56 protein-coding genes and 3 tRNA genes (1 of these 59 running past the window's edge) are annotated in these 57,428 nt (G+C 48.5%); 34 read left to right on the forward strand and 25 right to left on the reverse strand.

Annotation, left to right across the window (positions count from 1 at the left end; genetic code table 11):
• The first annotated feature begins 2 nt into the window (after window positions 1–2).
• From EXT46_RS12205 to EXT46_RS12215, 3 genes are all read left to right on the forward strand, one after another.
• Window positions 3–78: transfer RNA gene (locus EXT46_RS12205), tRNA-Lys, on the forward strand.
• Between the two features lie 143 nt (window positions 79–221).
• Entirely contained in the window at window positions 222–1,265 is a 1,044-nt protein-coding gene (gene nadA / locus EXT46_RS12210; RefSeq protein WP_053910912.1) for a quinolinate synthase NadA, read from the forward strand.
• 104 nt (window positions 1,266–1,369) lie between these two features.
• Window positions 1,370–1,460, forward strand: a tRNA-Ser gene (locus EXT46_RS12215).
• A 966-nt stretch (window positions 1,461–2,426) separates the two neighbouring features.
• On the opposite strand, the gene EXT46_RS12220 is transcribed toward EXT46_RS12215, so the two are convergent.
• The 6 genes from EXT46_RS12220 to EXT46_RS12245 form a co-directional block, all read right to left on the reverse strand.
• Window positions 2,427–2,711, reverse strand: a complete 285-nt coding sequence (locus EXT46_RS12220) for a hypothetical protein (RefSeq protein ID WP_130147569.1) — start codon at window positions 2,709–2,711, stop codon at window positions 2,427–2,429.
• Window positions 2,712–2,725: 14 nt separating this feature from the next.
• Window positions 2,726–3,664, reverse strand: coding sequence for a LysR family transcriptional regulator (locus EXT46_RS12225; protein WP_022945972.1), 939 nt, complete (start codon window positions 3,662–3,664; stop codon window positions 2,726–2,728).
• A gap of 61 nt (window positions 3,665–3,725) precedes the next feature.
• A complete protein-coding gene (gene aceK / locus EXT46_RS12230; protein ID WP_130147571.1) occupies window positions 3,726–5,432 on the reverse strand; it encodes a bifunctional isocitrate dehydrogenase kinase/phosphatase in 1,707 nt (568 codons plus the stop codon).
• A 65-nt stretch (window positions 5,433–5,497) separates the two neighbouring features.
• Window positions 5,498–5,980 (reverse strand): DUF4124 domain-containing protein, encoded by a 483-nt coding sequence (locus tag EXT46_RS12235; protein ID WP_130147574.1) that lies wholly within the window; start codon window positions 5,978–5,980, stop codon window positions 5,498–5,500.
• Between the two features lie 115 nt (window positions 5,981–6,095).
• A complete protein-coding gene (locus tag EXT46_RS12240; RefSeq protein WP_130147576.1) occupies window positions 6,096–7,586 on the reverse strand; it encodes a DUF3413 domain-containing protein in 1,491 nt (496 codons plus the stop codon).
• A 4-nt stretch (window positions 7,587–7,590) separates the two neighbouring features.
• Window positions 7,591–7,803: a DUF1414 domain-containing protein gene (locus tag EXT46_RS12245; RefSeq protein ID WP_022945968.1), complete on the reverse strand. Its 213-nt coding sequence runs from the start codon at window positions 7,801–7,803 to the stop codon at window positions 7,591–7,593.
• Between the two features lie 62 nt (window positions 7,804–7,865).
• Between EXT46_RS12245 and yejK the strand changes: the two genes are divergently transcribed.
• Window positions 7,866–8,876, forward strand: a complete 1,011-nt coding sequence (gene yejK, locus EXT46_RS12250; protein WP_130147578.1) for a nucleoid-associated protein YejK — start codon at window positions 7,866–7,868, stop codon at window positions 8,874–8,876.
• Between the two features lie 101 nt (window positions 8,877–8,977).
• On the opposite strand, the gene rne is transcribed toward yejK, so the two are convergent.
• Complete coding sequence (gene rne, locus EXT46_RS12255; RefSeq protein ID WP_130147580.1) at window positions 8,978–12,202, reverse strand: ribonuclease E; 3,225 nt, start codon at window positions 12,200–12,202, stop codon at window positions 8,978–8,980.
• 637 nt (window positions 12,203–12,839) lie between these two features.
• Here rne and rluC point away from each other — a divergent pair.
• Together rluC and EXT46_RS12265 are read left to right on the forward strand one after the other, a co-directional pair.
• Entirely contained in the window at window positions 12,840–13,796 is a 957-nt protein-coding gene (gene rluC / locus EXT46_RS12260) for a 23S rRNA pseudouridine(955/2504/2580) synthase RluC (RefSeq protein ID WP_130147582.1), read from the forward strand.
• A complete protein-coding gene (locus EXT46_RS12265; RefSeq protein ID WP_276319720.1) occupies window positions 13,789–14,439 on the forward strand; it encodes an HAD-IA family hydrolase in 651 nt (216 codons plus the stop codon). Before rluC ends, EXT46_RS12265 begins: the two co-directional genes overlap by 8 nt.
• On the opposite strand, the gene EXT46_RS12270 is transcribed toward EXT46_RS12265, so the two are convergent.
• Window positions 14,428–15,015 carry a Maf family protein gene (locus tag EXT46_RS12270; RefSeq protein ID WP_053910907.1) on the reverse strand — a complete coding sequence of 196 codons (588 nt, stop codon included), beginning with the start codon at window positions 15,013–15,015 and terminating at the stop codon, window positions 14,428–14,430. The genes EXT46_RS12265 and EXT46_RS12270 overlap by 12 nt on opposite strands.
• Window positions 15,016–15,135: 120 nt before the next feature.
• Between EXT46_RS12270 and yceD the strand changes: the two genes are divergently transcribed.
• From yceD to EXT46_RS12340, 14 genes are all read left to right on the forward strand, one after another.
• Window positions 15,136–15,660, forward strand: coding sequence for a 23S rRNA accumulation protein YceD (gene yceD, locus EXT46_RS12275; protein ID WP_022945961.1), 525 nt, complete (start codon window positions 15,136–15,138; stop codon window positions 15,658–15,660).
• A 10-nt stretch (window positions 15,661–15,670) separates the two neighbouring features.
• On the forward strand, window positions 15,671–15,841 hold the full coding sequence (rpmF, locus tag EXT46_RS12280) for a 50S ribosomal protein L32 (protein ID WP_045978428.1): 171 nt from the start codon (window positions 15,671–15,673) through the stop codon (window positions 15,839–15,841).
• Between the two features lie 11 nt (window positions 15,842–15,852).
• Entirely contained in the window at window positions 15,853–16,887 is a 1,035-nt protein-coding gene (gene plsX / locus EXT46_RS12285) for a phosphate acyltransferase PlsX (protein WP_022945959.1), read from the forward strand.
• 79 nt (window positions 16,888–16,966) lie between these two features.
• On the forward strand, window positions 16,967–17,896 hold the full coding sequence (fabD, locus tag EXT46_RS12290; protein WP_130147584.1) for an ACP S-malonyltransferase: 930 nt from the start codon (window positions 16,967–16,969) through the stop codon (window positions 17,894–17,896).
• 12 nt (window positions 17,897–17,908) lie between these two features.
• Window positions 17,909–18,655, forward strand: a complete 747-nt coding sequence (fabG, locus tag EXT46_RS12295) for a 3-oxoacyl-ACP reductase FabG (protein ID WP_022945957.1) — start codon at window positions 17,909–17,911, stop codon at window positions 18,653–18,655.
• Between the two features lie 242 nt (window positions 18,656–18,897).
• Window positions 18,898–19,134 (forward strand): acyl carrier protein, encoded by a 237-nt coding sequence (gene acpP, locus EXT46_RS12300; RefSeq protein WP_022945956.1) that lies wholly within the window; start codon window positions 18,898–18,900, stop codon window positions 19,132–19,134.
• 85 nt (window positions 19,135–19,219) lie between these two features.
• Window positions 19,220–20,458, forward strand: a complete 1,239-nt coding sequence (gene fabF, locus EXT46_RS12305) for a beta-ketoacyl-ACP synthase II (protein WP_045978427.1) — start codon at window positions 19,220–19,222, stop codon at window positions 20,456–20,458.
• Between the two features lie 79 nt (window positions 20,459–20,537).
• Window positions 20,538–21,350 (forward strand): aminodeoxychorismate lyase, encoded by an 813-nt coding sequence (gene pabC, locus EXT46_RS12310; protein WP_130147586.1) that lies wholly within the window; start codon window positions 20,538–20,540, stop codon window positions 21,348–21,350.
• Entirely contained in the window at window positions 21,350–22,339 is a 990-nt protein-coding gene (gene mltG / locus EXT46_RS12315) for an endolytic transglycosylase MltG (RefSeq protein ID WP_130147588.1), read from the forward strand. Before pabC ends, mltG begins: the two co-directional genes overlap by 1 nt.
• Entirely contained in the window at window positions 22,329–22,952 is a 624-nt protein-coding gene (gene tmk, locus EXT46_RS12320) for a dTMP kinase (RefSeq protein WP_130147591.1), read from the forward strand. The genes mltG and tmk overlap by 11 nt, the downstream gene beginning before the upstream one ends.
• Complete coding sequence (holB, locus tag EXT46_RS12325) at window positions 22,952–23,851, forward strand: DNA polymerase III subunit delta' (RefSeq protein WP_022945951.1); 900 nt, start codon at window positions 22,952–22,954, stop codon at window positions 23,849–23,851. Before tmk ends, holB begins: the two co-directional genes overlap by 1 nt.
• Before the next feature lie 13 nt (window positions 23,852–23,864).
• On the forward strand, window positions 23,865–24,191 hold the full coding sequence (locus EXT46_RS12330; protein ID WP_022945950.1) for a PilZ domain-containing protein: 327 nt from the start codon (window positions 23,865–23,867) through the stop codon (window positions 24,189–24,191).
• Between the two features lie 34 nt (window positions 24,192–24,225).
• Window positions 24,226–25,005 (forward strand): YchF/TatD family DNA exonuclease, encoded by a 780-nt coding sequence (locus EXT46_RS12335; RefSeq protein WP_022945949.1) that lies wholly within the window; start codon window positions 24,226–24,228, stop codon window positions 25,003–25,005.
• Between the two features lie 19 nt (window positions 25,006–25,024).
• Complete coding sequence (locus EXT46_RS12340) at window positions 25,025–26,860, forward strand: metallophosphatase (protein ID WP_130147593.1); 1,836 nt, start codon at window positions 25,025–25,027, stop codon at window positions 26,858–26,860.
• A 3-nt stretch (window positions 26,861–26,863) separates the two neighbouring features.
• On the opposite strand, the gene EXT46_RS12345 is transcribed toward EXT46_RS12340, so the two are convergent.
• Complete coding sequence (locus EXT46_RS12345) at window positions 26,864–27,181, reverse strand: hypothetical protein (RefSeq protein ID WP_045978420.1); 318 nt, start codon at window positions 27,179–27,181, stop codon at window positions 26,864–26,866.
• Window positions 27,182–27,486: 305 nt separating this feature from the next.
• Between EXT46_RS12345 and EXT46_RS18895 the strand changes: the two genes are divergently transcribed.
• The gene (locus tag EXT46_RS18895) at window positions 27,487–27,636 is read left to right on the forward strand and encodes a hypothetical protein (protein WP_165381118.1); all 150 of its coding nucleotides are present in this window, start codon (window positions 27,487–27,489) and stop codon (window positions 27,634–27,636) included.
• Window positions 27,637–28,033: 397 nt separating this feature from the next.
• Here EXT46_RS18895 and EXT46_RS18900 read toward each other — a convergent pair whose 3' ends face one another.
• Together EXT46_RS18900 and rsmF are read right to left on the reverse strand one after the other, a co-directional pair.
• A complete protein-coding gene (locus tag EXT46_RS18900) occupies window positions 28,034–28,198 on the reverse strand; it encodes a hypothetical protein (protein WP_157576419.1) in 165 nt (54 codons plus the stop codon).
• Between the two features lie 527 nt (window positions 28,199–28,725).
• Window positions 28,726–30,168, reverse strand: coding sequence for a 16S rRNA (cytosine(1407)-C(5))-methyltransferase RsmF (gene rsmF, locus EXT46_RS12355; RefSeq protein ID WP_130147595.1), 1,443 nt, complete (start codon window positions 30,166–30,168; stop codon window positions 28,726–28,728).
• 229 nt (window positions 30,169–30,397) lie between these two features.
• On the opposite strand from rsmF, the gene EXT46_RS12360 reads away from it, so the two are divergent.
• From EXT46_RS12360 to azu, 6 genes are all read left to right on the forward strand, one after another.
• The gene (locus EXT46_RS12360) at window positions 30,398–31,084 is read left to right on the forward strand and encodes a GntR family transcriptional regulator (protein ID WP_022945943.1); all 687 of its coding nucleotides are present in this window, start codon (window positions 30,398–30,400) and stop codon (window positions 31,082–31,084) included.
• Window positions 31,085–31,108: 24 nt separating this feature from the next.
• On the forward strand, window positions 31,109–31,987 hold the full coding sequence (prpB, locus tag EXT46_RS12365; RefSeq protein ID WP_053910898.1) for a methylisocitrate lyase: 879 nt from the start codon (window positions 31,109–31,111) through the stop codon (window positions 31,985–31,987).
• Window positions 31,988–32,029: 42 nt separating this feature from the next.
• Window positions 32,030–33,154 carry a 2-methylcitrate synthase gene (gene prpC, locus EXT46_RS12370; protein WP_130147597.1) on the forward strand — a complete coding sequence of 375 codons (1,125 nt, stop codon included), beginning with the start codon at window positions 32,030–32,032 and terminating at the stop codon, window positions 33,152–33,154.
• A gap of 57 nt (window positions 33,155–33,211) precedes the next feature.
• Window positions 33,212–35,800, forward strand: coding sequence for a Fe/S-dependent 2-methylisocitrate dehydratase AcnD (acnD, locus tag EXT46_RS12375; protein WP_045978415.1), 2,589 nt, complete (start codon window positions 33,212–33,214; stop codon window positions 35,798–35,800).
• Between the two features lie 43 nt (window positions 35,801–35,843).
• Complete coding sequence (gene prpF, locus EXT46_RS12380; protein ID WP_130147599.1) at window positions 35,844–37,013, forward strand: 2-methylaconitate cis-trans isomerase PrpF; 1,170 nt, start codon at window positions 35,844–35,846, stop codon at window positions 37,011–37,013.
• 192 nt (window positions 37,014–37,205) lie between these two features.
• A complete protein-coding gene (azu, locus tag EXT46_RS12385) occupies window positions 37,206–37,646 on the forward strand; it encodes an azurin (protein ID WP_022943820.1) in 441 nt (146 codons plus the stop codon).
• Window positions 37,647–37,695: 49 nt separating this feature from the next.
• Here the strand turns inward: azu and EXT46_RS12390 are convergent, their stop codons facing one another.
• A complete protein-coding gene (locus EXT46_RS12390) occupies window positions 37,696–38,598 on the reverse strand; it encodes an AraC family transcriptional regulator (protein WP_130147601.1) in 903 nt (300 codons plus the stop codon).
• 138 nt (window positions 38,599–38,736) lie between these two features.
• Between EXT46_RS12390 and EXT46_RS12395 the strand changes: the two genes are divergently transcribed.
• Complete coding sequence (locus EXT46_RS12395) at window positions 38,737–40,257, forward strand: aldehyde dehydrogenase family protein (protein WP_045978412.1); 1,521 nt, start codon at window positions 38,737–38,739, stop codon at window positions 40,255–40,257.
• 104 nt (window positions 40,258–40,361) lie between these two features.
• On the opposite strand, the gene EXT46_RS12400 is transcribed toward EXT46_RS12395, so the two are convergent.
• The 4 genes from EXT46_RS12400 to EXT46_RS12415 all read right to left on the reverse strand — a co-directional run bounded on the left by EXT46_RS12400 (window position 40,362) and on the right by EXT46_RS12415 (window position 44,114).
• Entirely contained in the window at window positions 40,362–41,873 is a 1,512-nt protein-coding gene (locus tag EXT46_RS12400; protein ID WP_045978411.1) for a leucyl aminopeptidase, read from the reverse strand.
• A 93-nt stretch (window positions 41,874–41,966) separates the two neighbouring features.
• Window positions 41,967–43,001, reverse strand: coding sequence for a CNNM domain-containing protein (locus EXT46_RS12405; protein ID WP_022943816.1), 1,035 nt, complete (start codon window positions 42,999–43,001; stop codon window positions 41,967–41,969).
• Window positions 43,002–43,154: 153 nt separating this feature from the next.
• Window positions 43,155–43,571 (reverse strand): hypothetical protein, encoded by a 417-nt coding sequence (locus EXT46_RS12410; RefSeq protein WP_130147603.1) that lies wholly within the window; start codon window positions 43,569–43,571, stop codon window positions 43,155–43,157.
• A gap of 54 nt (window positions 43,572–43,625) precedes the next feature.
• Entirely contained in the window at window positions 43,626–44,114 is a 489-nt protein-coding gene (locus EXT46_RS12415) for a helix-turn-helix domain-containing protein (protein WP_130147605.1), read from the reverse strand.
• A gap of 249 nt (window positions 44,115–44,363) precedes the next feature.
• Here EXT46_RS12415 and EXT46_RS12420 point away from each other — a divergent pair, with 249 nt between their 5' ends.
• Window positions 44,364–45,680 (forward strand): AarF/ABC1/UbiB kinase family protein, encoded by a 1,317-nt coding sequence (locus EXT46_RS12420; protein ID WP_130147607.1) that lies wholly within the window; start codon window positions 44,364–44,366, stop codon window positions 45,678–45,680.
• A gap of 63 nt (window positions 45,681–45,743) precedes the next feature.
• Window positions 45,744–45,992: a hypothetical protein gene (locus EXT46_RS12425; protein WP_045978406.1), complete on the forward strand. Its 249-nt coding sequence runs from the start codon at window positions 45,744–45,746 to the stop codon at window positions 45,990–45,992.
• Between the two features lie 29 nt (window positions 45,993–46,021).
• On the opposite strand, the gene EXT46_RS12430 is transcribed toward EXT46_RS12425, so the two are convergent.
• From EXT46_RS12430 to EXT46_RS12440, 3 genes are all read right to left on the reverse strand, one after another.
• Entirely contained in the window at window positions 46,022–46,507 is a 486-nt protein-coding gene (locus tag EXT46_RS12430) for an acyltransferase (RefSeq protein WP_346428466.1), read from the reverse strand.
• A 436-nt stretch (window positions 46,508–46,943) separates the two neighbouring features.
• A tRNA-Pro gene (locus tag EXT46_RS12435) sits at window positions 46,944–47,020 on the reverse strand.
• Between the two features lie 153 nt (window positions 47,021–47,173).
• Window positions 47,174–47,794, reverse strand: a complete 621-nt coding sequence (locus EXT46_RS12440) for an arylesterase (RefSeq protein WP_130147609.1) — start codon at window positions 47,792–47,794, stop codon at window positions 47,174–47,176.
• On the opposite strand from EXT46_RS12440, the gene EXT46_RS12445 reads away from it, so the two are divergent.
• On the forward strand, window positions 47,795–48,511 hold the full coding sequence (locus tag EXT46_RS12445; RefSeq protein ID WP_130147611.1) for an ABC transporter ATP-binding protein: 717 nt from the start codon (window positions 47,795–47,797) through the stop codon (window positions 48,509–48,511).
• The gene (locus EXT46_RS12450; protein WP_130147613.1) at window positions 48,501–51,002 is read left to right on the forward strand and encodes an FtsX-like permease family protein; all 2,502 of its coding nucleotides are present in this window, start codon (window positions 48,501–48,503) and stop codon (window positions 51,000–51,002) included. The genes EXT46_RS12445 and EXT46_RS12450 overlap by 11 nt, the downstream gene beginning before the upstream one ends.
• A gap of 30 nt (window positions 51,003–51,032) precedes the next feature.
• Here the strand turns inward: EXT46_RS12450 and EXT46_RS12455 are convergent, their stop codons facing one another.
• Complete coding sequence (locus EXT46_RS12455; protein WP_130147866.1) at window positions 51,033–51,923, reverse strand: TIGR01777 family oxidoreductase; 891 nt, start codon at window positions 51,921–51,923, stop codon at window positions 51,033–51,035.
• Window positions 51,924–52,080: 157 nt separating this feature from the next.
• Here EXT46_RS12455 and EXT46_RS12460 point away from each other — a divergent pair, with 157 nt between their 5' ends.
• On the forward strand, window positions 52,081–53,127 hold the full coding sequence (locus tag EXT46_RS12460) for an AI-2E family transporter (RefSeq protein WP_130147615.1): 1,047 nt from the start codon (window positions 52,081–52,083) through the stop codon (window positions 53,125–53,127).
• Here the strand turns inward: EXT46_RS12460 and EXT46_RS12465 are convergent.
• From EXT46_RS12465 to EXT46_RS12485, 5 genes are all read right to left on the reverse strand, one after another.
• The gene (locus EXT46_RS12465) at window positions 53,124–53,534 is read right to left on the reverse strand and encodes a lysozyme inhibitor LprI family protein (RefSeq protein WP_052698121.1); all 411 of its coding nucleotides are present in this window, start codon (window positions 53,532–53,534) and stop codon (window positions 53,124–53,126) included. The two genes, EXT46_RS12460 and EXT46_RS12465, sit on opposite strands and share 4 nt — an antisense overlap.
• A gap of 7 nt (window positions 53,535–53,541) precedes the next feature.
• On the reverse strand, window positions 53,542–54,879 hold the full coding sequence (locus EXT46_RS12470) for an ATP-binding protein (RefSeq protein ID WP_026110951.1): 1,338 nt from the start codon (window positions 54,877–54,879) through the stop codon (window positions 53,542–53,544).
• Window positions 54,873–55,547, reverse strand: coding sequence for a response regulator transcription factor (locus EXT46_RS12475; RefSeq protein ID WP_022943803.1), 675 nt, complete (start codon window positions 55,545–55,547; stop codon window positions 54,873–54,875). The genes EXT46_RS12470 and EXT46_RS12475 overlap by 7 nt, the downstream gene beginning before the upstream one ends.
• Window positions 55,547–55,801 carry a PepSY domain-containing protein gene (locus EXT46_RS12480; protein ID WP_130147617.1) on the reverse strand — a complete coding sequence of 85 codons (255 nt, stop codon included), beginning with the start codon at window positions 55,799–55,801 and terminating at the stop codon, window positions 55,547–55,549. The genes EXT46_RS12475 and EXT46_RS12480 overlap by 1 nt, the downstream gene beginning before the upstream one ends.
• Before the next feature lie 100 nt (window positions 55,802–55,901).
• Entirely contained in the window at window positions 55,902–56,204 is a 303-nt protein-coding gene (locus EXT46_RS12485; protein ID WP_026110949.1) for a YciI family protein, read from the reverse strand.
• A 171-nt stretch (window positions 56,205–56,375) separates the two neighbouring features.
• On the opposite strand from EXT46_RS12485, the gene EXT46_RS12490 reads away from it, so the two are divergent.
• Window positions 56,376–57,428: the 5' portion of a sodium-dependent transporter gene (locus EXT46_RS12490; protein ID WP_130147619.1), read on the forward strand. It continues 372 nt past the right edge of the window; 1,053 of the gene's 1,425 nt are visible here — the first part of the coding sequence; its start codon is at window positions 56,376–56,378; its stop codon lies off the right edge, out of view.

The following is a 57,428-nucleotide window of genomic DNA, read 5'->3' on the forward strand; positions in this document are numbered from 1 at the left end:
ATGGGTCATTAGCTCAGTTGGTAGAGCAGTGGACTTTTAATCCATTGGTCGATGGTTCGAATCCATCATGACCCACCATTGCCTTTTCTCATTATTACCCCAACTTCTTATAATTAAGCGCACAAGAATCTAGTCGTAGCGAAGACCTTTGCTTCTTTTTAGCGTCATAGTTTCGTATAATTACGGCAATACTTTTGCAATGTAGATGTAGTTTGACCAGTATGGGTATTAGCGAGAATATCATGCCGGAGGATTATATTTTTCCTCCTAAGCCAGCTCCTCTTTCTGATGAGCAGAAACAGCAGCACAAGGCGCGCATTAAACAATTACTGCAAGAAAAAAATGCAGTGTTAGTGGCGCACTATTATACCGATCCAGAGATCCAGGCCCTAGCAGAGGAGACCGGCGGCTGCGTGGCAGACTCGTTGGAGATGGCTCGCTTCGGCGCGCGCCAAGAAAACGCTGATATGATCATCGTTGCGGGTGTGCGGTTTATGGGTGAGACAGCGAAGATCTTAACCCCAGAAAAAACCGTGGTCATGCCTACCCTAGAGGCAACTTGTTCATTGGATGTGGGTTGCCCAATTGATGAGTTTAGCCGCTTTTGCGATCAGCATCCTGAGCGTAAAGTAGTCGTGTATGCGAATACTTCAACGGCTGTGAAAGCGCGCGCTGATTGGATCGTTACTTCATCGTGTGCGTTAGAAATCGTTGAGCATTTAGATAGCGAAGGCGAGAAGATCATTTGGGGCCCAGATAAGCATCTAGGTAGCTACATTCAAAATCAGACCGGCGCTGATATGATCATGTGGAATGGTGCATGTATTGTTCATGATGAGTTTAAGACTAAAGCGCTCAAAGATATGAAAGCGCTGCACCCTGATGCAGCGGTCTTGGTGCATCCTGAGTCACCTGCTGAGATAGTTGAACTTGCTGATGCCGTAGGCTCCACGAGTCAGCTTATAAAAGCGGCACAAACCATGGATAACAAGAAGTTTATTGTTGCCACCGATCGCGGTATTTTCTATAAAATGCAGCAGCTGTGCCCAGAGAAAGAGTTTTTTGAAGCGCCGACCGCAGGTGAAGGCGCAACGTGTAAAAGCTGTGCCCACTGCCCGTGGATGGCCATGAACGGCCTCAAAGCCATTGAGGAAGCGCTCATTGATCCGCAAGGCAAAGAGGTGTTTGTGGACATGGAACTGCGCCAAGGCGCACTGCGCTCGCTTAATCGCATGCTAGACTTCACCGCCGCCATGGCACGCTAACGGTGTTTTACTAACCAGTTGATTTGGTTTTGTTAAAAACACCTTGCAACCCCGGCAGTGATTGCATAGTATATGCGGCGCTGCCAAGGCAGCGAAAAAAGTGCGGAGAGGTGGCTGAGTGGCTGAAGGCGCACGACTGGAACTCGTGTATACGTTAATAGCGTATCGAGGGTTCGAATCCCTCCCTCTCCGCCATTAATTCAATAAAAGAAAGCCCAGCATTATGCTGGGCTTTCTTGTTTCAGTGTCCGGCCGCAAGCTTATTCCCATCTATCAATTTCCACTTTGTAGGTAAGGCTTTTAGCCTTACACAGGGTTTAGTCAGGCTCAAGCCAGACCTACAGGGAGGTTGTGTTGTGGGCAAGGCATTGGCCTTGCGATTGTCAGGCTAAAGCCAAACCTACAGGGGATTGTGTTGTAGGCAAGGCAGTGGCCTTGCGATTGTCCGGCTAAAGTCAGACCCACAAGGGTGTATTGTGGGCAAGGCAATGGCCTTGCGATTGTCCAGCTCAAGCCTGACCTACAGGGAGGTTGTGTTGTGGGCAAGGCATTGGCCTTGCGATTGTCAGGCTAAAGCCAGACCTACAGGGGATTGTGTTGTAGGCAAGGCAGTGGCCTTGCGATTGTCCGGCTAAAGTCAGACCCACAAGGGTGTATTGTAGGCAAGGCATTGGCCTTGCGGTTGCCAGGCTCAAGCCAAACCCATAGGGGTTGTTTGTAGACAATGCATTGGCCTTGCGGTTGTCAGGCTCAAGCCAAACCTACAGGGGTTGTTTGTAGGCAAGGCAATGGCCTTGCGGTTGTCAGGCAAAAGCCTGACCCACAGGGGACTGTGTTGTAGACAATGCATTGGCCTTGCGGTTGCCAGGCTCAAGCCAAACCCATAGGGGTTGTTTGTAGACAATGCATTGGCCTTGAATTTATCAGGCTAAAGCCTGACCCTCAGGGGTTGTTTGTAGGCAAGACATTGGCCTTGCGGCTTTCAGGCTCAGGCCCGACCTACAGGAGTGTGTTGTAGGCAAGGCATTGGCCTTGCGGTTGTCAGGCTAAAGCCAGACCCACAGGGGGGATGTTTGTAGGCAAGGCATTGGCCTTGCGATTGTCCGGCTCAAGCCCCAACCGACAGAGATACTTGCGCATTGCTACTCGCGTTACTATTCCCTACTCACACTTTATTTGCTGCTCACCGAGGTGATACACGTTATTAACGGCGACATAGCCACCAGAGAAAATGGCGGTGGTGGGCAGAAGTATCGGCGTGAGTAATATCCCAGAGAGAGAATAATAAGTGTTTGTCTCTTCAGCTACGTTAATAATGCGCAAAGTCTTCTTATCTGACGAGAGCTCACACTTGCGCTCTACATAAGGGGTATCGCTGGGCACTACTACGCAGGCGCTACAGATGATACACAGCGTGGCTACAACGACTGATTTAAGGTATTGCATCGTAGTCCCTTCGCTTAAGCTAGTTCATCGGCGACTTCAGCTATTTTTTGCCGTAACCATACGTGGCTGACGTCGCGATGTAATAGCGGCGACCAAATCATATCCAACTCAAAAGGCGCGATGGGGAAAGGCGGCTCTAAAATGGTGAGCCCGGGATCGTCTTTATAAATTTTTGCGGCTTTGGAGGGCAAGGTAGCAATGAGATTTTGCTCCTTGGCCAAATGAATAGCGACGTGGTAATTACGGGTAAAGGTGGCGATATTTCGATGCTTACCAAAGTGTGCTAAGGCTTCGTCCACCCACCCGAGTTTTTGCACATCCTCTGGGTCCATGCCCACACCCACACCAAAACCGGTTTTGCTGACCCAAATATGGCGGGCATGAAGATAGCTGTCGAGGTTAAAGTTATTTAAAATCGGGTTGTCTGATTTGACCAAACACGAGAAGCTGTCTTTCCAGATACGTTTATGATGAAACGACTGAGGCAATTTTTCAAAACGGTTAAGCGCCATATCAACCTTGCCATTTTCAACATCATGAAAGGTCACATCACTGGGCGTAAGAATATCCAAAGTGGTATCCGGGGCTTCCTCATGCAACTTACTCAGTAATCGTGGAGCCAAAGTACTGGCTGCGTAGTCACTGGCCATCATGCGAAACACACGCTTACTGCTTTGCGGCTCAAAGTCGCGATTCGGTGCTAGCGTTTCCTCTAACGTCATGAGCACGCCACGGATCACGGGTTGCAGCTCCAGAGCGCGCTCAGTGGGAACCATGCCCTCACTGGTGCGCACCAGCAGCGGATCATTAAGCAGATTTCGTAAGCGTTTTAAACCATTACTCATTGCCGGCTGAGTAATACTCAACTGATTCGCGGCCTTTGTGACATTGCATTCGCGAAGCAAAGTATCAAGATAGACGAGTAGGTTTAAATCAATCTTATTTATATTCATTACTTGCTGCCATTTTTATTATTTATGCCTAGTGTAGCTTAAAGGTGGCTAAGAAAACACACTACCAATGATGTATAAAGCGCTGGCACTGTGGGTAGGGATAAACCTGTTTATACTCACCTTGAGTGATTTTAGCTTGTGCTTGGCGCCAGTAAGCGGGGTCGAGAAGCTCAGGGTGAGTTGCCAGTAGTGCTTGTTTGTGCACCGGGTTGGGTAATACAAAGGTGCTTAGCTGCTCGGGGAACACATCGTTAGGTGCGACCGACAAAGTGCTTTCTTCGCCGCAAGCATCGTCATGGCCAAGCTCGCGAAACTGCATATCGGTGAGATACTGCACTTCGTCATAGTCATAAAATACCACGCGGCGATGTTTCGTCACGCCAAAGTTTTTTAATAACATATCACCGGGAAAGATATTGGCGGCAATCATATCTTTGAGTGCTTGGCCGTATTCATCAATGGCTTGTGCGGCTTTAGTACTATCCACTTCTTGCAAGTATAAGTTCAACGGCGTCATACGGCGCTCAATATACAAATGCTTGATGATGAGCATGTCGCCTTCAATACGAATAGAGTTGGCAATACTCGCCTTAAACACCTCAAGTAGTGGCGCGCTAAAGCAGCTCAAAGGTAAAGCAACATCTGAATATTCCAAGGTGTCCGCCATGCGGCCAACACGGTCATGGCGCTTAACCAACTGGTAGCGCTCGAGCACTGTTTTACGGCCAAAGGGTTTACTTGAGCCAAAGCGATCACGAATTACTTTAAACACATAGGGAAACGAGGGCAGGGTAAATACCATCATCACCATGCCGGGGGTGCCGGCGGCCAATTCAAACTGCTCATGGGCGTGACCCATATGCTCGAGTAACTCGCGGTAGAATTCTGTCTTACCTTGCTTATGAAAGCCAATGGCATTGTAGAGCTCGGCTTTGGTTTTACCGGGCATCAACTGATTGAGAAAGTGTACCAGCGCCGAAGGAGCATGAGTTTGCACCATAAAATAAGCACGGGCAAAGCCAAAAATGACCCGCATTTGCGACGACCGAGTCAGCAAGGCATCAATATACAGGCCCTTGTCACCATCATGAAGGACAGCGATGACAAAGGGTTGCGTGCCCGTTTGCGAAACCACACGGCCAACAATATAGGCGGCCTGGCCGCGATAAAAGGGCGCTTGTAAAATATCAAAGCGCATTTGATAACTTTGCACATGGGTCTCGGGCGCTTGTTTGATAAAGGCTTTCACTAATAAACGAATGTCTCTATCGAGATTGGCAAACGCACAGCCAAATTCAAATTGCGTAATGATTTTGCGAATAGTCGGCTTAAGCCCCTCGGTGACCGGAAAATAACTACGATATTCGGCTTCCACTGGGAGCGCGGGAGCATCGGCAAGCGTGGCTTGCACAAAGATAAAGTTATTATGGTAATACTTGCGATGGAACAAGCGACAAAATACCGAGTTATAAAAGGTTTCGGCCAGCTCTGCTTGGGGGTGAAAAGTGAGGAAAGCGCGGTAACATTCTTTGGTTTGGGTCCATAAACTGGCCTGCTCAGCCGGGTCACCGACGCAATCGCGAAGCTGCGCTACAGTCTCATTCACGCGTTTGTCGTAGTAACTAATACGCTTACTGGCGATGGCGCGCATTTGGCTCCAATCGCGCTCAGCAAAAGCCGCAGGAGCCTGAGCTGTTATTGATTGAAACAACTGATAGTGATGGTGAAAGCCATCAAGAATGCGTTGCGCTACGGCCTGTGCTTGCACTGGGATCCCTCTTAGAGTAGAAGCTCTAAACTAGACTATGCCAAGGGCAAGCTATGGTGCAAGCCTTATTGATATTTTTTTAACGACTTTTCTAATTGCGCCAAACGCTTTTCCGTTTGCTTAATGCGTTCATTGTAGCGCTGCTCAATCCCCTTAATGTTAGCATTAACTTCTTTTTTCAGGGCTTTGCGCTCATCATCAGACATTAAGCGCTCTAAACGCTGTTCTTCGGCGAGTGTTTTAGCGCTACGTTCACGTTTTAAAATAACCAGTCGGTGTTTAGTTGAACGTAACTGCAGTTCGATATTGTCTCGGCGCTGCTCTAGCTGTAGCTCGGTAAGTTGCTTCGAAAAGTTGTTATCAAGCGGCTTAATTTCGACATTAGAGTGACGTACTTCATGCTCTTGTGCCTGCTCATCACAGGGAAACTGGCTAAACGTCGTGCCATTTTTTGTCTCGCATTTATAGTAAACGGTATTAGCCGTAGCCTGTGTAGCGGCGGCCGCACACATTGCCAAGGCAGTGGCAATAACTCTTTTCTTTGTCACTTTGATACCTCTGATCAGACCTCATTCATTTTTTAATATAGATGAACTAAAAATGAATGTCACTAAAGCAATACTAAGGTATGAAAAAGGTTCAATCAGTCACGCCCAGCAGTACCTACTGAGCGTTGAATTTCTTCAGCTGTTTTAAGCCTTGAATAAGGAAGGGAATATCAAGCTGTTGATCAACGCCAAAGCCCTCGGTGGCGGAAATATGTTTATAACTACCGTCGCTGTTGAGCAGCGTAATGCGGTCTTTACGCATGGCAATAAATACGCCCTGCGAGTAATTGATATTCGCCATGGCGTCGGTGTGAGTCAGGCTGTTAGCGATAAGGGCGGCGCGAGCTAACTCATCGCAGCCCCAATATTCGCTCAGCACTGTGGCGATAATATCTTGTGGCTGGGCAATGAGCGTACTCTGTTGTAGCTGAGGGTCATTGCTCCATAGCTGTGAAATAGCGGTGATACGAGAAGGGTGCTCAGCCTCCAGAGCAAAGGCAAACACCTTACGTTGGCCATCTAGTAGTGCGCTATTATCCTGATCGATGCGCACTCGAGGCGAGGGATCGCTGTGGATAAAACGGTAGGCATCGATATTGGTATCGAAGGTGATAGGCGTGCGGCGCCACAGAGGGTCAATACTGTCTTTAGTGAGACTCTGACGATAGTAGCTAGGCAGCCCATACACTAAATTGAACAACGCATCTTGCTTGGCAACCGGGTGTAGTAGCTTTGCTGCAGGTTGCAGTGCAGGGTTTGCAGCGACAAACTCGGCTAGTTGCTGGGTGGACGAGAACACTCGAATATCGACTTGCGGCGCATCGGCGCCAAGTTCACAGCTCGGTAAGGTTGCGGGCATGACAAAACTAACAGTGGGGCCATTAACATTGACCTGGCGTGCTTGCTCATATTGCTCAAGATCTAATAAATCGTTTTTCGCTAATAGCGACTTGGCTGTTGTCGGATAAGACAGGGGTAACATATTGTCTTGTTTAGTAATATCAAACTCTAGTGCAGCGTCCGCCCAAATATGAATACTGTGGCTTAGCGCAAAACACAGCACCAACGAAGCGGAGATATATCGGCCAAAACGAAGTCGTTTTAACTGCGCTAGGTGATGCCAAGCATAATTACTTATCAGCAACTGATAGGCGAGAATCATCAAAATTAGGGCACTCACCAGCAAGGTCGACAACGCGGGCGTGTTGGTTACGTTGCGCCAAAATAACGATAAGATCTCCCCAAGTGCACTGTAATTTAGATGATACCCGAGGTTGTAATACACGAACGCATCGACCGCCAGTAGCGTCATACCTGCCGTGGCAAGTACCGAGGCCATACCGCGAATATGTCTTGGATAGGGGAAGATAAGTGACAGTGGGAAAATAGTCAGCACAAAGGCTAAAAAGGTAATAAAGGCGGTGTGGCTGAGCCACGTAACCACCATATAAACACTGCCAATAGCTGTTGTTGGGGCGGCATCAGCAAAGAGGTAGGCAAGGCTAATAACCAGCGCAAGACCAATATTCGCCAAGGTAAACCAATGGCCCCAAGCAAGAAGCTGACTCGCTTTTGAGGCGAACTGATTTTGCGCAGATAAGTTCATTACCTTACTTTACCGAGTCGGCAAGGGCGTTGGCAAAGTTTTGTGCAACTGAGGCCCTTTTTGCTTCGGGCACATGCTCTTTAATAATATGCGTGATAGTATTGCCCAAACACATCAGGCTTAAATCTACCGGCGCCTTCTTTTCGGCAAGGACAGCAACTAGCTGGTCGACAAGTTGTTCTACTTCTTCATTAGTATATTTAGATAACGCTGGCATCGGTGGATTTCATACTGATTATATATTCTTGTATTTTAACACCGCAGGAGTGAAAAACAAAGATGAGCACTGAGGTTAAAAAGCTGGTTGTGCACTACGTCGACAAAGAAGACGACAGTACCCAAATTCATTTGCGCAACGACGAAATGCCAATTAATGATCGTGTAAACGTGTTTATTGAACAGCTCCACCATGCTTACAACGGCAAACCTGGAAAAGGCTTTTGCGCCTTCAGCCCAGAGAAAAGCAGTGTGGTTGCCAGCAGTATGCAAAGTTATCGAAATAACGAGCTGGGATTTTGGCAGGTTACCGAGCAAGCGGCGAGTGTGCTAAAAGAAGAGCTGGATAAATACGCTTTCAATGAAAGTGGTTATTTAGTTTTTTGCCATTATCAATATGTCGCCAGTGACTATATTTTAATCGCGCTTATTAATATTAAAGAGCATTATACTATTACCTCCGAGCTTGATTTGGCGGCGTCTCGCCATTTAGATATTACCCGCATGCAATTGGCAGCGCGTATTGATCTTGCCGCGTGGGATACACAGCCCGAGGATAATCGCTATATTTCCTTTATTAAAGGTCGCGCTGGGCGCAAAGTGGCCGACTTCTTTTTAGACTTTTTAGGGTGCGAAGAGGGCATTGACCCGAAGCAACAAAGTCGCTCTATGCTAAGCGCCGTAGAGGATTACTTAAGTGAGCAAGAGCTAGATAAAGAAGAAAAGGATGAGCGCCGCCGCGAGGTGTTTGACTACTGTAGCGACAGAATCAATAGTGGTGAAGATGCCAACATTGAAGACATAGGGCGCGCCATCAGCAAAGATGATGAGCAAAGCTTTAACAGCTTTTACGAACAGCAAAGCTATGATTTGGCTGAATCCTTCCCGGTGGATAAAAAGACCGTGACCGGCATGGTTAAACTCTCGGGTATGGGTGGCGGCGTGAGCGTTGGGTTTGAGCGCAAGCATTTAGGCGAGCGAGTGATTTATGACCCAGTCAACGATACCTTGACTATCAAGGGCGTGCCGCCGAATTTAAAAGACCAACTCGATCAGCTCGGTGATGAGTCTTAGTACTATACAGTGGGGTTAACGTCCACTGGTAACTAAGCGTTATAGAGATACAAAAAAGCCGCTGTGAAAACAGCGGCTTTTTTTATGATGGTACAAGCGCCTTAGTCGTTGACTGTCTGTGCTTGATGCTCATCTTGGTGTGCAGCGTGTGCCACCTTGGTGTCAGTGGACACTGTCTTCGGCGTTGCTGCATCGGCGTAAGCATGGCTTACAGGTGCAACCGAACCAGGCTTCAATGTGCTGCTTTGAAGCGTCATACGCGCTTCGCTTGGCATGGCTTTCGGCACTTCAGAAGCAGCCACCAATGCTATCGCTTGTGGTTGTGTCGCAGGCGCACTGGCATGACCTAAAGTTTTGCTTGCAGCCGGTGTTACCGCTCGCTGCGGCTCAGGCTCAGCTGAAGGCTCTGCCGTTTCTTGCTCAACTACGGCTGCGGGTGCAGGTTCAGCTGACGGCTTATCTTCTGGCTCTGATGGTGCTTGCGGTTCGCTCTGAGGCTGTTTCGCTTCGTTAAACGCGGATGCTTCAGCGGCCTCAGGCTGCTGTGCTGATTCTCCGGATTCTACTTCAGTAACGCTTTGCTCAGGTCGTGCCTCGGCTGCTGGCTCATCAGTGTCAATGATTTGCTCAGCGGCGGGAGCGGTCTCTTCTTGCACGGCCGCGACCGGAGTTGCTTCAGCTTCTATAGCCGGGGCTTGCTCAGCGGTCTCTTGCGTACCGTTAGCAGGCGCTGTTTCTGCTGCTGCGTTGTCTGCTGCTGCAGTCGTTTTTGTATCGTCGTTCACTTGCTTTGGCGTGTCATCGCTTGGTTGTTGCGACTGCTCAGCCATGGCTTGATCTGCGACGGGTACAAATGCCGGTGAATCACTGTCACCTTCTTGCTTATCACGACGGCGGCGTTGACCTGCTGCGCGTAAGTGACGTGGTGAACGGCGAGTACGGGTACGACCCTCTTTTTCACCTTCACCTTGCTCATTACTCTGCGTTTGCTCGTCAGTGGTTTGCGGTGCTTCGTCAAGCGATGCTTTCTTTGCAGCCACATCATTGTGCTTTTGCGCAGTTTCTTGCTGCTTTTGCTCTTTACCTTGTGTTGGCTTAGTTGGCTTATCCGCCTTCTCAAGTGCCTTTTCTGGCTGAGCTACAGCTGCTTGCTGCTCAGGGTTTTCAACAGCAGCAGCTGGCTTTTCTTCGCTTGCAGTGTTGTTCAGAGTGTTTTCTACACGTACTTTTTTACGCAGGTTGCGACGTTGGCGACGCTGCTTTGGCTTCGCTTGCTGTTGCTCGTCGCTTTGCGCGTCTTTGGCAGTGTTCGCAATATCTTTGCTTTCTTGCTCGTTGGTGGTGTTGTTGTCGTTGCGGTTATCGCGACGACGGTTTTGACCGCCACGACGACGCTTATTGCGATTACCACCGCGTTCGCCACCGCGCTCGTTTCGATTATTGCTTTCTTCAGCCTTATCTTTATCTTGCTCAGCAACCTCGGCGTTTTGCGTGCGCGGACCTTTTGGCTTATTGCGCGATTGATTATTACGACGACGCTGATTATTGCGGCGACGATCACCACCGCCACGGCGCTCGTTATTGCTCTGTTGTTTACGTTGCTTATCTTGCTCTGGCTGCTCTTGCTCATCACTAAACAAGCTCTTCAACCATTGCCCGATGCGGCTTAGTAAACCTGGCTCTTCTGTCGCTTTGGGTTGCGCTTTAGGGGCGCTCACTGGCGCCGGGTCTTTCGGCATAACCACACCCTTAAGCACAGGCTCCTCGCGCTTAGGTGCAACAGGTGCGCGTGAGTACTCGACTGCTTCCGCCTCAGGCTCAGCAATCTGCTCGTAGCTAGCCGCTTCTAAGGTTTCATCTTTACGTAAACGCACTACTTCATAGTGAGGTGTTTCCATGTGTTGGTTTGGAATGATCACTACGTCACAGTTATGACGTTTTTCGATTCGTTGTACGCTGCGGCGTTTTTCATTTAACAGGTAAGCACCGACGGCAACAGGGACCTGGGCATTCACTTGTGAGGTGTTGTCTTTGATTGCTTCTTCTTCAATTAAGCGCAAAATTGAAAGCGCAATGGATTCGTTTGAGCGGATAGTGCCTTGGCCACTACAGCGTGGGCAGGTGCCCTGGCTCGCTTCACCAAGAGAAGGGCGCAAACGTTGACGCGACATTTCCAACAGGCCAAAACGTGAAATCTTACCGATTTGCACGCGGGCACGGTCTTGGCGTGCAGCGTCTTTTAAGCGGTTTTCTACTTCACGTTGGTGACGTGGAGGAGTCATATCGATAAAGTCGATTACGATCAGACCACCAAGATCACGCAGGCGCAGTTGGCGGGCGATTTCATCGGCTGCTTCTAAGTTGGTGTTCAAGGCCGTTTCTTCGATATCACTGCCTTTGGTTGCCTTTGACGAGTTGATATCAATAGACGTCAGGGCTTCAGTTGGGTCAATAACGATTGAACCACCTGATGGTAAGCGTACTTCACGCTGGAACGCTGACTCAATTTGGCTTTCGATTTGGTAATGAGTGAACAAAGGCACATCGTTTTGATACAACTTTACACGGCTCATGAAGTCAGGGCGGAAGCGCTCAATATGCGCTTTGGCTTCTTCAAATACCTTTGGCTTATCAATTAGGATTTCACCAATATCACGGCGTAAGTAATCACGAATAGCGCGGAAAATCACGTTGCTTTCTTGGTGAATCAAGAAAGGGGCTTTATCGCTATCGGCTGCTTCTTTGATTGCTTGCCAGTGAACCAGCAGGGCCTTAAGGTCATAGTCAAGCTCTTCGAATGATTTACCAACACCAGCGGTGCGGACAATCAACCCCATGCCTTTAGGCAAATCTAAGCGGCTAAGTGCGTCTTTTAATTCGGCACGCTCTTCCCCTTCAATGCGACGAGAAATACCGCCGGCGCGAGGGTTATTCGGCATCAGTACAAGGTAGCTACCAGCAACACTAATAAAGGTAGTCAGAGCCGCGCCTTTTTGACCGCGTTCTTCCTTATCAACCTGAACAATGACTTCTTGACCTTCTTTGATAACGTCTTTGATGTTTGGGCGACCGTTGAAGGTATAACCGCTAGGGAAGTAAGTACGAGCGATTTCTTTTAGAGGTAAGAAACCGTGGCGTTCGGCGCCATAATCAACAAAAGCGGCTTCAAGTGAAGGTTCGATGCGGGTAATTTTACCCTTGTAAATATTGGCTTTTTTTTGTTCGTGTCCAGGGCTTTCGATATCTAAATCATACAGGCGCTGGCCATCAACCAGTGCAACGCGCATTTCTTCTTGCTGCGTCGCATTGATTAGCATACGTTTCATATTGTTACTCTTAAATTCTGTGCATAGTGCCCGACCACTTAGGTCTTTCGGCGCTCTTATTTTTGTCTTCGGTGCAGTCTCACGACTGGGCTTTTAACGCAAAAGCTTAACGTTCTAGTTTCACCTTGTGTTGCAACTGGCGATAAAAATAGCGGCCAATAGGGCCTTATTTGCCACGCTCAATGCGTGGACTTTACGCAGTGCAGTTTATCTTCAACAAGATGACTGTGTCGTTTTTACCGATACACCTTCACGGTGGTCGATAGCATTATGTTCATTGTCTACATTAGTGGTATTTGCCCTAAGCATGTGCTTAATCAAAGCAAAAACCCATCGTTTTATTGTTCGTTTCCGCTTGCCCTTTTGGGCGCTTGCCACTTGCGGTCGCAGCCAGCGAAGCAATCTATTACGCGCATTGCTTGCTACTGCCGTCACGTGGGTTCTGGGTGATAAAAGCTGTGGAAATACGAGCTCGAATCTGTATGATCGCTTTCCCAGAATGTGTTTCACGCAAGTTTGGCCTAAGCCAATGGCAACGTAAACAACTACCGCTCAACGGTGGTTTTACGTGCTTGGATTATCCCATTAAAACCGCTGCGTTAGCAACTAAATTATGACTCAAATCAGTGATTAGGCAATGAAAGACTCCATAGGCACTCAGGTAAGCTTTGTAACAGTCGATGAAGACTACAGCGGACAGCGCATCGACAACTTTTTGATTACCAAACTAAAAGGGGTGCCCAAAAGTGCGGTATACCGTATTTTGCGTAAAGGCGAAGTGCGGGTGAACAAAAAGCGGGTGAAACCGGTGTATAAGCTGCAAAGCGGCGATACTGTGCGCATTCCGCCGATAAAAATTGCCGAGCGTCCAGAGCAGCAGGTACCTACTAATCTTGATAAAGTGAGCAAGCTCGAAGACGCTATTTTATTCGAAGATAAGTACCTTATTGTCATCAATAAACCCGCAGGTATGGCGGTGCATGGTGGCAGCGGCTTAAGTTTTGGCTTGATTGAGGCGTTACGAGCGCTGCGTCCGCAGGAGAAGAGCCTGGAATTAGTGCACCGCTTAGACCGTGACACCTCCGGGTGTTTATTGATTGCTAAAAAACGCGCGGTGTTAAAAGGCTTGCATGAGCAATTGCGAGAAAAAACCATGGAGAAAAACTATTGGGCGCTGGTTGCCGGACAATGGGATGCTAAGGTGCGCAATGTGACTGAGCCGCTCAATAAAAATACGCTGCAATCCGGTGAGCGGGTGGTGCGGGTTGACCATGAACGGGGTAAAGCGTCCCATACTCGTTTTCGCGTGCTCGAGCGTTTCGAACAGTGCTCCTTGGTACAGGCATCGCCTGTGACCGGGCGGACCCACCAAATCCGCGTGCACACCCAGTGCAAAGGCCACCCCATAGCCTGCGACGATAAATATGGCGAGCAAGTATTTGATTCCGCGATGCGCGAATCAGGCCTGAACCGCTTGTTCTTGCACGCTCGCGAGCTGCGTTTTATTCATCCTAAAACGGAAACCACTTTGGCACTTGAAGCACCGTTAGACAAGGCATTAACGCATTGCTTGGAGAAGTTACGTCGTGCTTAATAGCAAAGAGCTTATTATTTTTGATTGGGACGGCACGGTGATGGACTCGGTAGGCAAAATTGTTGCCACCCTGCAAGGCGCTGCGCGTCATTTTAGCGTGCCAGAACCCACCGATGAGGCGGCCAAGAATATTATCGGGTTGAGCTTAGAAACCGCGATTGCCACGTTATTTCCCGAGCACAGTCAATTCCACACCGACCTGGTGGCGCGCTACAAACATCACTATGTGTATGAAGATAAAACGCCAACGCCACTTTTTGCTGAGGTTGAAACGACCCTTGCAGCGCTTAAGAGGCAAGGCTATCGGCTGGCGGTCGCAACGGGTAAAAGCCGCAAGGGGTTAGACCGCTTACTCGCTGAGTCTCAGTTGGCTGATTATTTTGAGTATACGCGCACCAGTTGTGAAGCTCATTCAAAACCACACCCCGATATGCTCGAGCAAATTTTAACAATGTGTGATGTCAGTGCTGATAAAGCACTGATGATTGGGGATACGCAAATTGATATGCAACTGGCGGCCAATGCCAAGGTCGATGCCGTGGGAGTCACCTTCGGGGTGCATAATGCCGCGCAGTTGCAACAGTTTTCCCCCGTTGCAACCGTCGATCATTTCAGCGAGTTGCGTACGTTATTACAGCGCTAGCGGGTCAATTTGCCAATTCAGTAGCATGGTGTTGAGTTGCAACAGCGGCAGCCCTATTAGGCTATTAGCGTCATTACCTTGCATGCGGGCAAATAAGCAAATCCCTAAGCCTTCGCTTTTAAAGCTGCCTGCGCAATTAAGCGGTTGCTCTTTAGCAATGTAATTGGCAATTTGCTGCTCGCTTAGGGTGCGAAACTGCACCGTAAAAGGTTCGACAACCACTTGGGTCTTATCCGTTTCTAAATCAAGCAATGCCAGCGAAGTTAAAAAGGTGACTTCATCGCCACTAAAGCGCGCCAGTTGTTGCTGAGCTCGAGCAACCGTATGCGGTTTTCCTAAAATGTCGCCTTGATGCACAGCGACCTGATCAGAGCCTATTACGATGCCTTTGTTATAGTGTTGGTGCGCGGCATTGGCTTTGGCGAGGGCGAGGCGACGTACTAATACTTCAGGGGCTTCATTGTGTTCAGGTGTTTCATCAATATCTGGGGAAAAATGAGTGAATTCAGGGATAATTTTTTTTAATAATTGCTGCCGAAATGGCGAACTAGAGGCTAAGATAAAAGCTAATTTCATGGCCCGATCATCGATTTGTTAAACATCGGCCTTAGAATACGGCGCAATCGGGCGAAAAACAAAAGGAAAGTCGAATTTTATTTTGACTCTACTAGCAACTATCTATATGATGCAGCCCCTATGCAAAAGGTGAAGATTCCCGTCACCCTTGACCCGGGCAGGGCCGCAACACGCAAGTTAGAATATGACGGCGTGATTCGGCTTGAAGAACTTTCTCGATTCGAGCAAGTTGTGCTGGACTCAAGTGGTGAGATAGCGGTACATGTTCATTGCAAACATGACGAGCAAGGTTTAACGGTGCTGTCGGGGTCGATTAAGACCACGGTGACACTAACCTGTCAGCGTTGCAATGAAGAGTTTAGGTTGGATTTGGATCAACACTTTGCTTATACGCCAGTTGGCATAGGTGCAGAGTCTGGTGATCTTCCGGATTACTATGATGTCGTGGAGCTAGATGAGAACGGCGAAGTCAACCTTCGGAAATTAGTGGAAGATGAGTTGATATTGGCTATTCCTATCGTGCCTATGCATGACGAAGCATCTTGTCGATACTCTGAAGAAGCGAAAAGCTTTGGAGAGATCGAGGCAGAAGATGAAAAACCAAATCCATTTGAAATTTTGAAACAACTTAAGAAAGATTCTTAGGAGAAGGCTAATGGCGGTACAAAAAAGCAAAAAGTCTCGTGCAAGACGTGGTATGCGTCGTTCACACGATGCGATCAGTGGTCCAGCTCTAACAGTTGATAAAGTGACTGGTGAAACTCACCGTCGTCACCACGTCACTGCAGACGGCTACTACAAAGGCGTTAAAGTAGTTTCTAAGTAAGAGATTGCTTTATGCAACGCAGTCTAACCATTGCGTTAGATATGATGGGGGGCGATTACGGCCCCCGTTCATCTATCCCCGCCGCAGTTGAAGCGGTTCATCTACACCCAACACTTACCCTGATCCTCTGCGGTAATGAGCAGTTATTACAAGAGCAGCTTTCTCAGCTCGATGCACTGCAACATCCACGATTAAAAATTCAGCACTGCACGCAAATCGTCACCAATGCTGACGAGCCAGCTTCTGCGCTGCGTAATAAAAAAGACGCATCAATGCGTATCGCTCTCGATTTAGTCAAGCAAGGTAAAGCACAGGCTTGTGTTAGTTCCGGCAATACCGGCGCATTATTTGCTATGGCTCATTATGTGCTAAAAATGCTGCCTGGTATTAAACGCCCAGCGCTGATCTCATCGGTGCCCACTGAGACCAAAAAACCGGTTTATTTACTTGATTTAGGCGCTAACGTTCACTGTGATGCCCATACTTTGTATCAATTTGGCATTATGGGGTCGGTGGTTGCTCGCGAGTCACAAGATATCGAGCACCCCCGTGTGAGCTTGCTTAATATCGGTTCGGAAGACATTAAAGGTCATGAAGGCATTAAAGAAGCGGCGCAGATGATGCAAAAGAACCCCGCGCTTAATTACACTGGTTACAGCGAGGGCAGTGATATTTTTAGTGGCAAGTCAGATGTGATCGTGTGTGAAGGGTTCGTTGGTAACGTGGCGCTCAAGACCTGCGAAGGCATTGCTAAATTGATTATGCACAAGATGACGCGTGCATTGAAAAAGCATTTGCTTTATCGCGGTTTGGCGCTAATTCTTATGCCTGTCATAAAAAAAATATATAAAAAGGTGAACCCCGACCAGTATAACGGTGCATCTTTGGTAGGATTGCGCGGTATAGTGGTTAAAAGTCACGGAAATGCCTCAGCGAGTGCATTTCTTGCGGCAATTAATGAGGCTGTAAGGGAAGTGCAACGACAGTTGCCTGAGAAGATACAAACGGCCTTTGCAGAGCATGAACCCATGCAAGACGCGAGTTAAGCGCTGCGCCAACCTCCCTCCTCATTAACTGCCTGCCAATATTCGCGAACATCGCTAAAACAAACGAAAAGAGCAGCATATGTCTGAAAAAATCGCAATTTTATTTCCAGGTCAAGGCTCCCAGAGCGTTGGTATGTTAACCGAGCTATTGGCTGAGTCGAGCACTGTGCAAGAGACCTTCCGTGAAGCGTCTGATGCCCTTGGCTATGATTTGGCTGACTTGGTACTTAATGGTCCACAAGACAAGCTAAACGAAACCCATCGTACGCAACCAGCACTCCTGTGTGCATCAGTGGCTATTTTCCGCCATTGGCAACAGCAAACAGATCAAGGGCACGAGTTGGTGCTTGCTGGGCACAGTCTAGGCGAGTATTCAGCACTGGTGTGTGCTGGGGTATTGGGCTTGGCCGATGGCGTGAAACTTGTAGAAAAGCGTGGCCAATATATGCAGCAGGCGGTTCCTGCTGGCGTCGGCTCAATGGCTGCGATTATTGGTTTAGATGATGATGCAATTGCCAAAGCATGTGCCCAGAGTGCACAAGATCAAGTGGTTGCACCGGTGAATTATAATTCACCAGGCCAAGTGGTGATTGCCGGTAACAAAGAAGCCGTAGAGCGCGCCAGTGAAGCCTGTAAAGAGGCCGGAGCGAAACGTGCATTGCCACTTGCTGTGAGTGTGCCATCGCATTGTGAGTTGATGAAGCCAGCGGCAGAGCAATTAAAGGCTGATTTAGATGCCTTGGCGTTGCAAGCACCTAAATACAGTGTCATTAACAATGTTGATGTCAGTGCCGAGCAAGATATTGAAGCAATCAAAGATGCCTTGGTCCGCCAGCTGTATTCACCTGTACGTTGGACTGAAACCATGCAAGCGATTGCAAAACAGGGCGTGACACAAGCGTATGAATTTGGCCCAGGTAAAGTGCTTACAGGGCTGGTGAAACGAATTGATAAATCAGTTGCATGCAGTGCAGTGAATGATATCGCCAGCATTGATGCAGCGAAATAAAAGAGAACAATGATGGCAAATTTATTTTCCTTAGAAGGCAAAGTTGTATTAGTAACGGGCGCCAGCCGAGGTATCGGTAAAGCGGTCGCTGAATTACTCGTAGAGCAGGGCGCCACGGTTGCCGGCACCGCGACCAGCGACAACGGTGCAGAGAAAATTTCTGCATACTTAGGTGAAAACGGTAAAGGCTACAAGCTAAATGTCACGGATAGTGATTCTATTGCTGACACGTTAGCAGCCATTAAAGCTGATTTCGGCGATCTTGATGTGCTTGTTAATAATGCCGGTATCACCCGCGATAACCTCTTAATGCGCATGAAAGACGATGAGTGGCAGGATATTATCGACACCAACTTGTCGGCTATTTATCGTTTATCGAAAGCGGTGTTGCGGCCAATGATGAAGAAAAAGTCAGGGCGTATTATTAACATCGGCTCGGTCGTTGGCACCATGGGTAATGCTGGGCAAGCAAACTATGCCGCTGCCAAAGCGGGTGTTATCGGTTTTTCAAAGTCTTTAGCCCGTGAAGTGGCCTCGCGCGGCATTACCGTAAACGTTGTGGCTCCAGGTTTTATTCAAACAGATATGACTGATGAGCTGACTGATGAGCAAAAAGCGGCTACGCTTGCCAATGTACCGGCAGGACGTTTGGGACACCCGTCTGAGATTGCCGCTGCGGTTTGTTATTTAGCCTCTGATGCCGGCGCATACGTTTCTGGTGAAACTTTGCATGTAAATGGCGCAATGTACATGGTGTAAAGGCTAAAACAGCCGTAAAAAGGTCGCAAAAACTCGGCTCAAAACGTTGAAGTTTTTGTGATCTTGCTTTAAACATACTTGAAATCGCTGTGAAAATGGGCGATAAAAGGGCAACTTTTGAATCTTAGAGGTTTGACCAGCCAAAAAACTCTGGGCAAATCCTTGAATCAGACAAATATGCTGCGTAAACTACGCCGCAATCTGAAAAATAACGCAATAGCGTTTAAATAAAGGAAAGAAGAATGAGCGACATCCAAGAACGCGTAAAGAAAATCATCGTTGAGCAGCTAGGTGTTAAAGAAGAAGAAGTAAAGCTTGAAGCGTCTTTCGTTGACGATCTAGGTGCGGACTCTCTTGATACTGTTGAGCTAGTAATGGCGCTAGAAGAAGAATTCGATACTGAGATCCCAGACGAAGAAGCTGAGAAGATCACTACAGTTCAAGCAGCTATCGATTACGTTACAGCTCACGCTGAGTAATCAACGCATTTCTATTTAAGGGCAGCATTCAGCTGCCCTTAGTCTATCTGAGACTCCCATCACATATTCCCTTTTGGAGGACACCGTGGCTAAACGTCGAGTCGTAGTGACTGGCTTAGGTATGCTAACGCCGCTGGGTAACGATGTAGCGTCTACCTGGCAAGGCTTATTAAATGGACAAAGTGGCATTGGCCCTATCACCCATTTTGATACAACAGATTTTGGCACCAAGTTCGCCGGTTTAATTAAAGATTTTGATGCCACTGATTACATGGCAAAAAAAGATACCAAGAAAATGGATTTATTTATCCAATATGGTATCGCTGCAGGCCTTCAGGCGTTGGACGATTCTGGCTTAGAAATCACCGAACAAAATGCTGATCGCGTTGGTGTAGCTGTAGGTTCTGGTATTGGTGGCTTGTCTCTGATTGAAGAAAACCACGAAAAGCTGCTAAATGTAGGCCCACGCAAACTGTCGCCTTTTTATGTGCCATCGACCATTATTAATATGATCTCTGGCCATCTATCAATTATGAAAGGTCTGCGTGGACCGAATATCTCGATTGTTACCGCCTGTACGACTGGTTTGCACAATATTGGTCATGCAGCGCGTATGATTGCCTATGGCGATGCTGATGCCATGCTTGCCGGTGGTGCTGAAAAAGCATCTACGCCGATGGGTATGGGCGGCTTTAGCGCCGCACGAGCGCTCTCCACTCGCAACGACGACCCGCAAGCGGCGTCACGTCCGTGGGATAAAGACCGCGATGGTTTTGTACTCTCTGATGGTGCAGGTGTGATTGTGCTTGAAGAGTATGAACATGCTAAAGCGCGAGGCGCTAATATTTATGCTGAGCTCGTCGGTTTTGGTATGAGCGGCGACGCTTTCCATATGACTTCGCCGCCAGCGGATGGTGCTGGTGCTGGTTTATCAATGGCCAATGCTATAAAAGATGCAGCCGTGAACCCAGAACAAGTGGGTTATATCAATGCCCACGGAACGTCGACTCCAGCAGGTGATAAGGCAGAGACCCAAGCCGTGAAAAATGTCTTTGGTGATGCCGCCAATAAAGTTATGGTCGGCTCTTCGAAATCGATGATGGGCCACCTTCTAGGTGCGGCGGGTTCTGTTGAATCAATCATCACTATCCTATCGCTGCGCGACCAGCAGGTGTCACCGACCATTAATTTGGATAACCCGGACGAGGGCTGTGATCTTGATTACATTGCCCATACTGCGCGAGATGCAAAACTTGATTATGCGCTGTGTAACTCGTTTGGCTTTGGTGGTACTAACGGTTCATTGTTATTCAAAAAAGTATAAAGTGAATCCCTAGTCACGGCATAGACCGCACTAGGGCGATACTGGTACTATAAGCTCGGTTATGACCGAGCTTTTTTATATGGATAAAACAATAATAAACGGCCAAGTGGCCACTTCTTTAAGTATCAATGATCGTGGGTTGAATTATGGTGATGGGTTTTTTACCACCGCTAAAGTCAGCCAGCGTGAGGTTGAACTGTGGCCTTTGCATATTGCTCGGTTGCAACAGTGTGCAACTCGCTTAGGTTTCCCTGAATTAGACATAGCTGCCCTCGAAGTAGATGTAGATGCTTTAATAGCAATGGCCCCAAGCGATGACTATGTTCTTAAAATAGTGTATACACGCGGCAGTGGCGGGCGTGGTTATGCTCCTCCAACAGATGCCCACATCCAGCGTATTGTGCGACTAATGCCGTACCCCACTCAGTATCAAACATTGGTAGAGACCGGCTTGAGCTTGTCGATTGCGCAGACCCGGTTAGCACAGCAACCGCTGTTAGCAGGATTGAAAACGCTTAACCGTTTAGAGCAGGTATTGGTGAAGCAAGAAGCCGCAAAAGCATCCAGTGATGATATGCTAGTACTTGATACAACTGATAATGTTATTGAGACTTCCAGCGCTAATTTGTTGCTGTATCAACAAGGCCAGTGGTTTACTCCAAAACTCGACCAAGCGGGAGTAAAAGGGGTGTATTTAACGCATTTAAGCCAACATTTAGCTGTGCGCGAGCAACGTGTAAACTTGGCCACACTCTTCAGCGTGGATGCCTTGTATTGTTGCAACAGTTTGATGGGAGTGATCCCTATAAATCGCTTGGCGCATCACGATTACAATGTAGATATTAGTAAAAGCGTGCTCTCAAAAGCACTGAATAATAAGGGATTGGGTTAATGTTACGCGTGGTGATATCGGTGTTATTGTTAGCCATTGTTGCGACGGCAACGGGTTACTATCAAATTAAACAAGCTATGGTAGCACCGCTGCATTTACCTGAACCTCAGTTGGTGGAGGTACAAAGTGGTACCGGGTTTAACCAACTGTGCCACCAGTGGCAGCAAAAGCAATGGCTTGATAGCTGCTGGCGGTTCCAAGTATTAGCCAAGCTTGACCCCACATTAACTGATCTTAAAGCCGGTCTTTATCAGCTCAGTCCGGGCACTGCACTTGCCGCATTTAGACAAATTAGCCAAGGCAAAGAGCACCAGTTCAGCTTCACCATTATTGAAGGCGACAATCTGCGCCAGGTGCTGAGTCGACTTCAGCGCGCTCCCTACATAGAAAAACCGTTGCATTGGGGCGACGAATTTCTTGGAAAGCCGCTGAATGAGCAGTTGGAAGGGCGCTTTTTTCCCGATACGTATCATTATCATGGCGGAGACCACGCCGTGCAGCTGCTGACTCGCGCCTATCGTAAAATGGAAATTGAATTAGACCAAGCGTGGCAGCAACGTAGTAGCAGTTCGCCACTCAATAGTGCCGATGAGGCGTTAATTTTAGCCTCAATTATAGAGAAAGAAACCGGTGTCGCTGGGGAGCGGCCGTTAATTGCATCGGTGTTTGTTAACCGCCTTAACAAAGGCATGCGCTTGCAGACTGATCCTACCGTTATCTATGGTATTGGCCCTGAATTCGATGGCAATATTACCCGCGCCCATCTACGTGAAAAAACGCCATATAATACCTATCGTATTGATGGCTTGCCGCCTACGCCCATTGCCATGCCGTCAAAAGCGGCCTTAGTGGCTGCGGTGCAACCGCAACAATCAGACTATTATTATTTTGTCGCCAAGGGCGATGGTAGTCATCAGTTTTCAAAACGGCTTGAAGATCATAACCGAGCCGTACGTCAGTATCAGTTAAAGAGTCGAAATGACAGCTAAGTTTATTGTAATTGAAGGCCTTGAGGGGTCGGGAAAGTCGACGGCAATGAAAATTTGCGCCGACACGTTGGCGCGCGCCAACATTGACTATATTACTACCCGCGAGCCCGGTGGCACGCCCGTGGCTGAGCAGCTGCGCACTATTGTTAAACATGCAGAGAAAGAATCCATTAGTACGCAAACCGAGTTACTATTGATGTACGCTGCACGCTCGCAGCTATTGGAAAATGTGATTCGCCCGGCGCTTGCCAGTGGCCAATGGGTGCTTGGCGATCGTCACGATTTATCATCACAGGCTTATCAAGGTGGCGGTCGACAAATTTCTTGTGAAGTGATGAACTTCCTTAGCCAGTATGTACTGGCCGATACTCGCCCCGATCTTACTGTGTATTTAGACATCGAACCTGCTTTAGGTCTGGCTCGTGCTCGAGGCCGAGGTGAGTTAGATCGCATCGAGCGTGAAGACTTAAGTTTTTTTGAACGAACACGCGCGCGCTATCTTGAACTTGCTGAACAGGATGAACGCATTGTTGTTATTGATGCCTCTCAAGCAATTGAAAAAGTGCATCAGGATATTGAGCAAACGCTCTGTGAGTTTATAGCGAGACGATAATGTACCCATGGTTAAGTGCTATTGGGCAACAGTATGCCCGCCAGTTTGCGCAAGGGCGTTTGCACCACGCACATTTACTCTACGGTCCACAGGGCGTTGGTAAAAGGGCACTTGCTGAGTATTTAAGTGAGGCGCTGTTATGCCACCATAATGAGGGTATGCACCCCTGTGGACAATGCAAAAGCTGTCAGCTCAACCAAGCAGGCACACACCCAGATAGCTTAGTGTTGAGCGATGAGGGGGCCTCTATCGGGGTCGACAGTGTCCGTGCCATTAGTGATTTCGTGCATCACAGTGCGCAGCAAGGCGGGGCTAAATGTATCATTGTCCCTGAGGCTCAACGCATGACGGTGGCGGCCAGTAATGCTTTGTTAAAAACGTTGGAGGAGCCTAACGCACACTGTTACCTGTGGCTATTAAGTTCAGACAGTGCCACGTTGCCGGCAACGATTCTAAGCCGCTGTGCTAAGCAACACGTATATGTGGATGATGAGCATGCAGTGCAGCAGTGGCTAACTCACCATGCGGCGATGGCAATGGCAAGCGCCTTTGCAAAGCATTTTATCTCGCAACCTTTGTTACTAAAGCACTGGCAAGATAATGACGAGCTAGAGCAAATTCAAACCTTGTATCAGGCAGTTAGCCAGCTACAAAATGGCACAGATGGGCACAAGTTAGTTGATATTTTGACGCAAAACTCACAATATATTGCTATCTTTAGGCTGTTTGTCAGCCAATTTTTATTGCAACAGTCTCAAAAAGGGGCCAGTTTTGCGTCGCTGCAACGTTGTGAACAGCAATTGCAACGCTTTAGTGAAACGTTAACACAGACCTCAGGACTGAATATTACTTTGGCGGTGTCGCAGTTGCTGCGCACCCTAAGACGAGAATTCCAATAATAAAGGAGCCAATGTGCAAGAGCTACTTGTAGAATTAGACGATTTGGATGAGTTGTATCGTTGTTATATGCCTTATATAAAAAGTGGCGGCTTGTTCGTGCGTACCAACATGAATTACGAAATGGGCCAATCGCTGGCGCTACGCGTTACCTTGCCAGACTCGCTCGAAGACGATGTGGTCACTGGGAAAGTCGTGTGGGTGACGCCTATTGGCGCACAGAGCTCTAACCCCCCGGGTATCGGCATCGGTTTTATCGACGATAAGACGCATGTGCGCGACAAGATCGAAAAAATGCTCGGCACTATGTTAAACTCCGGCAATCCAACGTACACCATGTAAGGCCCAAGGCCTTACATCAACCAAGCAGTATTCCATGATTGTAGATTCGCATTGCCACCTCGATAAACTTGACTTTGATAAGCTAGACACCGACTTAGACGGTGTTTTACAACAGGCGCGAGAGCGTGATGTTGAACACTTTTTGTGTGTTAACGTGACCTTGGATAAATTTCCACAAATGCTTGAGACGATTGCTCCTTACAGCGATGTATCGGCATCTTGTGGGGTGCATCCATTGGACCAAAAAGACGCGCTCAATATTGACCAGCTCCGACAATTGGCTGCCAGTGATAAGGTCGTTGCCGTTGGTGAAACCGGTCTTGATTACTACTACAGTGCTGAAACCAAGCCAGTACAACTAGAGAGTTTTGTCGGCCACATTGATGTCGCCAACGAGTTGGATAAACCGCTTATTATTCACACCCGAGATGCGCGCGAGGATACCATTAACCTCATGCGCGAACACCACGCTGAACGCTGTGGTGGCGTGTTGCATTGCTTTACTGAAGATTATGACATGGCAAAAAAAGCCATGGATTTGGGCTTTTATATCTCTATCTCCGGAATTGTGACATTTCGCAATGCTGAGCAGTTACGTGATGTCGTTAAGCAAATTCCGCTCGACAGGTTACTGATTGAGACCGACTCGCCTTATTTGGCACCGGTGCCGCATCGTGGGAAAACCAATCAGCCTGCGTATGTGCAGGATGTAGCTTACTTTATTGCTGAGCTTAAGGGCATCAGTTATAGAGAGCTGGCAACGGCCACTACAGACAACTTTTATCGCTTGTTCAACCGTATTCCTCGGCGTTAATTAGGGTAGGGCCGGCGCAATGACATCGTTACCTGTGTTGCTTTTAGGCCCTGTGGTGCGCCGCGCTGAGAAGCAGCAAATCCGCATCCAGCTGGCGACGTCTCAGGCGTTAGAGCCAGTGTTTAAGCTTCATCAGCACCCCAGTGAGCAACACACCGAAACACTGCGCCTGGGAGAGCATTTATACCTCCATAACTGCACCCTTACGCCAGTGAATGGCGCATTTTGTACCGATATCCACCTCGCTTACAGCCTGTATTTTGGTACTGAAGCCCATGATTTGAGTGATTATTGTTACGCTGATACCCGGGCGCCAAGTGTACTTATCCCGGAGCAACTGCGCTCTGTGCTTCATGGCTCGTGCCGCAACCCTCATCACTACAGTGAAGATGCCCTCGTGCAGGGCGATAAGTTAATGCAGCAAAGTCATAGTAATGCCGAGAAAAGACCCCAGCTGTTGCTCCTTAGCGGCGATCAAATTTATGCTGACGACGTGGCTGGGCCGATGCTTCTGGCTATCCACCAGCTGATTGAGCGTCTCGGCATTTATCGCGAGGGTGAGCAGCTGATAGCACTCAGTCAACAAGTACAAGATGACTTGTATAACCGTGCTTGTAAATTGCCCCATACGCCATGGCAAAAGCGCTCGAAGTGGCAATTAGGCTATTGGCTGCGCCGCGACGAGCCGCACTTTAGTAGTGTCAAAAGTGCCAACCACTTGGTGCATTTTGAAGAATTCATAGCGCTTTACCTATTGAGCTTGGGAGCACCGTGTTGGCAACTAATCGACACCGAGCAACTCCAACTCAGTGACAGTCACCCCCATTACCAAACCTTCCATCAAGAGCGCACCCACGTGCTTGAATTCGCTGCCTCGCAGCCTTATGCGGCGCGGCTATTTGCTCATGTGTCGAGTTTGATGATTTTTGACGACCATGATGTGACTGATGATTGGAACCTTACCGCAAATTGGGAGCAAGCGGTGTATACCCACCCGGCTAGCCGAGCGATTATCGGCAACGCCATGCTCAGCTATGCGTTGTTTCAGGGTTGGGGGAACTGCGCCAGTGACACACCATGGCCGTTCTTTGAGGCATTGAAAAAAGCCCGAGGGGATGGCTTTTGGCATTTAGCACCACTGTATAAGCCATTATTAAACTACGACTATTGGCACTATGAACTGCCAACTAGCCCTAAGGTTGTGGTACTTGACACGCGTACCCATCGCTGGCGTAACGAGCAAGACTTTAACGAGCCTTCAGGGCTATTAGATTGGCAGCGACTACTGGAGTTGGAGAACAGTCTTCAGGGCTCGGAGCAAGTATTACTGGTATCGCCTGCGCCGGTATTTGGGGTTAAGTCCATTGAAGCTATTCAAGCTGTGTTTACTCTGTGTAATCAGCCGCTGGTGGTGGATTGTGAAAACTGGATGGCACATGAGGGATCAGCTAAAAAGCTGCTGAATATTTTCCGCCGTTTAGATACGCCCCAGGAAACCATTATTCTCTCTGGCGACGTTCATTATTCGTTTTGTTTTTCGGTGCGGGCGCGTTTCTCCGAACGAGAAAACCGCATTTGGCAACTAACCGCTAGCGGCATTAAAAACGAATTTCCACGAAAGCTTATAAACGTGCTCGACAAGCTTGATTCGATTTTATACTCACCACGAAGCCCACTGAATTTATTCACTAAACGCTGGCAAATGAAAGTTGATAAACACGACACCACCTCGGGACCACAAAAGCATTTGGTCAGTCATGCAGCGATTAGTCTTGTGGAGCTAGAGCACGGCAAATTGTGTCGTTATCGACTGTTACACAGTGACGACAGTGTCACCGAATATGAGCTAGAATAGCCCTCAGCTACGCTGTAAGCACTGAATAATGCTTTGCGCCAAAACTAAGCTGGTTTGCGGTAAAGTGCTAAGTGAGTTTGCTAGCGGTTGATAGTTTTCGTCGCTGTTATTACAGGTATCTAGAAGAGTGAGCTTGGGCGCTGCAGCAGAATAGCTGCGCTGCTGTAAAAATGCGTAACTATCTGAGTCTTTGCTGTATTTGGGCGCCACTTGCGCATGCATTTGTGCATCAATACTGCGCTCAACCAAAATTGGAGGGATCACACCGATAAGACCAAATAGACCAAATGCGTACACTGTGTTTATTATTTTATCCTTCATTGCTGTTTTCCTCTGTGTTTGTAAAGTTTTCGCAGACATTGAAATTTTTATCAATAAATGTCGCTAAATAGCGACATTTTTCGCCTTTGCACGGTTAATAACAAAAACAGTGCCAACTTAGTTCAACGTGTTCTATTCGCGCTGATAATGGTGTGAAAGCTCCTGTTGGCGACCAGGATAAAGTGGCAAAAGCTCGACTTCCCCCCCAATGTGCTGGTGAAAAGGTCAGCAAAGTGCAAACATAGATTGGTGATGGACGCATTCCATTCGCTGACGATGATCAACCAGAGACTAAAGCACAAGTGATGCGCTTTGAAAATGGTGAAACAGTGATGGAGGGAGACATGACAATTGTGCTCAATAATGCCTTGGCGTTAGCAGGTAAAGTAACTTACATATCGTCAAAGAGTGGTTTGACTGCAAAAGCAGATAAAGTGGCGGTTAACTTTAAGTGATTGGAAACGCTTTGACTAAGGTGTACGCATGCTCGCAGCAGTAGTGCGAGCGATAAGACAATATAATTATCTGAGCTGGCTGAGGACATGGTCATAACTGACTACCCCCGGCCAACAAAAGTATGACCACAGGGATAGGCAAACGCGCGAGGGTTCACACCTAAATGTTTCTTAAAAGAGTGGTTAGCCTCTTTAATGTCGTTTTCTAACCAGACTAGGGTGGTCTGCTCTAGAGACAGGCCTTTTTTACGCAGCCATTCAAAGTTACCTGAGCATAAATGGTGGCTTGTGTGATTGCCTAATTCATGGCCATTGTTAATTGCCGTTTGCCACTGCGCTAAGCGCTCAGCAATGGGCTCAGGTTAGGCATAGAAAGTCGCTTTTACTTGGTATTTGTCTAAAATGGCCATGCCATATCAACTTGAGAGTGGCGACCATCATCAAAACTTAGACTAATGGCATTGGGCTTCCCATTGAGGTAGCTAAATCCGCTATAAAGACCGTTTGGTTGAACTTGGGCTTTTGCTTTTGCGTCACTCATTCCCAGTGCAGTACTCAGCATAGTAGTTACCAACAAAACTTTTCGCAAAACCATAATAACTCACTCCCTATCAGAATCTTATGCCACTATATTAAAGGAGAGTGAGCACGGCTAGAGGAAAAGGGTAAAGCAAAAATTTCATGTTCGCAGCGCCTTGTTGGGAGATAGGCACACCGTATTATTGCTCAGGCAAGGAGTAGAATGCCAAGGGCAGCTAGAAATGCCCAATCAACCGAAGGTTAATTAGAATTTCTTTAACTTTCAATGTGTTAAAATTGGCTTTTAAAGAAGCAGGAGGCGAAAAAATGCCCAGGACGAATCCGCATTGTCCTGGGCCTAGGGGAATGGCTCATGATGAGCCGTGCGCTAACTAATAAACTTTACACATTCATTCGGGAGAAGCGAAAGTTCTTATAATTGTAGCTAACGCCGGGCGAAAATGGAAATAAAAACCTAGTATTAAATTACTATAAAAAACAACTTATTAACTAAACTCTGTAAATAATTGTAAAAAACTGGCCAGTGTTTCTTAACCGTTTATTACCAAGTTATACCCAAGTTATTAACTGCCCATCCATCACTAAATCGCGGGCCAGCGCATTCTTAATTTTCTGCCCTTGCCATTTACCTAAGCCTACGGGCGCGCCGTTAAGCGTGAGGATCACCTCACCTTTGTGCTTGCTCGGCTCATCTAAGCGGATATCCTGACCGTGAAAGTACTGCTGAGCTTGCTGTGGGTTTAGCGCCATGGTATTGCGCGTTGCATACTGGCCTAAACAGGTTGCGAACTCATGCTCTAGCCGCACCCCATTTCTGTGGGTGGTGCCTATCTGAATACCAATGCGCGAGTATTTAATGGCTGTAAATAATTGCTCATCGTCGATGTCGGGGAACAACCATACTTCCTTATCGCGTTGCATCAGTCGGCCAGCTAATTTATCCATGGCAAATTGTTGCTGCACATATTGCTGCAGTTGCTGTTGGGCCTTTTTCTCCATTGCCGTAAAAGGGAAGCGACCTTTCTTGGTTTTCGGCGTACAGCTGCTTTGACTGCCCAATTTTTTAAAGCGGGCGATAAAGAAGCCTTCACTATCGAAAAGCTGTGGCCACACATGTAAATAGCCTTGCTCAGTGCAGGCTTTATTGGCATCAGGGAACAGCCCATGCAAGGGGTCAATCTCGATAAGCCCTGGAAATTGGGCGAGCAAATACTCGCATACCGCATGATTTTCTACCGGGGTCAGTGTACAGGTAGAATAAACTAGTGTACCGCCGGGTTTTAAAGCATGAAATGCGCTTTTGATCAGCGTTTTTTGCACGTCGCTAATATCAATATTGGATTGCAGTGACCAGTTCTTTAATGCGTCTGGGTCTTTGCGCACGGTGCCTTCACCGGAGCATGGTGCATCGAGCAAAATGGCATCAAAGCTTTCCTGCATATAATCGCCAAAAACGGCACCATCAAAGTGCGATAAGCCAACATTGCGAGCGCCCACTCGTTTGAGTGTGGCACTGAGTGCTTTTAGCCGTGATGATGACAGTTCGTTGGCCACCAGCAATCCTTGGTTATCTAATAGCGCCACTAGCTGCGAGGTTTTACTGCCTGGTGCCGCTGCCATATCGAGCACCGTTTCAGCGCCTTCAAGGGCATCGGCTAGGGCCATCGGCGGCAACATGGAGCTGGCCTCTTGCACATAAATACAGCCGCTTAAGTGAATGTCGGTGCGGCCAATGGGCAATGCCTGTTCTTCCTCTTGCGGGCGAGTGAGCCAAAATCCCTCAGGGCACCATGGAATAGCAGTAATGTGCCACTGTTTGTCGGCGCAATAATCGCGAAATGCTGCCACCGACATTTTTAATGTATTCACCCGTACCGCACGTTTCAGCGGGCGCTGGCAGGCAGCAACGAAGTCTTGTAATTGCAAGTGTTCGGGGAGGTAGGACGCAACGTCGTCCAAAAAGGCATCGGGAATATAAGTATGCTTATCCATCGCGATTTTAACTACAGCGGCTGTGACGGTGAGCTATAGTTTATCGCATCCGCTTTGGCATTGCTTTGCTTTTTAAGCTGTCGACACTTTTATGTAATAAAGCGAGTTTACAGTGTGTATAACGCTATAAACTGTGTTTATGTCGACAATTAAAGGTAGAGGTTATTGACAATTACCGGCATCGATCCCATAGTACAGGCCTAGATTGTCGACAATTTCGAGAAAAGCCGTGAGCGAACAGCTGCATTCACATCAACCTATTACCACTGCTGCCGATCAAGTGTTTGTTGATCTGCGCCGCGCTATTGTCGAGGGCGATATTGAGCAGGGCTCAAAAATATCCGAGCCCGAGCTGGCCAAACGCTTTGGGGTGTCACGTGCCACCCTGCGCGATGCCCTTAATCGCCTGGAGGCCTGTAACCTGGTCGAGCGCAAAGCCAACGTCGGTTGTCGTGTAGTGGCGCTCACGCCGGAGCGGTTAATTGAAGTGTATCAGGTACGCGCCGCACTCGAGGGGCTAGCCTGTCGCCTCGCCGCCGAGAATATGGCTGATGAAGAAATTGCTTCGCTGAAAGGCTTATTGAATAAACACCTTAACGAGCAACGTGTTAAAGAAGGTGAATCCTATTACCAAGAGGCGGGTGACTTGGATTTCCATTATCGCATTATTAAAGGCTCTAAAAACGAGCATTTATTCAACTTGTTATACAACGACCTATATCAGTTGATCCGCATGTATCGGGTGCAAATGGGAATGACAGGGCCACGGGTATCCAAAGCCTTCGACGAACACCTTGCCATTATTAATGCCATTGACAATCGCGATGGTGAGCTTGCCGAGTTGCTGATGAAACGTCATATCAGCTACTCCATGAATAATATTGAAAATAAGTTTAACGCGGCCCACTCAGGGTAACCGCGCATCTAACAGGAGAACCCCATGTCCGCAGGAAAGAAATTTAGACAAGCATTGGCGGCAAACAAGCCGTTGCAAGTAGTGGGCACCATCAATGCTTACTGCGCCATTATGGCCAAACAACTGGGTCATCAGGCAATTTACCTCTCAGGTGGTGGCGTAGCCAACGCTTCTTATGGGTTGCCCGATTTGGGCATGACCTCATTGAACGACGTAATTGCCGATGTGCAACGTATTACTTCGGCCTGTGACTTACCTCTGTTGGTTGATATCGATACCGGTTGGGGCGGCGCATTCAATATCGCTAAAACCATTCGCGATATGGAAAAAGCCGGGGCCGCAGCGGTGCATATGGAAGATCAGGTGGCGCAAAAGCGCTGTGGTCACCGCCCGAATAAAGAAATCGTCTCAGTTGACGAGATGGTTGATCGCATTAAAGCCGCCGTTGATGCGCGCACTGACCCTGACTTTTTCATTATGGCGCGCACCGACTCGTTTGCTCAAGAAGGTCTAGAGGCCGCCATTGAACGCGCAAAAGCCTACGTGGCCGCCGGTGCCGATGGCATATTCGCAGAAGCGGTGCAAACCGAGGAGCACTATCGCGCCTTTGCTGAGGCCCTTGATGTGCCGATTCTCGCCAATATTACCGAGTTTGGTAAAACCGAGCTTTGGAATCGCAAAGAGCTGGGCGAGTGGGGCGTGGATATGGTGCTTTACCCGCTGTCGGCGTTCCGTGCCATGAATAAAGCGGCGGAGAATGTGTATAAATCAATTCTTGAAAATGGCGACCAAAAAGCGGTACTAGATGAGATGCAAACACGCATGGATCTATACGATTATTTGGGCTATCACGAATACGAGAAAAAGCTCGACGCCTTGTTTGCCGAAGGCAAAAACAAGTAACGCATTGACAGTTTCAACAGGAAAAAATTCAGGAGCAAGAAAATGGTAGATAAAGCATTAGGTGGCGCAGGCTTGCGCGGACAAGTGGCCGGCGAAACGGCGTTGTGTACAGTAGGTAAAAGTGGCTCAGGGCTGACCTATCGTGGTTACGATATCAGTGAGCTGGCTGATAAGGTGCAATTTGAAGAAGTGGCGTATTTATTATCGCGCGGCGAGTTGCCAAACCAAGGCCAGCTGGTTGAATACAAAGCCAAACTAAAGTCGCTACGGGGCCTACCGCAAGCACTAAAAAGCGTGTTAGAGACCATCCCTAAAGATGCACACCCGATGGACGTGATGCGTACCGGCTGTTCTATGCTCGGTAACCTAGAAACCGAAACTGATTTTGCCAATGCCGATGATGCTATCGACCGCATGGTGGCTATTTTCCCAAGCATTATCTGTTATTGGTATCGCTTTACCCATGACGGTGTGCGTATTGACGTAGAAACCGATGATGACACTGTGGGGGCGCACTTCTTACATCTGTTACATGACAAAGCGCCATCACAACTGTTTGCCGACGTAATGAATGTGTCGTTGATCCTTTATGCTGAGCATGAATTTAACGCCTCAACCTTTACCGCTCGTGTGTGTGCTTCAACCTTGTCAGACATTCATTCATGCGTAACCGGCGCCATTGGCTCATTGCGTGGCCCACTGCATGGCGGTGCCAATGAAGCGGCGATGGATATGATTGAAAGCTTTAAAGACGCCGAACATGCCGAGCAAGAGTTAATGGGCATGCTGGCACGAAAAGACAAAATCATGGGCTTTGGCCACGCCATTTATCGTGAGAGTGACCCACGCAACGTGATCATCAAGAAATACTCAGAGCGCTTGGCGAAAGAGGTGGGCGATGATGTGCTTTACCCCGTATCGGTGCGCTGTGAAGAAGTGATGTGGCGCGAGAAAAAGCTGTTCTGTAATGCCGATTTCTTCCATGCTTCGGCGTATCACTTTATGGGCATCCCTACTAAGCTATTCACGCCCATTTTCGTGATGAGTCGCGTTACTGGCTGGACTGCTCATGTTAAAGAGCAGCGTGCCAATAACCGTATTATCCGTCCAAGCGCCGAATATACTGGCCCGGATTCTCGTCCCGTGCCCGCGATGAGCGAGCGCTAAGCACCGTTTCTTTATGGCAGCCCTTGGGCTGCCTTTTTCTGCAATGTAGAGCGAATTATGAATTCTTTATACCGTAAGCCGCTGCCCAACTCGGATCTGATTTACTACGATACCCAAGAGGCGGTGGATGCCATTGAGCCGGGGGCTTATGCCAAGCTTCCTTACACCTCTAAAGTTCTGGCTGAGAACCTTGTGCGTCGCTGCGAACCAGCGCAGTTAACCGCGAGCTTAGAGCAACTTATTTACCGTAAACGCGATTTGGATTTTCCTTGGTACCCAGCTCGGGTGGTGTGTCACGATATTTTGGGGCAAACCGCGCTGGTGGATTTAGCCGGTTTGCGTGACGCTATCGCCGCGAAAGGCGGCGATCCGGCTAAGGTTAACCCTGTGGTGCCAACCCAGCTGATCGTTGACCATTCACTGGCGGTGGAACATGCAGGGTTTGAAGAGGATGCCTTTGAGAAAAACCGCGCCATTGAAGACCGCCGCAACGAAGATCGCTTCCACTTTATTAACTGGACCAAAACAGCGTTCAAAAACGTCGATGTGATCCCACCGGGCAACGGCATTATGCACCAGATTAACCTGGAGAAGATGTCGCCGGTGATCCAAGCCCGTGATGGGGTTGCCTTTCCAGATACCCTAGTGGGCACCGATAGCCATACCCCGCATGTGGACGCGTTAGGCGTTATTGCCGTGGGCGTTGGCGGCCTAGAAGCCGAAAGCGTGATGCTCGGGCGAGCTTCTTATATGCGCTTGCCTGATATTGTTGGTGTGGAGCTAACCGGTAAGCCCCAACCGGGCATTACCGCAACCGATATTGTTCTGGCGCTAACCGAGTTTTTACGTCAGCAGCGTGTTGTTTCAAGCTACTTAGAGTTTTTCGGCGAGGGCGCAAGCCACCTTACTTTGGGCGATCGCGCCACTATTTCCAACATGACACCAGAATATGGTGCCACGGCGGCAATGTTCTATATCGATGAGCAAACCATTGATTACCTTAAACTCACCGGTCGTGATGACGAGCAGGTACAGTTAGTTGAGCAGTACGCGAAACACACAGGCCTGTGGGCAGATGCGATGACCCAAGCTCAGTATGAGCGGGTATTGCGTTTTGATTTAAGTGCCGTGGGTCGCAACTTAGCTGGGCCATCAAACCCTCATGCTCGCCTTGCGACCGCCGATTTGCAAGCACGAGGCATAGCCAAAGAAGTTGAGCAACAGCCTGGGTTAATGCCCGATGGAGCGGTGATCATTGCCGCCATCACTAGTTGTACCAATACCTCAAACCCACGTAATGTGATAGCCGCCGGCTTGTTGGCGCGTAATGCCAATAAACACGGCTTAATGCGTAAGCCTTGGGTGAAAACCTCACTGGCGCCGGGCTCTAAAGCGGTAAAACTCTATCTTGAAGAAGCCAATCTACTACCCGAGTTGGAGCAGTTAGGTTTTGGTGTGGTCGGTTTTGCCTGTACATCCTGTAACGGTATGAGTGGCGCACTCGACCCGCAAATTCAAAAAGAAGTGGTGGAGCGAGATCTGTACGCCACAGCGGTGCTCTCAGGGAATCGTAACTTTGATGGTCGTATTCATCCCTACGCTAAGCAAGCGTTTTTAGCATCACCGCCTTTGGTGGTCGCCTACGCCATTGCCGGTACCATTCGCTTTGATATTGAAAAGGATATTTTAGGTCACGATAGCGATGGCAATGCCATTACCTTAAAAGACCTATGGCCAAGCGATGAAGAAATCGATGCGGTGATTGCCAAAAGCGTCAAGCCGGAGCATTTCCGTCAGGTCTATGAGCCGATGTTCGATTTAAGTGTCGACTATGGCGAGAAAAACGACCCGCTCTATCAGTGGCGAGAAAAAAGCACCTACATTCGTCGTCCGCCTTACTGGGAAGGCGCGTTGGCAGCAGAGCGTACACTCACGGATCTGCGCCCTTTAGCGGTATTAGGGGATAACATCACCACCGATCACCTGTCGCCATCAAACGCCATCCTCGCCAGCAGTGCGGCAGGGGAATATTTAGCGTCGATGGGGGTGCCCGAGGAAGACTTTAACTCTTATGCCACGCACCGTGGTGACCACCTAACCGCTCAGCGGGCGACCTTTGCTAACCCAAGACTACGCAACGAAATGGCCGTGGTTGATGGGGAAGTGCAAGAGGGCTCACTGACGCGTTTAGAGCCGCAAGGCGAAGTCATGCGTATGTGGGAAGCAATAGAAACCTACATGCAGCGCAAACAGCCGCTGATTATCGTTGCCGGTGCTGATTATGGTCAGGGCTCATCACGAGACTGGGCCGCCAAAGGTGTACGCTTAGCGGGTGTGGAAGTGATCTTAGCCGAAGGCTTTGAGCGCATTCACCGTACCAACCTGATTGGTATGGGTGTGTTGCCGCTGGAGTTCAGTGCCGGTGAAAATCGCAAGACCTTGGCCCTTGATGGCAGCGAAACCTACAGTGTGGTGGGTGAGCCAGCACCGGGAGCCAGTCTTGAAGTGCGTATTACCCGTGCCAACGGCGACGAGCTCACTATCACCAGCAAATGCCGTCTCGATACCCAAGAAGAGCTGTCGATTTACAGCGCCGGCGGGGTATTGCAACGCTTTGCGAAGGACTTCCTCGAGGCCACCACCTAGCAAAAATAGGTGGGCTGCGGCCCACCTTGACTGAGGTAGATAAATGTTACAACAAATAAAAATACCGGCCACATACATGCGCGGCGGCACCAGCAAAGGGGTGTTTTTCGCACTCGATGACTTACCTGAGCCAGCGCAACAACCCGGACCTTATCGTGATGCCTTGTTGCTCCGTGTTATCGGCAGTCCCGACCCCTATGGTAAACACACCGATGGCATGGGTGGGGCGACATCCAGCACCAGTAAAACGGTGATCCTCTCAAAAAGCACGCAAGCCGAGCACGATGTTGACTATTTGTTTGGTCAAGTGGCCATAGATAAAGCATTCATCGATTGGAGCGGTAACTGTGGCAATTTAACCGCAGCGGTGGGCGCGTTTGCCATCAATAATGGCCTAGTCGATAACCACCGAATTCCTGAAAACGGCATTGCCGAGGTGCGTATTTGGCAGGCCAATATTGAAAAAACCATTATTGCCCATGTACCCATGCAAGACGGGTTAGTGCAAGAGCTGGGTGATTTTGAGCTCGATGGCGTTACTTTTCCTGCCGCAGAGGTCAAAATTGATTTTATCTCGCCGGTGGGCGAGGGCGCAGTGCTACCAACGGGGAATGTAGTCGATAGCCTAGCGGTGCCGGGCGAAGGAGAGCTTAAAGCCAGCTTTATCAATGCTGGGATCCCCACTATTTTCGTTAATGCCGAGGCGCTGGGGTATCGTGGTAATGAATTGCAAGAACACATTAATGGCGACCCTGAGGCGCTGGCTCGTTTTGAGCGTATCCGTGCCTATGGCGCCTTAAAAATGGGGCTTATCAAGGATATCGACGAGGCGCAAGCGCGTCAGCATACACCGAAAATTGCTATGGTCGCAGCGCCGAGCGATTATACCGCCTCCAGCGGTAAAGCAATCAATGGCGATGACATTGATGTGCAAGTACGCGCTTTATCGATGGGCAAATTACACCATGCGATGATGGGCACCGCCGCCGTAGCCATTGCTACTGCCGCCGCGATTCCCGGCACCTTAGTGAATATTGCCGCCGGTGGGCAAACGCGCAACGGCGTGACCTTCGGACACCCCTCAGGGACTTTGCAGGTGGGAGCGAAGGTGACGATGCAATCCCAAGATTGTGACGTGCACAGCGTCAGTATGAGCCGCAGCGCGCGACGACTGATGGCAGGCTGGGTTTACGTTCCTGAACCACAATCGTGACACTCAACTAAACCGAGCACCTTGAGGGTTGCTCGGTTTTTTTGTACCCAGAGCTGATCTCTGCTACCGTAACTGCCGTACTGAAAAACAGTCAATAAAGCTTTGCTATCAAGCGATTATGGCTAATTCTGTTGCTTTTTTGGGTTTTATTTAATAATCTTAATGATAGCTATTAACATTACGGAGAAAGGTATGTTTAAATCTCTCACTGCCATTGCGGCTTTGTTCTTTTCGTCAATGACCTTTGCCAATTGCGAATTTACCATTGAAGGTAACGACGCAATGCAATTCAATAAAAAATCAATGGAAGTCCCTAAAAGCTGTGAAACAGTTAAAGTCACGCTTAAGCACACAGGTAAGATCCCTAAGAAATCAATGGGTCATAACTGGGTGCTAACCACTAAAGGTGACATGCAGGCTGTAGCCAGTGCCGGTATGGGCGCGGGCTTAGATAACAACTACCTGCCTGCAGGTGATGAGCGCATTATTGCTGCTACCGACATCATTGGCGGCGGTGAGCAAACCACGGTGGAATTTTCTACCAAAGATATGAGTGCTGACGGCGAGTATATGTTTTTCTGCTCGTTCCCGGGTCACTCAGCGTTAATGAAAGGCACTTTTAAGCTTATCTAACGCCAAACAAGCCGAGCGTCCGCTCGGCTTTTCTATGTTTTCCCCACCTTTACCTTTCGCGCTTGTTATTTTGTGCAATATAAGCACTTGGCGCTTGTCCGTAGTACTGCTTAAAGCTGCGGCTGAAATGACTAATACTATTGAACCCACAGGCAAAGCAAGTTTCGGTGACGGCTTTAGAGCGCACTAGCATTAAACCTGCATGTTCTAAACGGCGCTTAAGAATGTAAGCATGGGGACTCATGCCCAAATGGCGGCGAAACTCACTAAAGAATTTACTGCGGCTCATACAGGCGAGGCGAGCAAGGGTATCCACATCGAGTGGGGCGGCAATATGCTGCTCAATGTGGCTTAAGACTTGATGAAGAGCGGTTGCCTGCGGGTCGTGTAAAGCGCAGCGCAATAACGCGTGATGATCTTGTTCGCGCAGTAGCCGCACAATCAGCTCGGTGGTTGCCAGCTCAATCAGTAAGGCTCTGTCGCTTTTATTTTCCGTAAATGCCCCGGCCAAGCGCTGGTAGATGGCCTCGGTGGTGGTGCTATGGGTAAGCTGCAGAGTCGCAGGTTGCTGATCCTGATAGCTGCACTGGGCGCTTAATGACATTTGCTCGGCTACATTGGCGATGCGCTCGGCGTCGACTTCAAGGGTCAGGCAACGGGTTGGACGCTCTAGGGTCGCTAATGGAAAGTCGATGTGCACCTGCTCATCGGCGGCGATAACAAAGCTTTGCCCTGGGGTGAAATCCCGCGCCTGCTGTAAGCTTTGGTGATGCATTACCTTTTTACCCTCGACCATGGCACAAAACATCAACTCATCGGTGCGAAAGGGGACTTGTTCACAGCGCTCAAAGGTTTCATACATGCACAATTGAATGCCAGGCGCATTCACGACACTGCGATGGTCAATAAGAGTGTGGACGCTGTCGAAAGCGCTGGGGTTGCCATATAACATGTTTAATTCCTTTGCTTTGTGCTTGCTCTAGCATGGCTAAAAAATGGACATTTAGTCAAGCGCTTTGGATGTAAAGACAACCGCTTCACGGGCAAAGTTGTGTAGTTTTGCAGTGATGCAACAACAAGGACAACAACGATGATATACGCAAATCCTAATACTCCCGGTGCGGTGGTTGATTTTAAGCCGCAATATGAGAACTACATTGGTGGTCAATGGGTAAGCCCGGTGCAAGGTCGGTATTTTGATAACACCACACCGGTGACTGGGGAGGTTATTTGTAAAATCCCGCAATCGTGTGCAAAAGACATTGAACTGGCCTTGGATGCGGCGCACCAAGCGCAGCAATCATGGGGCAAAACATCGGTGACAGAGCGCAGCAACTTATTGCTGGCGATTGCTCAGCGGGTGCAAGAGCACAGCGAGCAGCTGGCCGTTGCTGAAACCTGGGATAACGGTAAAGCGGTGCGCGAGACGCTGAATGCCGATATTCCCCTGGTGGCCGATCACTTTCGGTATTTCGCCGGCTGTATTCGCGCTCAAGAGGGCAGCATTGGTGATTTAGATGAGCACACCGTGGCCTACCATTTTTACGAGCCTTTAGGGGTGGTTGGGCAAATTATTCCCTGGAATTTTCCGTTGTTGATGGCGGCGTGGAAACTAGCACCGGCACTGGCGGCAGGGAACAGTGTGGTGCTCAAACCGGCGGAGCAAACCCCAGTATCCATTTTGAAATTTATCGAACTCATTGGCGATATTTTGCCTGCGGGGGTGCTTAATGTGGTCAATGGCTATGGCGCCGAAGCGGGTCAGGCATTGGCCAGCAGCACGCGCATTGCAAAAATTGCCTTTACTGGCTCGACCCCGGTGGGAGCGCATATTCTTAAGTGTGCCGCCGAGAATATCATTCCCTCCACGGTGGAATTAGGCGGTAAATCTCCCAATGTCTATTTTGCCGATGTATTGAATCAAAGTGATGAATTTATTGATAAGTGCGTTGAAGGCGCCGTGCTGGCCTTTTTCAATCAAGGAGAAGTGTGTACTTGTCCATCGCGGTTATTAGTACAAGAGAGTATGTACGACGAATTTATCGCCCGGGTAATTGCCCGCACCAAGCAAATTAAACGCGGTAATCCGCTCGATACCGACACCATGGTTGGCGCTCAAGCCTCCCAACAGCAATTCGATAAAATCATGAGTTACTTTAGCATCGGCAAGGAAGAAGGTGCCGAAGTGCTTATCGGCGGTGACGCCGAACGCTTCGACAATGAGCTTAATAATGGTTTTTATATTCAGCCGACTTTACTCAAAGGGCATAATCAAATGCGGGTGTTCCGCGAGGAAATCTTTGGTCCTGTGGTCAGTGTCACTACCTTTAAGGACGAACAAGAAGCGATTGCCATTGCCAACGATACCGAGTTTGGGTTGGGTGCAGGGCTTTGGACGCGGGATATGAATCGTGCCTATCGGGTTGGTCGAGCCATTGAGGCGGGTCGGGTGTGGACCAATTGTTATCATCATTATCCTGCCCATGCCGCGTTTGGCGGTTATAAAAAATCGGGCGTTGGCCGCGAAACGCATAAGATGATGCTTGAGCACTATCAGCAAACCAAAAACCTACTGGTTAGCTACAGTGATAATGCCTTAGGGTTTTTCTAACTCACCATCACCCATAACGTCTTGATATATTTCCTTGGCAAGACAACAAAAAAGGGCAGGTAACCCCTGCCCATAACTGACTCATAGTGCGCTATCAGTGCACCTTATTTGGTTTTGAGTAACCATTCGCTTAGTAGCCTGACCCCGTAGCCGGTGCCGCCTACATTCACTTCACCGTCAGCCTTGCTCGCTAACGCATTACCGGCAATATCGAGGTGAACCCAGCGAGTGTCTCCAGCAAAGTGTTGTAAGAATGAAGCCGCCGTGGTTGCTCCCGGGCCTCCTGAGCCGATGTTTTGAATATCAGCAATGTCTGACTTTAACTTGTCTTTATAGCCTAAAGGTAAGCGCCATACTTGCTCGTTCACCGCTTTGCCTGCTGCCGTTAATTCGCTGACTAATTGCTCGTCATCAGAGAAAATTGCGCTATAGCGATTGCCTACGGCGCGTACTTTTGAGCCAGTGAGTGTGGCTACATCCACCATAATCTGCGGCTTAAACTGGCTGCGCGCATACCACATGGCATCGCTGAGCACTAACCGGCCCTCGGCATCGGTATTGAGTACCTCGACACTTAAGCCTTCAGCGGTGCGCAGGATGTCTCCCGGCGCTATGGCGGTTTCAGACACCATGTTGGCGGCCATGCCCATTACGGCAACGACATTAACATCGGCTTTGCTCAGCGCCATGGCTTTCACGGTACCTAGCACCGCCGCAGCACCGGCCATGTCGGATTTCATCCGCGCGATTGAAGCGCCGGTTTTAATGCTATAGCCACCTGAATCAAAGGTAATGCCTTTACCAACCAAAGCAATCGGTGCGTCATCGCTACCTTGATAATGTGCGACAACCAGTCGAGCACCGTCTTTGCTACCTCGGCCAACGCCTTCCAACGCCCCCATGCCGAGGGCTTTGATCTGCTCAGGCCCCAATACCTCGACTTTAACACCGAGCTCGCGTAATTGCTGCGCTGCTTGTGCAAACTCTACAGGGGTTAAGGCGCTCGGCACCTCGGAGGTGAGATCGCGGGCTAAAAATACACCTTGCTCAATATGACTTAAGGCTTGATATGCCTGCTCAGCGCGCGCTTGATCAGCAACATCAAAGTGATAGCTTAGCGTCGTCTTTGCTGCATCGCTTTGTTTATAAGTGTCGAAGCTGTGGTCGCGTAGGTTAACGCCATGGGCAAATTGAGCCGCTAATTCGGTATTAGATAGCTGCCCATTGATAGTGGCAAAATCGATGTTTGCCGTCGTCACCTTCATGCCCTCAAGCAGGCCATGCACGTTGCCACCGAGTTTGGCGGTACGCGCTGCATCAAGCTCGTCCTGAGCGCCAAGGCCGACGACAACGACGCGTTCATAGTTTGAGTCTACAGGGGCTAGAAGCTGTACATGCTTATTATACTCGCCGTTAAACTGGGCGGTGTTAAGTGCTTTTTGTAATTGTTGTTGTGCTTGTGGTGATAATACTGAGGTATTGAGCGTTTGGTCTTGCTCTTGCAGCAACACCAAAGTGCCATTACTTGCTAATTCGTTCTGGAATTGGATATCGGCCCCATGGCTGCTGGCTGCAACCATGGCTAACGACAATGCACTGAGTTTAAGGTACGACATAGACTTTCCCTTTAATACGTTAAATCGCTGCCTTTTTACCTTATTTCAGTGCATTTGATAACAGTTTGTCGTTCAATCGCGGGTTTCTGCCGATTAACGCCCTGATTGTGAGCGGCGCTCATGCTTCTTGCGCTGCAACCAGCGTCGGCGCGCGAAACGGCGCATGTTAGCAATTTGGTCGGTTTCATCCAAAATAGCTTGGCCAATAATGGTTTCTATGATGTCTTCTAAGGTGATTAAACCTTGCCATGAGCCGTATTCATCATACACCAAGCACATGTGTTGCTGCTCCTCAATTAACTGGCTTAACAAGTGTTCCACGCTGATGTTATTGGCAACCACTTTAGCCTTACGCGCCAGCTCAATAGCGTATTCTTTGTCGCCGGTGGCAATTAAATCACTTTTAAATAACACCCCATGTGGGGCTTCATCGTCATCAAGCAGTGGGAAGCGAGAAAATTGGCTCTTGATTACTTTTTCACGCACCTCACTAAGATGGGCATCGGGTTTGAGCGTTTCACATACAATGCGCGGCGTCATAATATCGCGCACCTTGATGGTATGAAGGTCAAGAATGTTGGCGATAGCGCGGTGCTCACTGTCATCAATACTGTTTATTTCTGCTCCCAGTGATGCCAAGGCTTTTAACTCGACGCGCAAATCTTCCTCAGTGGCGCTGCCGCCAAGCAGTCGAGTGATTCTGTCTGATATCCAAATAAATGGTTTGAGTACCCATATTAAAAAGTTGAGCAGTGGAGGCATGGCCACCGCAATTTGCGGCCAGAACCGCGCACCGAGGGTTTTCGGGATGATCTCCGAGAGCAATAAAATAAGAATGGTCATCACCGCTGAGGCAATACCTAAGTAACCATTCCCAAACACCACGGTGACTTGCGCACCGACACCCGCAGCGCCGACGGTGTGGGCTACCGTGTTTAAGGTAAGAATGGCAGCCAAAGGTTGGTCGATGCGATCTTTTAAGCGCTTGAGTTGGGTGTAGCGCTGTGGATGTTCAAGCTTTTGCTTGGCGATAAAGCTGGGGGTAATGGATAGCAATGCTGCTTCAAGAACAGAACAAATAAACGACACGGCGATAGATAGCACCGCGAAAGCGATAAGTAATATCATGGTTGCTCTGGGCAATCCTTCTTAGTTAGTTGAAAAATGCTATACGCAAAGCATGTACATTGAGGTCAAAAACAATAGATCAAGCGCGACCTTATGACAATATGGCAATCAAAATAACGCGGGCTAAAACTTATGTTCAGCCCGCGTTTGGGACTAGCCTGCCAGCTTGGCTTGGGTGCTTTGAATAACCCAATATGCCCCGGTTATTACTGCAAGTGTGGGCAGCGCTAATTTGGCAAAATGAACCATCAGCGGCTGCTCAAGGTGTGTGAATACGCTTAGCAAACCATACAGTGTGATGAGCACTGCCAAGGCCAGGGCATTGCGTAAACCTTGGCTTCTAGTCATGTAGGTCACCAACATCCCCGTCAATATGCATGCGCTAGCGCCAATGGTTAAGGTCAGTGCAGTTAAGCTCATATCTCGGCTCGCTAAGCTTTGCGCCTGAGCCATATCCACTCCTTCGGGCAGCCAAACTTGGATTGCTACGGCACTGGCGATTGCGGTAACCAACAGATAAGCTAAAAAAGCCAGTATTACAGATTTTATTACTAATTTGTCGTTGAACATGGTGCTCTCCTTTTTGTTAATTTAATCAGTTAGCAAGGAGTGCAGGGCATGAACTTATAAGTCGAATTTAAACACTTGATTGCGCCAACCGCGATAACAAATAACCGCGATAGATACTAATAAAGAGATAGCAACGGTATCCTTAAGTAGGGTCATGGTCTGTTGGTCAATGCTGCCACTTTGAAAAGCGGAGTATATCCCCCAAAAACCAAAACAGTTTGCGACAATCACCGCCAGCAGCCCAATCAAGTATTTTACTCGCAGGTGTTGCGATGCAGGTAAAGGTCGAGAAGGTATAGGCTGTGATGGTGGCACAGGTGCCTGGGTATTGCGCGTTGTCGGTTGCACAGCCAGTAATTGCTGGCAATCTAAATCAAGGGCGGCAGCAATGCTTTTAATGGACTCCCCAGAGGCCACGCCTTTGGCTTCTATTCTTTGCACCGTGCGTAAGCTCAATCCGGCTATTTCGGCAAGCTGCTCTTGTGATAGGCAACGTTTATCTCGTTGGTTTTTAATTTCTGTAGTATTGACGTTCATTTTCATTGTTGTGGTCTCCTTGCTAACTGAGCCTTTAAATTAGCAAGTGAACCGCTCCTACTGTACGTTAGCGATGTGTTATCTACCCGACACTTTTACGAAACTCAAGCGCCAGCGCCTGTTATTATTGGCTTTTACAAGCGTTGCATGCAATTTAAACAAATGCAACTTGGTGGTAAGCATACGGGATGCTCGATCGTTTTTTCGGCTTTTTTCGTACTAAGCCACAGTTTTAGAATCACAATTAACGCGCAAATGAGTAAAGATAAAGCAGTTCCCACTTCCAAGTTTTCCCGGGCCTTACGGTTTGGTGCATTGGCTGGGCGAGTGGCCAGCAATGTTGCCTATGGCGGCTTAAAATCCATGGTCACGGGGCAAAATAAAAGCACCAAAGAGTTAGTGTTAAACAGTAAAAATATTGAGCAATTGGCGCAGCAGTTAGCACATTTGCGTGGTGCGGCGATGAAACTCGGTCAGTTATTGTCGATGGACGCCGGCGAGCTATTAAGCCCAGAGCTCAGTGCACTGTTGTCGCGGTTGCGTAATAAAGCCACACCCATGCCACATAAGCAGCTGACCCAAACCCTAAAGCAGCAATGGGGAGCTCATTGGCTAGACGGTTTGGCTAATTTTGAGCTGCGTCCTTTCGCTGCGGCATCCATCGGACAGGTACACCGTGCATACACTGATAGCGGCACAAAGTTAGCCGTGAAAGTGCAATACCCTGGGGTCGCCAAAAGCATTGAAAGCGATGTGGATAATGTCGTGAGGCTGCTTAAGCTCACTGGTTTACTGCCAAATGGGTTGGACATTGACGAGCTAATTGCCGAGGCGAAAGCTCAGCTGCTTAATGAAGCGGACTACACCTTAGAGGCGCATTACATGAGCCAGTACCAAGAAAAGCTGGGGCCAAGTTCACACTTTGTGGTGCCAAAAGCGCAGAGCGAGTTGTGCACTACGCAGATTTTAGCCATGGAATTCGTTGAGGGCGAGGCTATTGAGCAGGCGCTTAGCTGTACGCAAGAAGAGCGCAATCGTTTAGTGATACATCTACTTACCCTGTTTATGCATGAGCTCTTTGACTTTCGCTTAATGCAAACCGATCCCAACTTTGCTAATTACCTGTATCAGCGCGACACCGGTCGTATTGTACTGCTCGATTTTGGTGCGACCCGCGTCATTAGTGAGCCCATTAGCCGGGGATATTGGCAGCTTATTCAGGGCGCCATAACAGGCGAGCGCGGTGTCATGGCGCAAGCGGCCCGTGATATCGGTTATTTTAGTGATGATGTGGATAAGGCCTACGAGCATAACGTGCTCGATATTTTTGCTTTGGCCTGTGAACCGCTAACGGTAGGCGGTGAGTACGACTTTGCCAACAGTGACTTGGCTGCGAGAATCAAGCAAAAAGGCTTGGCAATGAGCAGTCGCGAACAGCAATGGCATAGCCCCCCGGTGGATGCACTGTTTATTCACCGCAAACTCGCTGGACTATTCTTAATTGCGGCCAAGTTGCAGGCGAAAGTCAACGTTAGCGATATTTTGGCTAACTTCAATGGTAAGACACGGTAGGCTTTAGCTGCGAATTTTGCTGTAATAGGGCCAAGGGAATGACATTATTGCAAGGAAGAACGAATGGGTTTTAAAGTAAATCATTACGCAGCAAAAACGATCAATCGCACTTTTAGTACCGATTGGGAAACACTCATCATAGAGTTGATCATCGGCGGCATCTGCGCCGTATTGGCGGTCGTTGGCTATCAAGCAAATTTACTACTGGTGTTTGGCCCTGCAGGGCTCATTAGCGCCATTTGCTTTTTGGGCATTACCTATAACCTATACCAGTATTGGCAGGATAAGCGCCACTCGGCGAAAGGTGATTAGAGAGGCCCTAGGCTCAAGATAATTCGACGTTAGACTGCCCAATGGTGAGCGAGTAGGTTTTCCAGAGCAAAAGTAACCATGAGCGATACGCCTAGCAAAAGAGCATTGGTCGTTGCTCGAACCAACCAAGGGGCGGCTGTATAGGAGAGTTTCTTGGGGGTTGATACTAATGCCAGTGCACCCATCAAGCCAAACCATGGAGTGAAAAACACAATTAGCTGCCATTTGATCAGGGAGACCGCTAAATCATGCAGCGCACCACTGAACAAAAACGTAATCCACACAGCTAACGCCTTAGGTAAGTAGATATTAAGAGGGCGCATAATATAACGCGACAAGTAATAGCCCCAGATGGGGTTCCAGTAGTGCCAAAAGGTCGCGAACGAGCCTGCTCCAAAGGCGCGATAAAGCATATTCCTCAATGAGTGCGTTGCCCCCATGGGCACGCCATTTGTTCTTTTTACATATTGACGAAGTGACAGCATAAAGGCCTTTATCATAGAAATGATGAACATAGCCACGTACAAAGCGGGCTTGTGTGAACTAACGTCAGCTCACAACCGATTAGATCAAACTTATCATCAGTGCTGCTATGTGCCAATTTTAACTATTGGTATAGTCAATTTTACGAGTTCGGCTATATACCTGCTATCTCCAGCTCAACACACATACCCAACGAATAGTCTGTTAGCCCTTAGACTAAGTGAAAACTGGTGAACAGGTACTGGGATTAGGCGGTTTATATTGTTTCTGGGCCCAGGATCCCATAAGGAATTTAGAATAACTGGCTGGTGGATGGTGTACTGTTAGGGAGCGAAGTAGTAGCTAGAATGTGATAGCAAAGAGCGCTTAGAGAAAAATAAAAGCAGTGTTTAACTACTGAATTACTACAGAAATTTCGAGATGAGTTATACAGGATATGCTAAAAAATTGATTCTAGGGGGAGAAGAATGGTCGGCATAGCAGGATTTGAACCTGCGACCCCTGACACCCCATGACAGTGCGCTACCAGGCTGCGCTATATGCCGACTTGGCTTGCAATAGTACGGAAATATTTTGTAAATGCAAGCGTCGGTTGTTTCGTTTGCTTATAAAATATTCATATTCGCCGATTTAATTGCAAAAAAGAAAAAAGCGCTAATTTTCAGCGCTTTTGTTGAGTTATTTTGGTGTCTCAGGGGCTACTTGGTCAGCCAGTTACTGATTTGTGTTTTCATAATATCCCGTAGGATCGGCTGCGCCTCAGCATTAGGGTGAATGTTATCGTTTTGCATTAATTCACCGTTGGTCGCCACTTGCTCTACAAAGAAGGGCATTAAGGTCACTTGCTTTTCCTTGGCCACATCAACAAAGCTTTGCTCGAACAACTCGGTATAACGGCGGCCATAATTGGGTGGAATACGAATTTGCATTAACGCTACTTCAGCACCGGCCTCTTGGCTTTTATCTATTAGTGCATGCAGGTTGGCTTTCATTTTAGTGACGGGAAAACCACGTAAGCCGTCGTTGCCGCCAAGCTCAATGAGCACATGGGTAGGGGTGTGCTCTTTAAGAATCGCATCAAGGCGGCGCAGGGCTCCCCCTGTGGTTTCACCGCTTATACTGGCATTAATCAGGGTAGTGGGCGTATTTTGTTGTTCGTACGTATCTTGTAACAATTGCACCCAGCCTTGGTGTTGTTTTAACCCATAGGCTGCGCTTAAGCTGTCACCTAGGACAAGTATCTGATTGTCAGCCCAAGCGAATAATGGTTTAGTGACAAGCAGTAAGACGATAAAAACACGTAGGATTGAAGCACTCATATGTCAGCGTTATCTCAATTAAATATTATTCAAGTCAAAGAATTAACTAAGTCCGTTAATACGCTTGACGGCGATTTAACGATCCTCAGCGACATTACCTTTAATGTCAAGCCGGGCGAGTCGGTGGCCATTGTTGGCGCCTCGGGCTCGGGCAAGTCCACATTGTTGAGCTTGTTAGCAGGGCTTGATGTGGCAAGCTCGGGAAGCATTACCTTAGATGGTGATCCCTTGGAGCAACTGGACGAAGAAGGGCGCGCGGCCTTGCGTGCGCAAAAAGTCGGATTTGTATTCCAATCCTTTATGCTGGTGCAAAGCCTCAGTGCACTTGAGAATGTGATGCTGCCAGCTGAGCTTGCTAACCAAAATGATGCTAAAGAGCAGGCGCTAGCGCTGTTGGAGAAGGTCGGTTTGAGTCATCGCGTTGAGCATTACCCTTCGCAGCTTTCGGGTGGTGAGCAGCAGCGAGTTGCTATCGCTCGTGCCTTTATTGGCACGCCGCAAATTCTGTTTGCTGATGAGCCTTCAGCAAACTTAGACAGTAAAAACGGTAAAATGATTGAAGAGCTGTTGTTTGAGCTTAACCAACAGCAAGGCACCACGCTGGTGCTGGTTACACATGATGAAGCACTGGCACAGCGATGCGACCGTATTTTGCACATCGAAGGCGGCAGTCTAACCGAGTTGAGTGAGCCGAAGGAGCAGGTAAATGTGGGCTAAATTGGCATTTAGACTGTTTTTGAGAGAGTTGCGCCGAGGCGAGCTCACGGTGATATGTGCAGCCATTGCGTTGGCAGTGATGACGGTGTTGACCTTGTCCTCGGTAACTGACCGTATTGGTCAAGCCATTTTGCAAAAATCCAACGCTTTTATCGCCGCCGATAGAGCGCTGGCCAGTAACCATGCGTTGCCAGATGAATACCGCCAGCAAGCACAGAAAATGGGCTTGAAAACGGCGCAGCTCACGTTTTTCGATACCATGCTCTTTGCCAATGACCGCATGCAACTGGCGGCAATAAAAGCAGCGTCATCGGCCTATCCTCTTAAAGGTGAGCTACTCATTAAAAGCGATTTTGACGCCCAAGAGCAAGTGGCCGAGGGCGGCCCCAAAGAGGGCAACGTTTGGCTCAATGAAACGGTGATGTATTCATTGGACCTGCAAGTGGGCGATGAGGTTGAGTTAGGTGCTGCCACCTTTACCGTTAGCCATATTTTGAGCGAAGAACCGGATGCGCCGTTCAATATTTTCTCTGGCAGTCGCCGGGTGTTGCTTAATGAAGCTGATATCGCCAAAACTGAGGTGATCCAACCGGGGAGTCGGGTGTTTTACCGTCAACTCTATGCTGGCGACGGTGACGATGTCGAAGCGTTCTATCAATGGCTAAAACCTCAACTGGCCGAGAACCAACGTTGGTATGGGGTGAAAGACAGGCAGTCGCCCATAGCTAATTCGCTAGAGCGGTCGGAGCGCTTTTTACTGTTGGCAGGCCTGTTGGGCATTATTCTCGCGGCAGTGGCCATTGCGGTATCAGCGAAGCGTTATTGCGAGCGCCAATACGACCCAGTGGCAATGATGAAAACTCTAGGCGGGGCTCGTGCACAAATACGCGCCATTTATCTGCTGCACTTGTCACTGGTGTGTGGTTTTTCACTGCTTATTGGCCTTGCTGTGGGATATTCGCTGCAGCACGTGGCCGCCGACTACATGGCTAAAAGCATGGATATTAGCCTTCCGCCAGCGTCGCTGCGCCCATGGTTAAGTGCGGTATTCATCGGGGTTGTGTGCGCGGTGATGTTCTCCATTAAACCGCTGCTCGATTTATTTGATATTCCGCCGTTACGGGTGTTGCGTCGAAACCTCGGTGATAGGTTGGTGGTGAGCAAAATCCACCTCGCGCTCTCGGCGTTAACGGTTTTTGGACTAATGTGGTTATTCAGCGGTAAAATCAAAATTACCCTGATCTTATTCGCCTCATCGGCCCTTGTTGTAGTGGTGCTGTTTGTCGCCTCAAAAGTGATTTTTGGCACAGGGCGAAAGCTCGGACTCAGCCCCGGTAACAGTTGGTCTTTAGCGCTGGCTTCAATTCAAAAGCGGGCTAATGCCAATGCCGTGCAATTAATTAGCTTTGCGCTGGCGATTAAGCTGCTACTGTTTCTCATTGTGCTTAAAAATGACATGATCAATGACTGGCAATCGCAATTACCAGCGGATGCGCCTAATGCGTTTCTTGTTAATATTAGCGAGCAAGAGAAGCAGCCCGTTGCCGATTATCTCGCGGCTAACAACATTGAGGTGTCGCGCTTTTACCCGACCATTCGTGGGCGCGTCAATGCCGTCAATGGCGAAAAAGTCGCGCGAGAAGTGTCATTAGAGGATAACGAGAAAAAAGATGAAGAAGCACGCTCCGGTGTGGGTCGTGAGCTGAACTTGACGTGGGTTCGCGATATGCCAAGCCATAACACCCTAACCAAAGGGCAGTGGTTTACAGAGCAAAGCCAAGGGGAAGTCTCCATTGAGCAGTCAATGGCTGAGAGGTTGGAGATTCAACTGGGCGATACCATCACCTTTTTAATTGGTTCGCAAAGCTTTGATGCTGAGGTTACCAGCTTTCGTGAAGTGAATTGGTCCACCTTAAAACCAAACTTCTTTATGATCCTAAGCCCAGACTTGCTCGCTGAATTTCCGGCAACCTATATTGCGGCAGCTCGCATTGATGAGGGCGAAAATAAAGCCTTTACTCAGCTATTGCGGCAGTATCCCACCATTACGGCTATCGATGTCGACAACTTTGTCGAACAAATTCGCTCAACCATCGAGCAGGTGTCGTTAGCCATTGGGTTTGTGCTGGCAATCGTGGTGGTCTGTGGTGCCTTGGTATTAATTTCGCAAGTCCAGGCGAGCTTGGGTGAGCGGATGCAAGAGGTTGTTATTTTACGCACCTTGGGAGCGCGCGGAAAGTTGATCCGAGGAGCCACCTTGTATGAATTCTTACTATTGGGATTAATAGCTGGCGTAGTCGCTGCCTTAGTGAGCGATGTGGCGCTATTCATTGTGCAGAGACAGTTATTTGAGCTACCTGGAAAGTTCCACCCTGATATATGGTTCATCGGGCCCGTAGCTGGAGCTTTGTTTGTGGCACTGTTGGGATACACTATGATAGCGCGAACACTCAATAAGAACACCAGTGGTTTGCTACGCAAACTGATTTAGACGAAAAGGCCGCTTTAACAAGCGGCTTTTTTAATTGCGGTTAAGGAGTTGAGCCAGGGCAGGTTTGAGTTCGGGGTGGCGAAAGCGAAAGCCCTCGTCTATTAGCCGCTGGGGTTGAACATTTTGTCCATAGAGCAATAAATCGGCCATTTCTCCCATCATCAGCCGTAATGCAAAGGCCGGCATGCGCACGATGGCGGGGCGGCGCAGTACTTCAGCGAGCGTTTTAGAGAACTCCTCATTATTGACGGGCTTAGGCGCGGTGGCGTTGATGGCGCCGCTAATATGATCGTATTTTATTAGGTACATAATTAGCTGCACCATGTCATCAAGGTGGATCCAGGACATGTATTGTTGGCCATTTCCTATGGGGCCACCGAGGCCAAAGCGAAATGCGGGGAGCATTTTTCCTAGGGCACCGCCTTGGGCACTTAGCACAATACCGGTACGCAGCAAGCACACACGGGTTTGTGCTTTGTTTGCGGCTGCCTCCCAGTCGCGACAAAGCTGATGGCTAAATTCATCATAGCAGTGGCTGAAGTCTTCGGTGATCTCCACATCTCCTTGGCGGCCGTAATAGCCAATGGCGCTGCCTGATATTAACGCCTTCGGTTTGTTGTCTGCGGCATTTATCTTCGCCACGATAGCGTCGGTGGTATTGAGTCGGGAGTCGTAGATACGCTTTTTTTGTTGCTCGCTCCAACGCTTATTAACGATGGGCTCACCGGCGAGATTGATCACGATATCGACATTATTAAAATCAACCTCATCCAAATTCTGGATGGCTTCAATACGATGACCCAACTTTATGTACGCCCGTGAGGGGGAGCGAGTGAGTACCGTAACCCTATGGTGGTTAAGTAAATGCTTGTAAAGTTCGCTACCTATGAGCCCTGTGGCTCCGGTGATCAAGATATGCATGGGTGCCATCGTGTTGCTAATTCACTTTGTTTCTAGTTTAGTTCAAATACTACGAAACTGGCGAATTTAAGATCATTTCCTATGGCCAATCAATGGTTTATTTTCAAACGTATCTCACCTAAACTAGCATCACTTGTCTGCTTTAAGGAAACGAACTGTGCCCAGCTTCACTGGAGCGAGTAAAAGCCTCCTAGTTATGGCCGCCTTGGTGGTGGTTTTGGCAGGGGTGAAAACCGCAAGCGCCTTGGTGGTGCCCTTTATTCTATCGGTATTCATTGCCATCATCTGCAACCCTTTGATTGATACTTTAGGTCGCTACCGAATTCCCAAAGGCGTGGCGGTGAGCATTGTTATATTGCTGGTGGTCGCCGTTCTTTTGAGTATTGGCGGCTTGGTAGGGCAGTCGGTGAATGATTTCTCGCAAAACCTGCCGCAGTATAAAGAGCAATTAAAGAAAGAGTTTGTTTGGGCGGTAAACACGTTAGCGCAATACAATATTTTCTTAAATAAAGAGCAACTGATCTCAATGTTTGACCCTGGGAAGATGGTTGATGTAGCCACCAACATGTTAACTGGGCTAGGCGGGGTGATGGCTAACCTGTTTTTAATCATCATTACCGTGGTGTTTATGTTATTTGAAGGCCCCAGTATTAGTCGCAAAATTCACTTAGCGTTAGATGACCCAGATATGAAAATGGCGCAAATCGACCGTTTTCTTGAGTCCATTAACTCGTATTTGGCGATTAAAACCTTAGTTAGCTTAGCGACAGGCTTTTTAGCGACCATGTTATTGTGGGCGCTGGACGTCGACTACTTTATTTTGTGGGGCGTGGTTGCCTTTATGTTTAACTACATCCCCAATATCGGCTCTATTATCGCCGCTGTGCCGCCGGTATTGCTGGCTTTGATCACGCAAAGCCCATTGACTGCGGCTTTTGTGGGCATGGGATACTTAGTCATCAATGCGGTGATGGGCAACGTGGTAGAGCCTAAATTTATGGGTCGGGGCTTAGGTTTGTCGACCTTAGTCGTGTTTTTATCGTTAATCTTTTGGGGCTGGTTATTGGGCACGGTGGGTATGCTGCTGTCTGTGCCTTTGACTATGGTGGTGAAAATAGCCCTAGAAGAGAGCGAAGAAGGGCGCTGGCTTGCCACCTTACTTGGCGCCGACGTAGACGACGCTAAGCAAAGTGACCAAGGCTAATCCAGTGGTACGCGATAACTGTCGATGCGCTGCTCAATAAGCCGTAACTCACAATGCTTATACGCCATCGCCGCAGCCGCAGCGTCGGGCATCACACGCAGATAACGCCACCGACAGCTGTCTTCAAGATAGCTGTCAAAGCTCTGCTGCGAGCGTAAATAAATATCCAATGGCTGAGTGATCCCCGATTGCTTAGCGAAGTTTTCGAGCTGCAGCTGACGCTTATTCTGCCACGCAGTCAAATCTCGGCGCAGAAGATCTAACTGGCGGTCAAGACATTGGATATAGTCACGACGACTATCGGGTGTTTCGCCTACCGGCGCGCATTGCGCAATTTCATTGGCATCAACAGTATTGAACAAGCAGGCGCCGAGGCCAATGGTTAACACAAAAAAGTGACGTTTCATAATGACGTTAGGTTATCTCTTGGTAATCAAACTCAAGCATAAAGCGAGCGCCGCCCAAGGGGCTGTCGTCGATGCTTAAAATACCATGATAGCCGTTTACGAGATCAGCGACAATGGCCATCCCCACACCGTGTCCGCTTTCATAGCTATCAAGGCGGGTACCACGTTGCAACAGCAACTCACGCTTCTCCTCAGGCACGCCAGGACCATCGTCTTCAATCATCAGTTTAAGACGCTTCTTACGTTGCTCGACCTTTAAACTCACCTGCGAGACACAGGCTTTACAGGCGTTATCAATGAGGTTGCCAAGCAGTTCCATTAAATCGGTTTTATCGCCCAAGAAAAAGTGTTTGTCGCTCACATCGACACTGAATTCGATGTCTTTATCACGATACACTTTACTCATGGCATTGAAGATAGAATCTGCTACCGGCTTAATATGTGTTTGTTTTTTCCATGTATCGGACGCACCCGTGGCTGCGCGCTTTAATTGGTGTTCGATCATCACATTGATGCGGTCCAACTGCTCTTGGGCATCGTCATCGCTGGCCATCGGGCTTGACTTAAGTACAGCCAAGGGGGTTTTCAGGGCGTGGGCAAGGTCACTTAAAGACGCGCGATAACGCTCTTTTTGCCGCTGTTGCGATTCCAACAATAGGTTCAAATCGGCTTTTATATTTTGCAGCTCAACGGGGTAGTTGCCTTTGATACGCGTGCCTTCGCCCGATTCAATGGCTTTTATCTCTTTATCTAAGCGGTGTAATGGACGAGAGTTCCAGATGAAGCCGATGATCATCAACACGGTGATCACCACACCCATAATTAACATCCAGTTTATTGATGTCTCCTTAAACCCTTCCATCAGCCTTAATAAACCATCGTTACTTTTAACTACAATGAAGCGGGCTTCAATGGTTTGGTCGAGATTCGCGAGGATCCCAGTGAGTGACAGTTGCCAGTATTTGCGACCATTGACGGTCACGAGGCGAAAATCCGCTTTACCGGTTTCGGTGATCACTAAGTCCGGTTTGTAATCAATATTTAAGGCGGACTCGCTTTGCCAGACTCGCTCGTTGCCATTATAAATCATGGCATAGGTGTCTGATGTGACGCGGTTCAGCTCGGGGGCAAGAATACTGCGTGGCATTTCTACACCACGTTCACTGTATTCAACTTCAGATATTAATGAGTATAAATGCGCTTCCAGGGTTTTTTCAGTGGCCTCCACTAATGAGGCACGATACGCGTTGCCAATCGAAGCAAATAAAATAGGCATGGCTACGATCAACAAAAAGACAAGGATAAATCCTTGTCTTATTTTCAGTGAAACTTGATTTCCTACCACTGGGTGCGCAGCCTGTATCCTCGCCCACGTAGGGTCTCAACGGGGTTCAGGGTGCCTTCTGGGTCCAGTTTCTTGCGCAGACGCAGAACAAATACTTCTATCACGTTAGAGTCGAGATCAAAGTCTTGGTCGTAAATGTGCTCGGTCAATTCCGATTTAGAAATCACTTTTTGTGGATTCACCATCAGATATTCCAACACTTTATATTCGTAAGCGGTTAGGTTGAGCTCGCGCTCTTCTACCCATACCTGCTGCGAGCGCGTATGAATACGGATTGGGCCGTTTTCAATTTCAGGGTTAGCCTGACCCGCACTGCGACGAATTAATGCGTTACAACGAGCGATTAACTCTTCCACATGAAAGGGCTTGGTAAGGTAATCGTCGGCACCGGCATCGAGGCCTTCGACCTTATCCTGCCAGCGATCGCGCGCAGTCAAAATTAAGATAGGGATGTCGACGCCATTTTTACGGGCTTGTCTGATAAGCTCAATACCATCAATTTTTGGTAAGCCTAAATCAACCACCGCCATATCCAGTGGGTATTCACAAATATGGAAAAGGCCCGCTTCTCCATCATTGCACAAATCAACGCTGTAGCGCTCTTTTTCTAGGGCACTACGCAGGTTATCTGCCAAATGTAAGTCGTCTTCAATTACTAGTATGCGCATTAATTATTTTCCTTCTCTACCTGCCCGGTGCGTTTTGAGACGCTGACGTCAACCACACGGCCCTTGGGCTTTAATATACGAACAACAAACTTTTCCCTTTGTTCAGATATCTTTAACACTTTACCGTTTTCGGCTTCTTTGGCAATTGCCACTGCCTGCTTTTTATCAATGTCTTTGGGGGGCGTTGAGCCTGCCTGGGCCACTGACGTGGCTAAAACAAAAGCAGTAAATATAGCGGCTATATATTTAAGCATGGTTCAAAGAACTCCCAATTGATCTTTCGTTGCGCAACATACACTGCACTTGCAGCGGCAATGTCGCAAGCATACAAAAAATCAATTAACCTTTACTGAATTACGCCGGAAGCACCTTTTTGAAGGGCTTGACTACTGAGTTTTCATATACACCAGCGGCGATATAGGGGTCATCAGCCGCCCATTCCCGTGCATCTTCCAAGGATGCAAATTCAGCCACCACTAATGAGCCCGTAAAGCCAGCTCCACCCGGGTCGTTACTGTCCGTCGCTGGAAGTGGTCCGGCAAGGTGTAGGCGCCCTTGGTGCTGTAATTCTTGCAAGCGTGCAAGATGTGCTGGACGCGCCTTAAGACGCTGCTCGAGCGAATTTTCCACATCGGTGGAATAAATCATGTACAACATAATAATAACCAAGTACTTGGTATCGATTACATTTATGATAGCCAGCAATGATAGGCGTTGTAAATTAATATCGTTGTTTAAATGGGACCGCGCTCACCAGCAGTCGTTAAAGCTTGAAAAGCTTTGTTTAACACTGGTAGAGTCGGGTTAAAACAATAACAAGGTTTTTCTATGAGCGAAAAACGTGAACATTTTAGCTCTCGCTTGGGCTTTATTCTTGCTGCTGCAGGCTCTGCGGTAGGTATTGGCAACCTCGTTGGGTTTCCTGTTTCCGCCACCAAAAACGGCGGTGGTGCCTTTCTTTTAGTTTATGCACTGTTTGTGGCGTTTATTTGTTTGCCGGTCATGATGGCGGAAATGGCCATGGGCCGAAAAGCGCAAAAAGACCCTTATGGTGCATACAAAACACTGTCGGATAATTCACCACGCTGGCGCGGTGCAGGGATTCTTGCGGTACTGACGCCGTTTATGATTGCAGTGTTTTACATGGTTATTACGGTGTGGATTTTCGGTTATCTGGCACAAACAGCCATGGGCAACCTCGATGCGCTTGCCGACCCCGGTAACTTTGGCCGCTTCATTAATGAATACAGTATTTTTGGCTACATGGTGGTGGTCGCCATTGTGGTTAACTTAATCCTCGTCGGTGGCGTCAAAGAGGGCATTGAAAAGGCTGCGAAGTTTTTAATGCCAGCCCTTTTTGTGCTGCTCATAGGTTTGGTTGCCTATGTGTTGACCTTGGATAATGCCATGGCGGGTGTGCGCTACTATGTTGTCCCGGATTTCTCAAAAATGAATGCAAGCGTGCTCAATGGCGCCTTATCACAAGCGTTTTTCTCGCTGTCGTTAGGGATGGGGATTTTGATGACCTACGCGTCCTACATCTCGAAGAAGGATGATATTGTCGGTGGCGCAAAGATGGTCGCCATCACCGATTCACTGGTGGCTTTTACCGCTGGCTTAATGGTGTTGCCAGCTATTTTTAGCTTTAATCCGGATACTGACCCAAGCCAACTCTCAGAGTCGTCGGTGTCGATGATATTTGTTTATTTACCGAAAATTCTTTTGGCACTGCAAACTGATATTGGTTATATGGGCGCCTCTATGGTGGCGTTTGTATTTTTCTTGTTGGTATTTTTCGCTGCCATTACGTCGTTGGTGTCGATTGTCGAGGTGCCCACAGCAACGCTTATTGAGGAAAAGGGCTACAGCCGCAAAAAAGCA

This window comes from Pseudoalteromonas sp. CO325X, from assembly GCF_004208955.1.
Lineage (GTDB): Bacteria > Pseudomonadota > Gammaproteobacteria > Enterobacterales > Alteromonadaceae > Pseudoalteromonas > Pseudoalteromonas ruthenica.

Excerpts from the sequence above, each read along its gene's own strand:
- nadA (WP_053910912.1), top strand. The coding sequence starts at position 222 with ATGGGTATTAGCGAGAATATCATGCCGGAGGATTATATTTTTCCTCCT.
- EXT46_RS12220 (WP_130147569.1), bottom strand. The coding sequence starts at position 2,711 with ATGCAATACCTTAAATCAGTCGTTGTAGCCACGCTGTGTATCATCTGT.
- EXT46_RS12225 (WP_022945972.1), bottom strand. The coding sequence starts at position 3,664 with ATGAATATAAATAAGATTGATTTAAACCTACTCGTCTATCTTGATACT.
- EXT46_RS12240 (WP_130147576.1), bottom strand. The coding sequence starts at position 7,586 with ATGAACTTATCTGCGCAAAATCAGTTCGCCTCAAAAGCGAGTCAGCTT.
- EXT46_RS12245 (WP_022945968.1), bottom strand. The coding sequence starts at position 7,803 with ATGCCAGCGTTATCTAAATATACTAATGAAGAAGTAGAACAACTTGTC.
- yejK (WP_130147578.1), top strand. The coding sequence starts at position 7,866 with ATGAGCACTGAGGTTAAAAAGCTGGTTGTGCACTACGTCGACAAAGAA.
- rne (WP_130147580.1), bottom strand. The coding sequence starts at position 12,202 with ATGAAACGTATGCTAATCAATGCGACGCAGCAAGAAGAAATGCGCGTT.
- rluC (WP_130147582.1), top strand. The coding sequence starts at position 12,840 with ATGAAAGACTCCATAGGCACTCAGGTAAGCTTTGTAACAGTCGATGAA.
- EXT46_RS12270 (WP_053910907.1), bottom strand. The coding sequence starts at position 15,015 with ATGAAATTAGCTTTTATCTTAGCCTCTAGTTCGCCATTTCGGCAGCAA.
- yceD (WP_022945961.1), top strand. The coding sequence starts at position 15,136 with ATGCAAAAGGTGAAGATTCCCGTCACCCTTGACCCGGGCAGGGCCGCA.
- rpmF (WP_045978428.1), top strand. The coding sequence starts at position 15,671 with ATGGCGGTACAAAAAAGCAAAAAGTCTCGTGCAAGACGTGGTATGCGT.
- plsX (WP_022945959.1), top strand. The coding sequence starts at position 15,853 with ATGCAACGCAGTCTAACCATTGCGTTAGATATGATGGGGGGCGATTAC.
- fabD (WP_130147584.1), top strand. The coding sequence starts at position 16,967 with ATGTCTGAAAAAATCGCAATTTTATTTCCAGGTCAAGGCTCCCAGAGC.
- fabG (WP_022945957.1), top strand. The coding sequence starts at position 17,909 with ATGGCAAATTTATTTTCCTTAGAAGGCAAAGTTGTATTAGTAACGGGC.
- acpP (WP_022945956.1), top strand. The coding sequence starts at position 18,898 with ATGAGCGACATCCAAGAACGCGTAAAGAAAATCATCGTTGAGCAGCTA.
- pabC (WP_130147586.1), top strand. The coding sequence starts at position 20,538 with ATGGATAAAACAATAATAAACGGCCAAGTGGCCACTTCTTTAAGTATC.
- mltG (WP_130147588.1), top strand. The coding sequence starts at position 21,350 with ATGTTACGCGTGGTGATATCGGTGTTATTGTTAGCCATTGTTGCGACG.
- tmk (WP_130147591.1), top strand. The coding sequence starts at position 22,329 with ATGACAGCTAAGTTTATTGTAATTGAAGGCCTTGAGGGGTCGGGAAAG.
- holB (WP_022945951.1), top strand. The coding sequence starts at position 22,952 with ATGTACCCATGGTTAAGTGCTATTGGGCAACAGTATGCCCGCCAGTTT.
- EXT46_RS12335 (WP_022945949.1), top strand. The coding sequence starts at position 24,226 with ATGATTGTAGATTCGCATTGCCACCTCGATAAACTTGACTTTGATAAG.
- EXT46_RS12340 (WP_130147593.1), top strand. The coding sequence starts at position 25,025 with ATGACATCGTTACCTGTGTTGCTTTTAGGCCCTGTGGTGCGCCGCGCT.
- EXT46_RS12345 (WP_045978420.1), bottom strand. The coding sequence starts at position 27,181 with ATGAAGGATAAAATAATAAACACAGTGTACGCATTTGGTCTATTTGGT.
- EXT46_RS18895 (WP_165381118.1), top strand. The coding sequence starts at position 27,487 with ATGCGCTTTGAAAATGGTGAAACAGTGATGGAGGGAGACATGACAATT.
- EXT46_RS18900 (WP_157576419.1), bottom strand. The coding sequence starts at position 28,198 with ATGCTGAGTACTGCACTGGGAATGAGTGACGCAAAAGCAAAAGCCCAA.
- rsmF (WP_130147595.1), bottom strand. The coding sequence starts at position 30,168 with ATGGATAAGCATACTTATATTCCCGATGCCTTTTTGGACGACGTTGCG.
- prpB (WP_053910898.1), top strand. The coding sequence starts at position 31,109 with ATGTCCGCAGGAAAGAAATTTAGACAAGCATTGGCGGCAAACAAGCCG.
- prpC (WP_130147597.1), top strand. The coding sequence starts at position 32,030 with ATGGTAGATAAAGCATTAGGTGGCGCAGGCTTGCGCGGACAAGTGGCC.
- acnD (WP_045978415.1), top strand. The coding sequence starts at position 33,212 with ATGAATTCTTTATACCGTAAGCCGCTGCCCAACTCGGATCTGATTTAC.
- prpF (WP_130147599.1), top strand. The coding sequence starts at position 35,844 with ATGTTACAACAAATAAAAATACCGGCCACATACATGCGCGGCGGCACC.
- azu (WP_022943820.1), top strand. The coding sequence starts at position 37,206 with ATGTTTAAATCTCTCACTGCCATTGCGGCTTTGTTCTTTTCGTCAATG.
- EXT46_RS12390 (WP_130147601.1), bottom strand. The coding sequence starts at position 38,598 with ATGTTATATGGCAACCCCAGCGCTTTCGACAGCGTCCACACTCTTATT.
- EXT46_RS12395 (WP_045978412.1), top strand. The coding sequence starts at position 38,737 with ATGATATACGCAAATCCTAATACTCCCGGTGCGGTGGTTGATTTTAAG.
- EXT46_RS12400 (WP_045978411.1), bottom strand. The coding sequence starts at position 41,873 with ATGTCGTACCTTAAACTCAGTGCATTGTCGTTAGCCATGGTTGCAGCC.
- EXT46_RS12405 (WP_022943816.1), bottom strand. The coding sequence starts at position 43,001 with ATGATATTACTTATCGCTTTCGCGGTGCTATCTATCGCCGTGTCGTTT.
- EXT46_RS12410 (WP_130147603.1), bottom strand. The coding sequence starts at position 43,571 with ATGTTCAACGACAAATTAGTAATAAAATCTGTAATACTGGCTTTTTTA.
- EXT46_RS12415 (WP_130147605.1), bottom strand. The coding sequence starts at position 44,114 with ATGAAAATGAACGTCAATACTACAGAAATTAAAAACCAACGAGATAAA.
- EXT46_RS12420 (WP_130147607.1), top strand. The coding sequence starts at position 44,364 with ATGAGTAAAGATAAAGCAGTTCCCACTTCCAAGTTTTCCCGGGCCTTA.
- EXT46_RS12425 (WP_045978406.1), top strand. The coding sequence starts at position 45,744 with ATGGGTTTTAAAGTAAATCATTACGCAGCAAAAACGATCAATCGCACT.
- EXT46_RS12430 (WP_346428466.1), bottom strand. The coding sequence starts at position 46,507 with ATGTTCATCATTTCTATGATAAAGGCCTTTATGCTGTCACTTCGTCAA.
- EXT46_RS12440 (WP_130147609.1), bottom strand. The coding sequence starts at position 47,794 with ATGAGTGCTTCAATCCTACGTGTTTTTATCGTCTTACTGCTTGTCACT.
- EXT46_RS12445 (WP_130147611.1), top strand. The coding sequence starts at position 47,795 with ATGTCAGCGTTATCTCAATTAAATATTATTCAAGTCAAAGAATTAACT.
- EXT46_RS12450 (WP_130147613.1), top strand. The coding sequence starts at position 48,501 with ATGTGGGCTAAATTGGCATTTAGACTGTTTTTGAGAGAGTTGCGCCGA.
- EXT46_RS12455 (WP_130147866.1), bottom strand. The coding sequence starts at position 51,923 with ATGCATATCTTGATCACCGGAGCCACAGGGCTCATAGGTAGCGAACTT.
- EXT46_RS12465 (WP_052698121.1), bottom strand. The coding sequence starts at position 53,534 with ATGAAACGTCACTTTTTTGTGTTAACCATTGGCCTCGGCGCCTGCTTG.
- EXT46_RS12475 (WP_022943803.1), bottom strand. The coding sequence starts at position 55,547 with ATGCGCATACTAGTAATTGAAGACGACTTACATTTGGCAGATAACCTG.
- EXT46_RS12480 (WP_130147617.1), bottom strand. The coding sequence starts at position 55,801 with ATGCTTAAATATATAGCCGCTATATTTACTGCTTTTGTTTTAGCCACG.
- EXT46_RS12485 (WP_026110949.1), bottom strand. The coding sequence starts at position 56,204 with ATGTTGTACATGATTTATTCCACCGATGTGGAAAATTCGCTCGAGCAG.